Raw genomic sequence first — 56,672 nt, 5'->3', positions numbered from 1 at the left:
AGGCCGTGTTGCTGGGCGAGGAGCCGAAGTCGATGTGCGGCAGGCCGGGGATCGGCGGCAGCGCCGGCAGGTGCGGCAGCGGTGGCAGCAGGCCGTCGGTGAAGGAATTGGCCAGCCGGCCGGGATCCTCGCCGTCGATCTGCGCGGTGCCGGTGGACGCCGACGCCGAGCCGACGGCCACCCGCGCGGACTTGGCGTCCCAGACCCGGACCTCGACGTCCGGCGTGATGTTCGCGGCGGAGATCCGGGGGAAGAAGCTGACCAGGTTGTCCTTGAACGTCAGCGTCGGGCCGCCACCGATGCCGACTGCGCTGGCCAACGCGTCCAGCGCACCGCCCAAGCCGCCCGAAGACTGCCCGGATGCCTTACGGAAGAAGAACTCCCCACCGACGACGCCGGTCTCGAAGCCGATCTCGCGCGCGCGGGCCACCAGGAACTCCCAGTCGGTCTGGGCGACCTGCGCGATGTGGGTGTGGGTGGTGCTGGACTCGTCGATGGTCCCGACGTCCAGGCCGGCGTGGTTGGCGACCTGCCGGGCGATGTCGGAGTCCTTCATGTTGAGGAACGTCCGCGTGCGGCGGGCCCGCTGGAGCCGGTGCGCCTTCTCGTAGCCGCGGATCACGGTGTACACGACGGAGTCGGCGCAGATGGCCTCGATGGCGGTGACCTCGCCCTTGATCAGCGACGTGGTGCTGGTGCTGGTCGCGTCGCCAGCGAGGATCTCCACGGCGGTCCCGATGGACAGGCCGGCGTCGTCGGCGACGGTGCCGGCCTCGTCGACGAAGGTGATCTCGAACATGTCCGGCAGGTGCAGGTGCGTGTCGACGACCGCGCGGATCACCTGGCTCTGCACCAGGGGCGACAGCGGCAGGCCCATCACCGCGCCGACCTTGATCGTGGGCCAGACCAGGGCGCTCGCCTGCCCCAGCAGCCCGCCGGGCATCATCGCGCGCTCCCGGCCGTCAGCTCGTCGGCGTTGGGCAGGTACACGGTGGTGCCGGGGCGCACTCGGGTCGGGTCGTCGATGCCGTTGACCTCGGCGATCCGCCGCCACAGCGCGGGAGTCCCGTAGTTGGCGGTGGCGATCGACTGGAGCGTCTCGCCCTGGCCGACGGTGTGCGTGCGCCGGCCCGGACGGCCGCCGGAGGTCGGGTTCATCGGCAGGCTGCCGAGCAGGCTCGGCACCTCGGTCAGCGTCAGGTCGATCGACGCGCGGATGGGGATTCCGGCCGAGGTGAACCGGTTGTAGGTGATCTGGCAGTTGGTCATCCGCACGCTGTACATGAAGCCGATCATCGGCGGACCCCACTGGAAGGTCAGCGTGGGCGGCTCGGTGGTGAGGTTGGCGCCGGCCAGCGCGGCGACCACGGCGACGAGGTTCAGCGCGCTGCCCGGGTCCATCCAGCCCAGCAGCGTGTCGCAGCGCAGCTTGGTGGTCATGCCCTCCAGCAGCACCTTGTTCACGTTGATGGTCGAGTTCTGCACGTTCTGCGTGACCATCGCGTTGCTGCTGCCGTTGGTCGAGCGCGGCGTGGACCGGTTGCCGTTCTGGCTCTGCCGGGACATCTTGATCTCGTTCGGGTTGAAGTCGAACGGCACCACGCCGAAGTTCGCCGGGTCGGTGCAGCGCAGCATCGCCGGCACCCGCGCGCCGGCCAGCGCGGCGGCCCCGATGGCCGCCCCCGCGGCGACGTCCAGCCCGGCCGCGGCAATGCCCAGTGCCCCAGTCACGGCCCTACCTCGCTAACGCTCGCAACACCAAGGTCCGCGACCGCGGTCGCAGTGTTGGATGGTTCCCTCGCAAGCTCGGTCACAGAAACCCCTCATGCACGAGTTGCAGGCTTTCGATGGCCACCCCGAGGGTGCGGGCGTCCAGCTCCGGCCCGTCCCACTTGCTCGGGTACACGTTGCGCAGCGACCAGCTGGCAACCTTCTGCGCCTTGGCGTCGAACAGGGTGATCTGCGCGGTGCCACCGCCGCCGCTGCTGTTGGCGGTCACCCAGCTCGACGCCTTGCTGCTCAGCCAGGCCTGCACGCGCGGCGTGTCCTGCGCGTTCATGGCCCGCTGCAAGGTGATCGGCGGGTACTCGATGCGGCCCGGCAGGTAGGTCGGATGCTGGTAGTCGCCGCCCTCGTACCAGGGCTCGGGCTTGAAGTCCACGCTCAGCCCCGAGCACCGCGCCCAGCCGCCCAGGTCGACGCCGTCGACCGAGACGTGGAAGCGTGTGACCAGGCCGAGCATGGCCATCGGGTTCATCGGCACGGCTCAGCCCCCGTAGCTGACGTCGTCGTCGAGGAAGCCCTCGTGCACCAGCTCCAGTGTCTCGATGGCCACGTTGCTGCCGCCGGCCTCGAAGTTGGCGATGGACCACTTGGCCGGCATGGCGTTCTTCAGGTGCCAGTCCAGCACCTTCTTGGTCGACGAGTCGTGCAGCACGATCTGCACCTCCATGCCGCCCTTGTGGTGGAAGGAGGTCTGGCTCAGCCAGTCCTTGACCTTCTGCGAGTCGCCCTGCGCGGCGGCCCGGGACAGCCGCACGTGGCTGTACTTGGTGGCGGCCGGGAAGTACCAGCGCTGGTTGCCGGAGTCGCCGGCCCGGTAGTCGGCGACGTCCCAGGTCACGTCCAGGCCCTCGGCCTTGGTCCAGCTGCCCAGGTCGTGCTCGCCCGGCGTCACCTTGACGGTGAACCGGTTGGCCAGGCCGATCACCGACTGGTCGTTGAGTGGCATGACGTCTCCCCTATCGGTAGTCGGTCAACTGGCCGGCGCGTTCCCGGTCGACCAGCAGCTCCAGACGCAGCCGGCTGCGCAGCCGCGTGTAGAGCCGGGCGGACAGCTCCTCCAGGTCGAGGTCGTTGATGTCGACCCGGTGGTGCGCGGCGGTGTCGGCGGTCGCGCTGGTGGTGGCGGCGGTGGTGCTGGCGGTGTGCTGGGTGAGGGCCTGCGACTGCGGCTGGCTCGACTGGTGGGCCTGCTGTTGTTGCGGCGTCTGCGATTGCTGCTGGACGGTGTCGCGGTGCAGGTGGTGGCCGTGGTGGGTCAGGCGTCCCAGCACCGCCGCCTCCAGGAAGCCCGCGGTGGAGTCGACCGGCGGCTGGTCCTGCTGCTGTTGTTGCTGCTGCGGCGTGGTGCCCTGGGGCGTCTGCGCCGGAACCGTTGTCGCGGTGGTCTGCGACAACGGTCCGTGCTGCGGCTGGGACGGGTGTTGGGGATCGGGCGGCGCCGGCGGGGCGTGCCGCATCCGTGACGGCCGCAGCCGCGACAGCACCGCCGCTTCGAGGAAGCCGGCGGTCGGGTCGGGCTGGTCCTGCTGCTGATCCTGTTGCTGCTGCGCGGGTAGGCCGAGGGCCTGTCGCTGCTGCGGGGTGAGCGAGGGGTTCTGCCACTCCTGCTCGACGACGCGCCGGGCCGTCTCGGTGGCGAGCCGGTCGACCTCCTGCCGCACCCGGCTGTCGATCACCGGCTGCTGCTGCGTCTGGGGCTGCTGCGGCGGGGTGACGGCCGGGGTGGTGGTGACGGTTGCGGTGGGCGCGAGTTGGGCGTGCGTGTCGACGACCGGCGCTGCAGGCGTGTTGCGGGGCGCGTGGATCAGCGGCTGCGGGGCCGCGGGCTCGCCGGCGTAGAAGCGTTCCACCGCAACGGCTTCGGCCTCCAGCGCCTGGCCGTGCTCGGACGACGGCGACGGCAGCGACAGCCCGAGGGTGCGCTGCTGCACGGCGTGCACGAGTTCGTGCGCGATGAGGCCACGCGCCTTCGGCGAGGTCACGGGGCCGGCCTCGTCCGGCAGATGAACCTTGCCGGCGCGCGTGAATGCCCGCGCGCCAAGGGATCGCGCCTGCGCGGACACCACCGGGCCACGGACCACCGGTACGTCGGCGACGTCCACGCCGTGCGTCTGGCGCATGGCCGTGGCGAGCTCACCCGGCACCGATTCGTGGATCAGCGGCGTGGCTTCTTGCGTCGTCGGAACGTCCGGTGCTTGCGGCTCCGGCGTGGCAGGCCGGTGCACGAGTTCCGGCACCTGGTGGACAGGCTCGGGTGGGTGGTGGACGGCCGCTGGAGCAGGCTCCTCAGGGTCTTCGTCCTGGGTGGCATTCTGTTGCGAGGCGGGGGAAATCGGCGCGCCGAGGCCCAACCGCCGGGCCTGCCCCAAGGTCATCCGCCGCTCCGGCTTGGGCTTCACCACCGGCACGGGTGGCGGCGGAGGCGGCGTGGGCGTCTCCATGATCGGCAGCGGCAGGTCCGGGATGCCCGGCTCGTCGCCCTGCTGCTGCATCATCCACGCCGGCGGGGTGTAGCGCAGCCAGGCCGGGGCGCGGTGCGGAACCCTGGGCTCGCGCGGCTCCTCGACGTGCTGTTCGTCCACATAGGTCAGTGGCTCGGGCTCGACGGGAGCCTCCGGCCGGACGACGACCCGCCGCCGGACCGGCCGGTGCACGACCTCGGCGGCGGCGCGCTCGAACCGCACCGGCTTCAGCACGGAGGCGATGCCCTGCACGGAACCGCGCAGCGCCGGGTCGCTGGCCGGCATCGGCTCGCGCCGGCCGGGCAGCGGCGGCAGCACCGGGGCGGGGCCGATGACCAGCGGCGCCTTCGCGGCGAAGGTGGCCGGCAGCGGCGGAAGGGCGGACCACTCCCGGTGCTGCGGGCGCTCGACGACACCGGACTCGACAGCACCGCGCTCGGCGACGGCCGAGTCGGCGACCGGCTCGCCGGTCTCGGTGGCACGCCTGCGGAACGGCCAGCGCATCCGCCCCTCCCCTCCTACATCTCGTTCTGCTCCGCCAGCTGGGTGTGGATGCGGCCGATCTCGGCGATCATCCGCTGCCGCACCGGGTGCTCCAGGTCGAGGATCGAGCCGAAGGTCCAGTGCAGGTAGTAGGCGACGTACGCGACTTCCTCCCAGATCCGGTCAGCCGCGCACGTCAGAATCCCCCCGGCGCATCACCGGCGATGTCGACCCCGAAGTCCTTGCCGCAGTGCGGGCAGCTGACGGCGACCTCGGTGTGGCCGTCCTGGTTGATGCGCCGGTACAGGTCCTGGAGGAAAGCCAGGTCCGAGGCGAACAGGTTCTCGATGACGAACGTGTCCACCGCGGACAGTTCGCCGAGCTCGGTGACCGTGCGCTCCAGCAGCAACACCGTGAGGTACGCGGGGTTCTGCTTGGAGCGCTGGTCGGCCTGCGTGGTGATCTCGTCCCGGGCCGTGGCCAGCCGCATGACGCCGTTGCGGTGCACCCGGCCGTTCTCGTCCACGTAGCCGCGCGGCAGCGTGAACGGGTACTCCGTGCGCAGCGTCTCCTGCACGGCAGTCACGGCGCCACCCGCTGGATGTGCTCGCAGACCAGGGTGACGGTCTCCATCAGCACCTCGCTGGCGCCGGCCTTCAACGCGCCGATCTCCAGCTTGGCCGGCCACGCGTGCTCCAGGTGGTAGCGGGCGACCGGCTTGCCGTCGGTGGAGTACATCACCAGCGAGCAGCTCTTGCGGGCGGCCACGATGTCGCCGTTGAGCACGGCCTCGTGCCACGCCCACAGCTCCATGCTGGTGTTCTTGCCGCGCTTGAGCACCAGCGTCGGCGGCTTGGTCTTGCCGGGCAGCTTCTTGAGCACCACGGCCTTGTCCGTGGACTCCATCAGCTCGACCGCCTCGACCTCGGTGGTGATGCCGAGCAGCTCCGCGAAGGAGGCGATCTCGTAGCCGTCGATGGTGATGGAGAAGCGGGCCGCGGTGAGCGCGTCGCTCGGTTGGTTGGGGCCGAGTCCGGCAGGCATCTTCGTGTCTCCTTCGTGGACGGTTCGGGTTTACTCTTCGAGCGAAGCGCCCTCGGAGAACTGGGAGATGCGGAACACCACGAACTCGGCCGGTTTGACCGGCGCGATGCCCAGCTCCACGGTCAGGATGCCGGCGTCGCGGTTCTCCGGCGGGTTGTTCTCCTCGTCGCACTTGACGAAGAACGCCTCGGCCGGCGTCCGGCCGAACAGCGCCCCGTCCCGCCACACCCGGCGCAGGAACATGGTGATGGTCCGCTTGACCGAGTCCCACAGCTTCGGGTCGTTGGGCTCGAACACGACCCAGTTGGTGCCCTGGAGGATCGACTTCTCGACGTAGTTGAACAGCCGCCGCACGTTGAGGTAGCGCCACTCCGGGTCGCTGGACAGCGTGCGCGCGCCCCACACCCGGATGCCCTGGCCGGGGAACGCCCGGATGCAGTTGACCGACACCGGGTTGAGCGTGTCGTGCTCGCCCTTGGTGATGTTGAGCTCCAGCGTGACCGCGCCGCGCACCACCTCGTTGGCCGGGGCCTTGTGCACGCCGCGGTTGGCGTCGTTGCGGGCCCAGATGCCGGCCATGTGGCCGCTCGGCGGCACGAAGACCTGCTTGCCGGCCACCGGGTCGGCGACCTTGATCCACGGCCAGTACATGGCCGCGTACTTGGAGTCGTAGCCGGTGAAGTCCATCCGCCATTCCTTGACGCGCTGGGCGTTCAGGCCGGGCGGGGTGTCCAGGATGGCCACGCGGTCGGACATCAGCTCGCAGTGCGCGATCATCGCCAGCTGCACGGCCTTGACGTCGTCCAGCGACAGCTTGCCGTGCTGGTAGGCGGCCATCAGGTCCGGCACGCACAGCATGGTGACGTTGTCGATCGCCTCCAGGCCGCCGAAGCCGGTGCGGTCGGCGGAGTCGCCGACGTAGTCGTTGGCGCTGACCGGCGCGTCGCCGCCGGCGGGCAGCGCGACCTCGCCGACCTGCGGCACCGCCAGCACCTTGCCCTTGGTGTCCTCGACGGTGATCAGCTTGGACTGCGCCTTCACGACCGTGACGACGTTGTTGGCGCCGCGGCGGGTGGTGACGTTGTCGAAGGTCTCGACGGGCTGGCCGCCCTGCTTGACCACCAGCTTGAAGCTGTCGTCGGTGGGGTCGCCGGCCGGCTGCACCTCGACGCTGAGCCCGGCGGTGTCGGCCTGCTTGGCGGACACGGTCAGCGCGACCCGGCCGTCCGCCGCGGACGGCAGCTCGGCCACCGGCGCGGCGCCGTCGCCGTCCGCGACCCCTCCGACGCGGACGACGTACGCGGTGCCGCCACCGTTGAGGAAGTACCCGTAGACGGCGTGCGCGAGGTGGTAGCCCTCGACGAAGTCGCCGAAGGAACGCTTGAACTGGGTCCAGCTGGTGACCAGGACCGGCTCGTTGACCGGCCCCTTCTCGGCGAATCCGACGAAGGCGGCGACCGCGGTCCCGACGGCCTCGATCGGCCGCGAGCCCGATGAGACTTCCTCCATGTACACGCCGGGCGCGAGGTAGCTGCTTGGCATCGGGCCCTCCCTGACAGACACTTGCGACGACGAAATCGTGACCGGGAAACACCCAGATTCACAGCGACGGTGGGGCGCGACCTGGGGCGGCCAGGACTGCACCTAGGGGCGAACCGGTCGGGTCCGAAAGGACGCCTGTCCGCCACTGCGATCGCCGGCGGCCGAACCGGACACTTCGTGGTGTGATCCCCACCGTCGACCAGGCGCTGCGCGACCTGCTGCGGAAACGGCTGCCGGACGGCACCGCCGTTCTGCTTGCCGTGCCCGATGGCGGCCAACCCGCCGTCTCCCTCACGCTGTTCGGGCTGCGGGACGACGCGCGCGGCCGGTCCGCCGGCTGGGACGACGTGCGGGCCGCGGACGGCACGCTGCTCGGTCGGCGGCCGCCGACCCGTCGCTACGAACTGTCCTATGTGGTGCAGGCGCACGCCGCCGATCCCGAGACGGAGCACGACCTGCTCGGGCAGGCGCTGATCGCGCTGACCGACGAGGACACCGGGCTGGACCTCAAGATCGGCGCGGCGATGCCGAGCGAGCTGGGGTTCCCGCCGCGGGCCTCCTTCGTGCTGACGGTCAACGCGGCCTATGTGCCGCCGGTCGACACGGAACTGGCCAAGCCCGCCGACGAGATGCACCTGGGCGTGGCGAGGACCGTCCGGCCGCCGGCCGCGCCCGTGAACGGGAAGACCTGGGCCCGCAAGCGGATCGAGGAGGCGGAATGAGCTTCGGGGCCAAGCAGGGCGACCAGGTCGTCGGCACCGACACGCACATCATCATGGTGCCGTCTCCGGGTGGCCCGGTGCCGACGCCGATGCCGCTGCCGTTCACCGGCAAGATCGTCGGCAACTGCAGCACGAACGTGATGATCGGCGGCATGCCGGCGGCCACCGTCGGCAGCACCGCGATGAACTCGCCGGTGCACATCCCGCCGGGCGGCACCTTCCAGACGCCGCCGACCAACCAGGGCACCGTGATCGCGGGCAGCGGCACCGTCTTCATCAACAACAAGCCGGCCGCCCGCGTCGGCGACAAGGTGAACACCTGCAACGACCCTGCCCCGGCGCCGACGAGCTCCATCGTCGGCGCGGGCACCGTGATGATCGGCGGTTGACGATGACAGAGCCCTGGGAGCCGGTCAGCCACAGCGAGACCGTGGGCATGGTGTACCAGCACGACAACACCAGCTGCTGGGCCGCCGGCATCGCCATGCTGGCGGGCTCCGACCTGGACACGGTGCTCGGCGAGTACCGGGACGTGGCCATGACCTGGGACCGCATCGAGCCGATCGCCCTGCAGTGGGGCGTCCGGGAGATCTACCCGGCGTGCGCGATCCCGCCGTACTGGGCGACCGAGCTGTCCAACCACGGTCCACTGTGGATCGTGATCAAGCAGAGCGCGCAGGGCACCGTGAGCCACGCCGTGGTGCTGTACGGCATCTGGTCGGACGGCACCATGGCCGGCACCTGGATGTACTACAACGACCCGATCCACGGTCCGCAGCAGCTGGACTACGACACGTTCGAGCGCTCGTTCGAGCTGGGCGCGAACTCGCGCGCCAACATCTTCGCGACCCGCTAGGAGAATCCCGATGACCGACACCACACCACAGGTCAGCCAGAGCGACTTCGAGCAGGCGATGCAGGCCGACGCGGCCAACTTCGCCAGCTACACCGCGAGCGACGAGCTCGCCGGCACCGGGCCCGGCGAGGAGACCATCGGCGGCGACAGCGCGGTCGACACCATCGTCAACGTCGGCAAGACCGTGATCGACCTGCTGCACAACACCGCCACCATCAACGCCACCGAGTACGCCAACGCGGTGCCGTCCGGGGTGGACCCGATGTCGCTGACCGGCTGGGGCTCCGAGCCGCACAGCATCAGCCTGCACTTCAAGGCGTCCAGCGAGTGGTGGCGGGTCTGGCAGGCCGACTACGACTTCCTGGTCGGCATCTCGTTCTACTACGGCGCCAGCCACAACGGCGTGGGCCGCTACCTGGACTACGTGGCGCCGTGGATCCAGGTCAACTACCTGCCGCCGGACTTCTCGGTGGACGTGCGGGCGATCGTGCCCAACCACGCGATGAACCGCGGCGACGCCAACTCGGGGCCGATCGCGGCGCTGCCGATCCAGCTGAACGTCCAGCTGAACGGCTTCTTCTCGCACCTGGTCAGCTGGAACCAGCACTACAACGCCGAAGTGGTGGGGACGGGCGCCGGTTACTGGCACTGAACCGGCAGACCGAGAGGGGCGGCCGTCCGCGCCGCCCCTCTCGGTCAGAACAACGAATGCCGTGTCAGATCAGGCCTTCCCGCAGCGCGTACGCCACGGCGTGCGGCCGGTTGCGCAGATGGAACCGGTTGGTGATGTCGTGCATGATCGCCTTCACGGTGCGCTGCGAGTAGCACAGCTGCTCGGCGATCTCCTTGGTGGAGTAGCCCTCCGCGACCAGGCGCAGCACCTCGGTCTCGCGGGCGGAGGTGCCGCCCAGGTGCAGCCCGCGCGGCTCCAGCACGTTGCGCTGGAGCCGGGCGACCCGGTCCAGCAGCCGGCCCAGCAGGTCGGGCGGCAGCGCGCCCTCGCCGGTGTTGACCGCCTGGGCCAGCCGGACCAGCGCGTCGGCGTTGATCTCCGCGCGGCGGGCGACGGCGCAGACGCCGTTCTCCACCGCGGTGAGGATCTCGTTGTCGTCGATCTGGCCGGCGATGAGCGCCACCTTGGTGTGGCCGCCGCACTGCAGCGTGCGCAGCAGCTTGACGGCCTGGTCGTCGAGCCGGTCGGCGACCACGAAGACCACCGCCGATCTCGCCTCCGCCGCGTCCTCGTCCACCAGCCGGATCTCCGGCCTGGTGCGCAGCGTGACGGCGACCCCGCCCTGCAGGATCGGATCCGTGGCCCGCACGAGCACCGGGACCCGGGTCAGCGTCGTTGCCGCCGTGTCAGTTTCCATCTCGCCTGTCTCCTTCGGCTTCAGCGTGCGGACGGCTCACAGGAGTGGCCGCCCGAAGCTGGGAGACCTGGGCGGATCGAGGAACAACAACTTTTCTCCAGAAATTTATGGTGACTTCTCTGCGTCACGAGATGACGGACCAACTCACACTCACCGTGATGGCCTGGCCGCCGGTCGCGGTGTACACCACCTTCGCGCCGCCCGCGTTGTCGGAGCGGGTGAGCGAAATGGTGGTATCCACCGTGTCGTTCGCGGCAAGGGTGCCCGCCGACGGTGAGATCTTGATGGCGGGGTCGGCGCTGGACGCGGTCCACGTCAGCGTTCCCCCCTTCGACGAGACCCTGACCGTGCCCGGCCCCGCGTTGAGGTTGATCTCACGCGGAGTGACGCCGAGCGTGCCCGGCGGCGGCGGGGTCGACGACGACGGTGTGGTGGTCGTGGTCGTCGTCACCGCCGATGTCGGCGGGGTCGTGGTCGTCGTCGTGATGGTGGTCGTGACCACCACCGTCTTCGGCGGCACGGCGGCCGCCTTGGTCGTGGTGACGACCGTGGTGGTCGTCGGATCGGTCGTCGTCGTGACGGTCGTCGTCGACGTGTCCTCGGTTGTCGTCGGCACCGACACCGGCAGCGTCGTCGTCTCCGACGGCGGCAGCGCCTCGTTCTGGTCGCGCGGGGCCGGCGCGAACATGTAGATGCCCAGGGCGATGATCAGCACGCTGACCGCCGCGATCGTGACGTACGGCGGTCGATATCGGCGCACCTGGCTCACGGGGAAGCCGTCGCGCCGAAAGGGGCCGGCGCGTTCGGCCAGTCCGCGCCGGTAGCTGACCAGCTCCGGGTTCTCCCGCTGCTGCGCCACCTTGTCGGCGACCTCGCCGCCGGCCACCAGCAGCGGGATCATGGCCAGCAGCTGCTTGGCGTTGACCCGCCGCTTCTTGTTCTCGCCGCAGGTCTCACAGTTCTCGATGTGCCGCGCGATCCGCTTGCGCAGCAACGGGGTCATCCGACCATCCCAGCTGCGGAGCATGTCGTCGAGCACCCCGCACGCCGCCCGCCCGGTGCGGGCGATGATCAGCGCGCCCAGCGACCGCTCGAACTGCTGGCGGGCCCGGGACAGCAAGGCGTTGGCGTGATTGACGGACACGTCCAGCGCCGCGGCCAGGTCCTGGCCGGTCAGGCCGTGCGTGCCGGCCAGCTCCAGCACCTCGCGCTCGCTCGGGTTCAGACCCTCCACGGCGTCGCGCACCAGCCGGCGCATCTCCTCCAGCCGCAGCTCGCCGTCCACGTCCTCGGCCGCGGCCGGCACGTCGCCGGCCTCCTCCAGCGCGACCAGCCGGCGGTGGCTGCGCCGGCGGCGGTGGCACTCGTTGCGGGCGATCGCGTACAGCCAGGGGCGCAGCCGTTCCGGGTCGCGCAGTTGCGCGACGCGCTCCGTGGCGACGATCAGTGTGTCGTGCAGGACGTCGGCCGCCGCCTCACGGTCCTGCAACTGGGAGACACAATAGGTGTAAAGGGGGTCGGCGTACCTCTCGTAGAGTTCGGCCCACCCCTGCCGGTCGCCTTCCACGATGGCGCCGACAAGCTGCGCGTCCTGCACGATATAGAACCGTAGGGTCGGAACGCGGGATTGACGATCGACTGAGCGGAGCCTTCGGTTGCGGCCGAACCGCCGTTAGGGAAATCCCTATGCGCCTGTACACATGTCACGCGACGGTCTCCATTGAGTGACAGATCGCTTGACAGAGTACCTGCGGAACGCTAGGCGGTCACGAGACCGGTTCGCCAGGCCCAGGCGGCAATCTCCACCCGATTTCGGGCACCGATCTTGTTCTGCACGGAAGCCAGGTGCGTTTTCACCGTCGACAGCGACAGGAACAACGCCCCGGCGATCTCGGTGTTGGTCAGACCCCGCGCGACCTCCCGCACCACGTCCTGTTCGCGTTGGGTCAACAGGTCGAGGTCCGCGCCCTCCGACGGCCGAGTGAAATGTTGGAGCATCCGCAGGGTGATCTGCGGGGAGATCAGCGCGTTGCCGGCCGCGGCCGCCCGGACCGCCTCGACGAGCAGCGCCGGGCCGGCGTCCTTGAGCAGGAAGCCGCAGGCCCCGTTCTCCAGCGCGGCGTAGACGTACTCGTCCAGGTCGAAGGTGGTCACCACCACGACCTTGATCGGGTCGGCGACCCCGCGCCCGGCCAGCTGCCGGGTCACCTCCAGCCCGTCGATCCCGGGCATCCGGATGTCCACCAGGCACACGTCCGGCCGCAGCTCCCGGGCCTGGGTCAGCGCGGTCACGCCGTCGGGGACGTCGGCGACCACCTCCAGGTCCGGCTGGTTGTCGATGATCATCCGGAACCCGACCCGGACCATCTCCTGGTCATCGGCGATCAACACCCGGACGGTCAACGCGCCTCCCCCTTGAGTGGTAGCTCGGCCAGCACCTGCCAGCCGCCGGCCACCTCGCCCGCGGAGAACAGGCCGCCGAGCAGCTCCACCCGTTCTCTCATACCGACCAGACCGTAGCCACCCGACCCGCCGACGGGCGTGACGCGTCCGCCCTTGCCGTCGTCGCGCACCATCAGTCGCAACGCGTCCGACCCGGTCGTGAGTTCGACCGCCACCAGCGTGGGGTCGTTGGCGTGCTTGTGCACGTTGGTCAGCGACTCCTGGACCAGCCGCAGCACCGACCGGCCGACCTCCTGCGGCACGACGGCCGGCAGCCGCATGGTCAGCCGCACCGGGACGCCGGCCTGCTGGGCGCGGTCGACGGCGGCCCGGACGTCGGCGTCGAGGTCGGTGGTGGCGGTGTAGAGGGGCTCACTTTCGCGCAGCGTGCCGACGAGCCGGCGCATCGCCGCCAGCGCGTCGGTGCCGGAGTTGACGATGCCGGGCAGCAGCCGGTGCGCGGCCAGCGGGTCGTTGTCGGCGACGGTCAGCGCCGCCTGCGCCTGCACCACCATGCCGGTGACGTGGTGCGCGACGACGTCGTGCAGCTCGCGGGCCAGCTCCACGCGTTCGGCCCGCTGGGCGTCGGTGACGGCGGTGGCCAGGGCGCGGCGGCGGATGCCGTCACGGGCCCGCAGGTAGATGCCAAGCAGGACGGCAACGGCGACGACCGCGACGTCCAACGCGAAGCTGAGCCGCCGCTCCAGCGAGAAGATGAGGGAGGTCTCGCGGAACAGCAGGGCGAACGTCGCCGACGCGCACAGCAGCCCGAGCTCGAAGATCGCGGCCCCGGTCTCTCCGCTGAACACCACCGTGACGATGATGACCAGGAAGGCGACGGTCTCCGCGGGCGTGAGCGGGCTGAGCCACGCCGGCGGGTAGACGTGGTAGGCCCGGGCGTAGACCGTGCCGACGCCGGCGGCGACGCTGGCCACGGCCACCGCCAGCACCGGGCGCTTGGCGCAGATGACCGCGGCGACGCAGACCGGCAGGACGAACACCGCCATGCCCAGCTCGGACAGCCGGAATCCGTAGAGCACCGTCGATCCGGTTTGCAGCACGTACACCGCCATGACGCCGGCGCCGATGAAAACGGGGGCGCGCAGCGCGGTCAGCAGTCGGTCCACGAAGGACACAGTACGGCCGGTCGACGCCCCGTGACCTCGGCCGACCGGCCCGGCGCGGCATCGGTCATTCGGCCGATGGACGGCCGCGGGCCCGTGCTGCTCGGCCGAGGTGGCCGACCCGCCCGCGCCGGCATCGTCTGACCCCGACACGAGGGATCGGAGGGTGAGGAGTGGCACCGGTGCTGGCGGGACGGGGTCTGACCAAACACTACGGCGGTGTGCACGCGCTGGACGGCGTGGACATCAGCATCGAGCCGGGCCAGGTGCTGGCCGTCGTCGGGCCGTCCGGGTCCGGCAAGACGAGCCTGCTGCACGTGCTGTCCGGCATCCTGCGGCCGGACAGCGGCGACGTGTTCCTGGACGGGCAGTCCGTGGGCACGCTGTCCGAGGCGGCGCGCAGCGAGCTGCGGCGCACCGCCTTCGGCTTCGTGTTCCAGTCGGGGATGCTCGTGGCGGAGCTGACCGCCGAGGAGAACGCGGCGCTGCCGCTGCTGCTCGCCGGGATGCCGCGCCAGCAGGCCGTGGCCGATGCCCGGGACTGGCTGGCCAGGCTGGGGCTGGTCGGGTTGGAGAAGCGGCGGCCCGGGGAGATGTCCGGCGGGCAGGCGCAGCGGGTCGCCATCGCGCGGGCGCTGGCGCACCGGCCGCGGGTGATCTTCGCCGACGAGCCGACCGGCGCCCTGGACACCCGCACCGGCCAGGACATGATGTCCGCCCTCCTGACGTCCGCGGCGGAATCCGGCGCGGCGGTCGTCGTCGTGACGCACGACGCCGCCATCGCCGGCCGCGCTCGGCGGGTCGTCGAGCTGAGCGACGGTCGCATTCTCCAGGAGGTCTACTCATGAGTGTGTTCCGTATCGCGCTTGCCGTGCTGCGGAACGACTCCCGTAGCCGGATCGGCACCGCGTTGGTCACGGTGGGCGTGGCTCTGGGCGTGTCGCTGGTGTTGTGGCTGGCCTCCGCGCCGAACGCGTTGCAGCACCGGGCCGAACGCACGGCATGGCGCAGCACCGACAACGCCGTGAGCCAACAGGACACCCGCGCGCTGATGGCCATGGCCACGAACAGCGACCAGTACGACGGCAAGCTGATTCACCGCTTCGACGTGGCCCTGACCAAGGCCGGCAACACGCCGACGCTGGCGCCGGGCATCTCCAAGGTGCCGGGACCGGGCGAGGTGCTGCTGTCGCCGGTGCTCGCGGACCTGGTCAAGGCCACGCCGCCGCAGTTGCTCGGCGACCGGTTCCCGGGGCAGGTCGTCGGCGAGATCGGCGATCAGGCGCTGGAGTACCCGGACGAACTGGTGGCGATCATCGGCCACCAGCCCGGCACGATCGACGGTCGCTTCCTCGCCGGCTTCGGCGGCAACGACGCCGTCGCCCAGGACAACGGCGACATGCTGTACCTGCTGACCCGCGTCGGCATGGTGGTGCTGATCGTGCCGTGCCTGGTGCTGGTGGCGTCGGCGGCGCGGCTGACCGCGACCCGCCGCGAACGCCGGCTGGCGGCGCTGCGACTGGCCGGCGCGACGCCGGTGCAGGTGATCGCCATGACGGCCGTGGAGACGGTGATCGGGGCGGTCCTGGGCAGCGTGCTCGCGGTCGCCGTCGCGCAGCCGCTGAGCCACCTGACGGCGATGATCCCGTGGGGCGGCGGAACCTGGCTGCCCGGCGACTTCACGTCCGGGCCGCTGTTCGTGGGCTTCGTCGCGGTGCTGGCGCCGGTGCTGGTGGTCGGGGCGGCGGTGCTGGGGCTGCGCCGCGTCGTCGACCGGCCGCTGATGGCCGCCGCGGAGCAGTCCCGGCGCAAGATCAGCCCCGCCCGGCTGCTCGGGCTGGTGGCGGCGGGCGGCGTATTCCTGCTGGGCCTGTCGATCGCCACCGGCGGGCGGTCCGACCTCGACCGGTTCACGGTCGTGCTGGTCGGCCTCGGCGCCGTCGCGGTGGCGCTGGTGCTGGCCGGGCCGGTGGTCACCGCGCTGGTCGGACGGTACTTCGTCGGCCGCTGGCGCAAGCCGTCCACGCTGCTGGCCGGCCGGCGGCTGCTCGGCGATCCGGTGGCGTCGTTCCGTGCGGCGGCGGGCGTGGTGGTGGCGGTGTTCGCCGGCTCGATGGCGTTGACCATGCTGCCGGGTCTCGAACGGGAGATGCCGACGTTCAGCGGCCCGTGGAAGGACAACGCGATCGTCGCGCAGACGGTCGGCCAGAGCACCGTCGGCCCGCACACCGACGCGATCGCCGAACTGCGGGCCGAGCTGGCTCGACGCAACCTCAACGCGCCGGTGATTCCACTGGTCGGCGGTTCGCTGACGTCCACTTCGGACGAGAATCGGCCAAGCTACGAGGCCGTCATCGCGCCGTGCAAGGACATCGCCATGGTCCTATCCGGACTGTCCACGAGCGACTGCACCGACGGCCCAGCCGTCTACCTCCCCCGCGGCTCCTCGGACGCCCTGCACAGCATGGAGTTCCGTCTGAACCCCAGCACGCCCACCGACACCCCGTCGGCCAGGCCGCTGCCGGCGGACGTGCCGCTGCACAAGCTGTCCGACTGGACGGACATGATCGTGATCGACCCGGCGGTGTTCCCGGACCTGGCGGCGAAGCCGACCGGGGCCGCCACCGTCACGACTCCGTCCACCAAGGACGCCGTGTACACGGCGGTGGTGCGGGTGCTGCCCGACGTGGCGGTCTCCGACAACTACCGCGACATCGGCCACATGGACACGCTGATGGCGGACCTGCGGCGGGCGACCGCCATCGGGCTGGGGCTCATGGCCCTGCTCAGCGGGGCCAGCGCGGCCGTGGCGGCGGCCGGTTCGGTCATCGACCGCCGGCGCACGTTCGGGGCCCTGATCGCGGCCGGCACGCCGGTCCGGGTGCTGGCGCGGGCGTTGCGGCGCGAGGTCGTGCTGCCGGTGCTGGTGGCCACGATCGGCTCGTCGCTGGCCGGCATGCTCGTCGGCCTCGGCCTGCTCGACATCACGCACAGCATTTCCGGTCACGGCGAATCCCTGCTCAGCCCGTGGATTCTCGCGCCGGGAGTCGCCGGCTTCGCGGTCGCGCTGGCCGCGGCGGCCGCCTGCGGGCCGGTGCTGCGCACCTTCAGCGCCCGCGACTACTCGGCCGAGTGACGTAGCCGACACGAATTCGCCGCAACAACGCGAGCTCTGGCGACTCATACCGCTAGAGACCCTCACTGGGGGAAGGAACACGAGCGATGCTCCTCAGGATCGACCCTGCCCAAAAATGGCTGGTCGCCAACGCCCGGACGGTGTTCTACGTGGCCGTCGGCGCCGCCGTGGCGATGGTGGCGCTGTGGCCCAGCGGCGGGCTCATCGACATGCAGGTCTACCAGGCCGGCGCCAAGGCCTGGCTGAGCGGGCAGCCGCTGTACGCGCAGGGCGTGCTGGGGCCGATGTTCTTCACCTATCCCCCGTTCGCGGCGGTGTTCTTCGCGCCGCTGGCGATCATCCCGCTGCCCGTGCTGTGCGCGGTGTGGGTGGCCGGCAACCTCGGTCTGCTGTGGTTGATCGTGCAGCGCTGCCGGGCGATCGTCGGCCTGCCGCCGGAGCTGACGTTCGTGTTCGCCGCGGCCGCGCTGTGGCTGGAGCCGGTGCGCACCAGCCTGCTGCTGGGACAGATCAACCTGATCCTGCTCGCCCTGATCCTGTTCGACCTGTGCCGGAACCGGCCGTCCACATGGGCCGGTGTGGGTGTGGGCCTGGCCGCGGCGGTGAAGCTGACGCCACTGATCTTCGTCGGCTACCTGCTGTTCGCCCGCCGGTGGCGGGAGGCCGTCACCGCGCTGGCGACGTTCGCCGTGACCGTCGTGGTGGGGCTGCTGTTCGTGCCCGAGGCCGCGCACTACTGGTTCGGCGGCGTGTTCGGCGACTCCAGCCGCGTCGGGCCGCTGCTGAACTGGTCCGACCAGTCGATCCACGGCATGTTGGCGCGAGTGTTCGGCGAGGACGGCTCGAAGGTGCCGTGGCTGCTGGCCGGCGTGGTGGTGGGCCTGGCCGGCATCGCCATCGCCGGCCTGGTCGACCGGCGCGGCGACCGCGTGCTGGCGCTGGGCCTGGCCGGCATGACGGCGTGCGCGGTGTCGCCCTTCTCCTGGGAGCACCACTGGGTGTGGTTCATCCCCGTGATCGTCGCCCTGTCGGCGCGCGGGCTGTCCTGGTGGGTGCCGGCGCTGGTGTTCGTGGCCGGCTCGGCGATGCCGACCCGGCTGCCACCGCTGGACTTCCAGCACGGCATGGACACCGGCTTCATCTCGTGGGACATCGTCGACGGCCCGCTCGGCTTCTTCGTGCGCAACCCCTACACGTGGACGCTCATCGCGCTGCTCGTCGGGATCGGCATGCGCTATGGTCGGAGGTGGCTCGCAGGGAGCCGCCGGTCCGCGGAAAGGGCTCAGCCCGCCTGAGCGGTTCTTGTGGTTGCTTGCCGGTACCTCCTTTCAGCCTGGCGACGCGGACAGCAGGCGTTGTGAAGGGAGGTCGGCATGCCGACCATTTCGCTTCCTGACGACCCCAGCCTGGAACACCTGCGCCACCAGGCCCGTGCGCTGCACCGGGCCGTCCAGGCCGGGGACGCCGCCGCCGTCGAGCGGATCGAACGCTCCTACGGACCCGTGAGCGACCCGTTCCCGCTGGCCACGGCCCAGCTCGTGGTCGCACGCGAGTACGGGTTCGCCAGCTGGGCGCGGCTCAGGCAGCACGTCGAGGCCATCGACCGCTACCGCTGGCCGCGCCGCTCGGGGATGCCCGTCGCCACGTCGCCGTCCGACGAGTTCTGCCGGCTGGCCTGCCTGAACTACACCGATGACGACCCCGCGCACCGGGCCAGGGCCGTTGTGCCCGCTGACCCGCACATCTGGGCGGCCGCGGCGGCCGCCGACGCCGCTCGGGTCGAGTCGCTGGTGGCCGCCGACCCGTCGCTGGCCCGGCGCGAAGGCGGGCCGCACCTGTGGGAACCGCTGTGCTACCTGACGTACTCCCGGGTCGGCCTGGGGGATCCACTTCGGACGGCCAGGGTGCTGCTGGCCGCCGGCGCCGACCCCAACACCGGGTACCTGTGGCACGGGTTGACGTCGCCGTTCACGCTGCTCACGGGCGTGTTCGGCGAGGGCGAGATGGGGCCGGTACGGCAGCCACGGCACCCGCGGTCGCTGGAGCTCGCCGAGGTGCTGCTGCGGGCCGGGGCCGACGCCAACGACTCGCAGACGCTGTACAACCGCCAGTTCGGCGACGACGACTCCCACCTGCGGCTGCTGTTCCGCTACGGGCTCGGCCGCGGCGACGGCGGCCCGTGGCGGGCCCGGCTGTCCACGGCCTCCCCCGCAGAACTGGTGCGGAGCCAGCTGCGCTGGGCCGTCATGCACGACCAGCGGGACCGGGTGCGGTTGCTGGTGGACAACGGGGCGGAGTTCCAGGACTTCGTCGAGCTGGCGCTGGTCAACGGGAACCGCGAGATCGCCGACTACCTGCTGGCCGCCGGCGCTCCCGCTCCCTCCTTGGCTCCCGTTGAGGCCTTTGTCGCCGCCGTCCTGGCCGGCGAACCGGTGGATCCCGCCGCGGCGGCTGCTGCGCGCGCCGCGCGGCCCGCGTTGGTGGTGTGGGCCGCCTCCAACGGCCGGATCGACGCCGTGCGCCGGCTGGTGGAGCTCGGTTTCGACGTCAACGCCCTCGGTCGCGGCGACGTGCCCGTCGAGCAGCCGTGGTCGACGGCGCTGCACCACGCCGCCGGCGGCGGCGACCTGCCGATGGCCCGGCTGCTGCTCGACCTCGGCGCCGACCCCACGATCCGCGACGCCAGGTTCGACGCCACGCCGCTCGGCTGGGCCGAGCACGAGGGCCAGCAGGAACTCATCGAGCTGCTGAGTCCGTAGCCCTGTCGGCTCTGTCGGCGAGGCCCTGCACGAAGCGCTCGATCACCCGCTGCAGGGCCCGCCGGTAGATCCAGCCGGTGCCGGGCACCTTGGCGTGGAACGTGCTGTGCCAGCGGATGTCGGTGCCGCCGTCGACCGGCGTGAGGTCGACGTCCGCCCGGTAGCCGCGCAGCGGCAGCCCGGACAGCAGGGCATAGCTGAACCGCTGGTCCGGCACGATCTCCACGATCTGCTCGCGCATCCGGTACAGGCGCCCGGTGCGGAACCGGCGGATGGCCCCGACGCTCTCGCCGCCGTCGGGACCGGTCCGCTCCAGGGCGAACGTGTCCACCGTGCCCCACTCCGGCCAGGTCGCCCCGTCCCGGAGCAGGGCGTGCACCACCCTCGGGCTCGCCGCCGTCCGTGCTCGCGCGTCCACGCGCTGGATCGCCATGACCCCTCCCCTCCGTGTACCAAGTGGTACATGTACCATCTGGTTCAATGGAGGGCAAGGATCCCAAGCGCCGGCTCCTCGAGGCCGCCGTCGACCAGCTGGCCCGCACCGGCGTCGCCGGGCGCAGCCTGCGGCAGCTGGCCGCCGACCTCGGCACCAGCCACCGGATGCTGATCTACCACTTCGGCTCGATGGAGGGCCTGCTGGTGGAGATCGTCCGCGAGGTCGAGGCCCGGCAGCGGGCGGCGCTGGCCGACCTGGACGGCAGCGGCACGCCCGAGGAGGTCGCCCGGGCCTTCTGGCGGCGGTTCACCGATCCCGCGCTGTACCCCAACGAGCGGCTGTTCTTCGAGCTGTACGGGCAGGCGCTGCAAGGCCGCCCCGGCACCGAGGCGCTGCTGCCCGAGGTCGTGACGGCGTGGCTCGGGCCGCTGACCGAGCTCGGCAAGAGTCACGGACTTTCCGAGCGCGACGCACGTATCAGTGCGAGGCTGGGGGTGGCCGTCACCCGAGGGCTGCTGCTGGACCTGCTCGCGACCGGCGACCTGGGCGCCGTGAACGCCGCGATGGACCGGTTCGTCGACCTGTACGTGGCCAGCCTCCAGTAGGTCTGGCGCGGTTTACCCATGCCGCATGGGTAAGTTGACCCATTTTGTTTCAGGGCCCTGGCGTGGCCGGGAACGGTGCCGTCAAGCTGCGGATATGGGGAGCATTTCGGTCGTTCTCGCCGACAGCCATCACGTCGTGCGCAGCGGGCTGCGGGCCGTGCTGGCGAACGAGGCGGATATCAGCGTCGTCGCCGAGGCCGGTGACGCCGGCGAGGCCGCGCGCGCCGCCGTGCAGCACCGGCCCGACCTGGTGGTCATGGACTTCGACGCCGACGCCGTCCGCGCCGTGCTCCGGGCCAGCGCCGGCTCGCACGTGCTGGTCTTCACGCTGGCCGACGACGACGAGTCGATGTACCAGGCCATCCGCGCCGGCGCGCGCGGCTACCTGCTCAAGTCCGCCCAGCAGCCCGAGATCCTGCGCGCGGCGCGGGGTGTCGCCGCCGGCGAGGCGATCTTCGGCGAGGGGGTGGCGCACCGCGTCATCGAGCTGCTCACCGCGCCCGTGCACCGGACCGAGGAGGCCTTCCCGGAGCTCACCCGCCGCGAACGCCAGGTGCTGGACCTCATCGCCGACGGCCGCTCCAACTCCGTCATCGCCCGCCAGCTCCACCTCGCCCCGAAGACCGTCAGCAACCACATCTCGGCGATCTTCACCAAGCTCCGGGCCGCCGACCGCGCCGAGGCCATCGCCCGCGCCCGCGACGCCGGCATAGGCACCCGAGTCCGCCACCTCACCTCAGTAACCGGCTGACCCCCGCGAGTTCGCCCAGAAATCAAACACAGTCAGACACACCGAATGTAGGTTTCAGGTAGACCCCCGCGAGTCCCGCCGCCATGTATCCCGAAGAACTGGTCGGGCTCTGGGACAGCCGCCCCCACGACTGTCCGTTGAGGACGATTCGTGGCACGAAATCGTCCCCTGGGACTCAGGAGCTGAACGCCGAGTCGAAGGACGCCTCCGGCGGTTCGATACGGGTCATCGACCGGACGAAGGCCAGCGCGTCGGGGGCGCCGGTGAGGCGGTCCATCCCGGCGTCCTCCCACTCCACGGAGATCGGCCCCTCGTAGCCGATGCTGTTCAGCATCCGGAAACACGCCTCCCACGGCACGTCGCCGTGCCCGGTGGACACGAAGTCCCAGCCGCGCCGCGGATCGCCCCACGGCAGGTGCGAGCCGAGCCGCCCGTTGCGGCCGTTGAACCGCTTGACGGACTCCTTGCAGTCCACGTGGTAGATCCGGTCCCGGAAGTCGTACAGGAACCCGACGGGATCGAGGTCCTGCCACACGAAGTGGCTGGGGTCGAAGTTGAGCCCGAACGCGGGCCGGTGGCCGATGGCCTCCAGGGTCCGCACGGTGGTCCAGTAGTCGTAGGCGATCTCCCCGGGATGCACCTCGTGCGCGTACCGGACGCCGACCTCGTCGAAGACGTCGAGGATCGGGTTCCACCGATCCGCGAAGTCGGCGTAGCCGCGCTCGATCATCGAGTCCGGCACGGGCGGGAACATGGCCAGGGTGTGCCAGATCGACGAACCCGTGAAGCCGACGACCGTGCTCACGCCGAGTCGAGCCGCGGCGCGGGCGGTGTCGGCGATCTCGGCGGCGGCGCGCTGCCGCACGCCCTCGGGGTCGCCGTCGCCCCACACCCGCGGGTGCAGGATGTTCTGGTGCCGCTCGTCGATCGGGTGGTCGCAGACGGCCTGGCTGGTCAGGTGGCACGAGATCGTCCAGCACTGAAGGCCGTGCCGCGCCAGGGTCTCCTTGAACTTCGGCAGGTACGAGTCGTCGGCCAGCGCCGCCTGCACGTCGAAGTGATCTCCCCAGGTGGCGACCTCCAGCCCGTCGTAGCCCCAGCGAGCAGCCAGCCGGCACACCTCCTCGAACGGCAGATCGGCCCACTGCCCGGTGAACAGCGTCACGGGACGAACCATCACACACCCCTCAGTGAAATGCCTTGTTGCACGGCGTCGAGCACCCGCTGCACCTGAAGACCCTCCTCGAACGACGGCGAGAGCTCCGTGCCCTCGACGACCCCGGTCACGAAGTCCCGCACCTGGTGGACGAACGTGTGCTCGTAGCCGATGATGTGCCCGGGCGGCCACCACGCGTCCATGTACGGATGCGTCGGCTCGGTGACCAGGATCCGCCGGAACCCGGCCGTCAGCGGGTCCTCGGCGCCGTCGTAGAAACGCAGCTCGTTCATGGATTCCTGGTCGTACGACAGGGTTCCGAGCGAGCCGCTGACCTCGATGCGCATGGCGTTCTTGCGCCCGGTGGCGAACCGCGTCGCCTCGAACACGCCGATCGCGCCGCCGTCGAAACGGGCGGTGAACAGCGCGGCGTCGTCCACGGTGACGGGTCCGCGGCCGGAGCCATCGAGCTTGGGCCGCGAGTCGACGAACGTCTCCAGCATGCCGCCCACGGCCGAAATCCTTTGCCCCGTCAGGAACTGCGCCATGTCGATGCTGTGCGCACCGAGATCGCCCAACGCGCCGGAGCCGGCGCTGGCAGCGTCGAGCCGCCAGGTCAGCGGAAAGTCGGGATCCACCAACCAGTCCTGGAGGTACTGGGCGCGAACCTGCCTCACCGTGCCGATCCGGCCGGCGGCGATCAGCTGACGGGCCAACGCAAGCGCCGGCACGCGGCGGTAGTTGAACATCACCATCGACCGCCCCGACGCCGACGCGGCCGCCGACACCATCCTCGAAGCCTCCTCGACCGTGTTGGCCAGGGGCTTCTCGCACAGCACGTGCTTGCCCGCGGCCAGCGCGGCGATGGCGATCTCGGCGTGGCTGTCGCCGGGCGTGCAGATGTCGATCACTTCGACGTCCGGCCGGTCGATCACAGCCCGCCAGTCGGTCTCCGAGCTCTCCCAACCGTACTTGGCCGCCGCGGCGGCGACCTTGTCCGCCGAACGGCCGCACACGACGGCAAGCTCCGGCGTCGCCGGCAGGTCGAAGAACCGCCCGGCGGTCCGCCACGCGTTGGAGTGGGCCGCCCCCATGAAGGCGTAGCCGATCATGCCGATCTTCATGCCGTCACCGCCGCCGGTCGCTCGCAGGTGCTGCCGATCTGCACGGACGTGCCCGTCTCGGCCGCCCGCAGCAGGCATTCCATCACGTCGAGCACGTGGTACGCCAGATCCCCGCTCGCCCGGTGCGGCGTTCCGTCCACAATGGACCGTGCCATGTCCGCGACGCCGATGCCCCGGCCGGCGTCCGGATGACCGGCCAGCACGGACAGGTCGACCCACTCGTCGCGGAAGATCTGCACGGTGCCGTCGAAGTTGTTCGGATCCGGCACGGACAGGCTGCCCTCGGTGCCGTACACCTCGATCCGCGGCAGCTGTGCCCCCCAGATGTCGAAACTCACCATCAGCGTCGACAGCTCGCCGCCGACGTGCTCCAACACGCCGGTCACATGCGTCGCCACCCGCACCGGAAACGTCGTGCCGACACGGGATCCGCTGCCGATCACGCGCGTCGCCCGGGGCGCGGACGACATGCCGACCACCCGCCGGACCGGCCCGAGCAGCGTCACCAGCGCCGTCAGGTAGTAGGGCCCCATGTCCAGCAGCGGCCCGCCGCCGGGCTCGTAGTAGAACTCCGGGTTCGGGTGCCATCGCTCGTGTCCGGGCGTCGTCATGAACGCCGTCGCCGCCACCGGAGCCCCGATGTCACCGGCGTCCAGGCTCACCCGGGCGGTCTGAACCCCAGTGCCCAGCACGGTATCCGGCGCGCAGCCTACGACGACGCCGCCCGCGACCGCAGCGTCCAACACCTTCCGCGCCGCCGAGGTGTCGGCGGCCAACGGCTTCTCGCCGTACACGTGCTTGCCGGCGGCAATGGCCGCCAGCGCGACCTCGGCGTGCGCCAAGGGAATCGTCAAGTTCAGGACGATGTCCACATCGGACGCCTCGAACAGCTCCTCCGGCGTGCACGCCGGGACCTCGGCCTGTGCTGCCACCGCAGCGGCCCTGGATACGTCGATGTCGGCGATTCTGGTCAGCACCACGTCGTCCAGACGCGGCAGGTTCCGGACGTACTGGCCACTGATGTTGCCGGCCCCGACGATGCCGACCCTCAACGACTCGCCCATGTCAGCCCCTCGATGATCATCCGATCCACCTCCGGCACGTCGAAGTCGTCCAGCTTGTGGCCGATCGTGGTGACGAAAACCCTTCCCTCGCCCCAGTTCCGGGTCCAGGTGACCGGCAGCGTGGTGCCGTCCTCGACGAACTCCGTCGTCGCCAGCACCTCGACCGCCGGGTCGACGTGCACGTAGTACTGCTCGGTGTGCACCGTGAACGACGAGCCGCCGGTGCGCACCGGGTACTCCACGAACTCCGGCGGGTGGTAGACGAACTGACCGCCGGTCATCAGCTGGTAGCGCGTCTCGTCCCGGAACGAGTCGACGATTCCCCCGTGCCAGCCGGCAAACCCGGTGCCGGCCCGCACCGCCGCGGTCAGACCTTCCACCTGCGCCGAGGAGATGGTCCCCATCGTCCAGCACTGCACGATGAGGTCCGTGCGGGCCAACAGGTCGGTGTCCAGATAGCTGTCCAGGCTGTCCGAGGTCGTCACGTCGTAGCCGCGGGCGGTGAGCTCCCCGGCGTAGCGGTCGCTGGCCTCGACGGGCACATGCCCCGTCCAGCCGCCCCGAACCACGAGCGCAGTCTTCATCAGCCGCCAATCCGCCAGGTGTGCACGGGCGTGAAGCCGAGCAGTTTCCGGCTCAGCTCCAGGGAGAACGGTACGGCGAACCCGTCCAGCGGGCCATCCAGCCGTGTCACTGGGTGGAACCGCCGCATCAGCTCGGCGGTCGGCAGCAGCGACGTCGTGTCCGGGGCCGCCACGTTGACCAGCGCGTACCCCGCAGTCCGCGCGATCAGAGCGGCTGCCACCGCCCGGGCGGCGTCCCTGGTGTCGATCCAGCTCCACAGTGCCGCGCGATCGGCTCCGGGATCGCCGTGCACGTGTTTCAGGTGTTCCAGCAGCCGGTCGCCCGTCCCGATGAACGGGAACCGCAGGCTGACCACGTCGCAGCCCCAGCGCCGGCTCACCGTCTCCCCGATGAGCTCGCCGACCAGTTTCGACAACCCGTACACGTCGTCGCCGACGTACGGGTGCCGCTCGGTCACCGGCGCGAACAGCGGCGACGCCGGCCGTGAAGACCAGGCCAGCCCCAGCGCGGAAAGGCTTGACACGTAGACGATCCGCTTGACGCCGGCCCGCCCCGCCGCGTCCAGCAGGTGAAACGTGGCGTCCACATTGTTGCCGAACACCACCTGCTCGGCCGCGCTGTACGGCGACGGCAGCGCCGCGGCGTGCACCACCGCCTCCACCCCGTCCAGCACCGCCTCCACCTGCGCCCGATCCCGCAGGTCGCCGACGTTCCGGTCGTGGGCGACCACGTCATGCCCGGAGAGCTCGTCGAGAACCGCCGCGCCGAGCATGCCGCCCGCGCCGGTCACGAGGACCCGCATCAGCCCTTCACCGCACCCTGCAAGCCGTTGACGAAATACCGTTGCAGCAGCACGAAAAGGATGATCACCGGGATCACGATGATCAGCGAGGCGGCCATCAGCACGTTCTCCTGCGGTGCGGTCGACGAGTTCAGGTTCTGCAGCGCCAGCGGCAGCGTGTAGCGCGACGCGTCGTTCAGCGAGACCCTGGTCAGCACGTACTCGTTCCAGGTGGGCACGGCGGTGAGCAGCGCGACCGTGATCAGCGCCGGCCGCGAGACCGGCAGGTAGATCGACCAGAAGGTGCGCAGCTCGCCGGCGCCGTCGCAGCGCGCCGACTCCTTCAACTCCCCCGGCACCGCCCGGAAGCTGTTGGTGAGCAACATGATGGACAGCGGCGCAGTGCCGTTGACGAAGGGCAGGATGATGCCCGGGAAGGTGCCGATGAGCCCGAGCTTCTGCTGGAGGATCACCACCGGCAGCAGCACCGTCACTCCCGGCACGAACAGCAGCGACAGGAACATGCCGTATAGCGGCCGCCGGCCGGGAAAGGGCAGCACCGCGAAGGCGTAGCCGGCCAGCGAGTACACCACCAGCACGCCGAGCGTGGTGAAGCCGGTGACGATGAGGCTGTTCCCGAAGTACGTGAAGAAATGCAGTTCGCTCCAGGTCCGCGCGAGCGTGGACAGCGTCGGGTCGGACGGGAGGAAGTGCCCGTCGAGCAGGATCTCCCTGCTGTCCTTCAACGCCCCGGACACCATGAGCAGGAACGGGTACAGGCTGATCAGCGCATATCCGGCCAGCAGCGCGTGGACGACGATCCGGGCCCTCACGCGCGGCTCCGCAGCGCCCGCAGGTTGACGGCGGCCAGCAGCAGCGCGATCACGAACAGGATCCAGCCGAGCGCGCTGGACAGGCCCAGGGTCGGCTTCAACCCGGAGAAGAACGCCAGGTTGTACGACTCGAGCCCGAGCACCAGCGTGTGCCCGCCGGGGCCGCCGTTGGTCATCAGCAGCGTCTGGGAGAAGCCCTGCAACGCGTCCCGCAGGTTGAGCACGACCACCGCGCCGGTGATCGGCAGCAGCAGCGGCCAGACCACGGACGTCATCGTGCGTAGACCACCCGCGCCGTCCACTCTAGCCGCGTCGATCACCGACTGGTCGATGGACTGGAGCCCGGTCAGGTACAGCAGCATCGCCACCGGCACCGCGCCGAACACCGCCACCACGATCAGCGTGGGCAGCGCCGTCGCCGGATTGCCCAGCCAGCCCTGGGGCTGGGCGATCGTGCCCAGCCCCAGGTGGCGGAGGATGAAGTTGAGCGAGCCGTCCGGCTGGAGCGCGTACGACCAGGCGTAGTACAGCGCGATGCCGGCCGTGACCTGGGGCAGGAAGAACACCGTGCGGAACGCCGCCCGCAGCAGCGTGATCCGGTTCAGCGCCACCGCCAGCGGGAAGCTGATCAGCACGGTGAGCACCGGCTGCGCGATCATCACGACGACGGTGCGCACCGCCGCGCCCTGCACGATCGGCGCGATGGTGGGGTCCCGATAGATCAGGTCCAGGTAGTTGCCGACACCCACCCAGGTCCAGTACGGGGTGAACCCGTTCCACCGGGCGAAACTCAGCGCCAGGCCGTAGCCGACGGTGTACACGCCCATCACCGCGAACAGCGCCACCGCCGGCAGCACGAACACATAACCGGTCAAAGCCTGCCGGGACCGGACACGCGCCGCCATCGGCTACTTCCCGCTGTTGACGCTGTTGTTGTACACGGCCAGCTGAGCGTTCGTGCCGGCCGGATCGAGCTCCTTGAGCGGGGACATCTTCACCAGGATGTCGCCGGCGGCCTCGATGTCCCAGGTCGGCCCCATGAACGTGCTGTCGCCCGGGTTGTAGGCGGAGTCGCCGCTGCCGAACGCCGCCTCCATCGTGCTCAGGTACGGCCCGACCAGCTTCGACGCGTCCGCGCCGAGGTCGGTGCCGGGCAGGTCCAGTGCCGCCTGCGCGAACGCGCCCGCCTGCTGTTGCCGCGTGAGGAAGTCCACCCACTTCAGGGCGGCGTCACGGTTCGGCGTCTGCGCGGAGAGGGACAGCCCGGTCAGCGCGATCGGCGCCAGCTTGAAGTCGCTGGTCACGCTGCCTTCGGGCGCCGGAATCGGGAACGACAGGATCTTGTCCGGGTTCAGCCCGTTCTGCTGGATGGCCGAGATGGTGAACGTGCCGCCGACGTCGAACGCCGATTTGCCCTGCGCGAAGGCGCGGTCGGCCTCGTCGATCGCGAGCGTCTGCGTGCCGGCCGTCCAGTACGGCGTGAGCTGGTCGTACTGCTCCAACACCTTCTGGCCGTTGGGGCTGCCCCACGACTTGGCCTTGTCGGTGCCGAACAGCGCCTCGTAGTCCCTGCGGCCCAGCTGCGCGAACGCCATCGGCTCCAGCGCCCAGTCGAGGCCGGTGGAGGAGCTCTTCAGGCCCATCGTGACGCCGCCGGCCCGCGGGTTCCTGTCGTGCGTGGCCTTGAGCCAGGAGATCAGCTCCTGCCAGCTCGACGGCGGCTTGGACGCGTCGACGCCGGCCGCGGTGAGCATGTCCTTGTTGGCGTAGACGATGCCGAAGGTGCCCGCCGTGAACGGGACGCTGTACAACTGTCCCTTTTGGACTCCCGGGTCCGTCGCCTTGGGTTTCAACGAGTCCTGGTACACCTGCTCGGTGATCAGGCCGGTATCGGCGGTGCCCTTGAGGAAACGGCTCTTGTACTGGTCGTTCACGTCCGGCGCGAGATCGCTGATGATGCCGGCGCCGCCGAGCACCCGGTCCTCGCCGCCGGCGTGCACCTCCAGCACGTCGGCCACGTTGTGGCTGGCCGCGGCGCTCTGCACCTTGCTGGTGTACGTGTCGTCCGGCGTGTAGGCGGTGATGTTCACCGTGATGCCGGTCTGTGCCTTGAACACGGCCGCGGCCGCCTCCAGGGCCTTGACGTGTGTCTGTTTGAACGTCCACATCGACAGCGTGGTCCCGTCGCCGGACCCGCTGCCGCCGCCGCACGCGGTGGTGACCACCGCCAGCGCCGCCACGACCGCCAGAACTCTTCCGCCGCACCGCATTGTGCCCATGCCGTCCTCCGCCAAGGTGGCTGTCACTCGGTCGAGTGAGCCAGACCATAGTTCGAGGGCTTTAACCGGTCAATGGGTCAAACTCGACCGGCCCAACCCGGGTCACGACCGCCTCTACGGCGGATTAGACATGCTAAAGTGGCCGCGTTCGAGCCAGTTGATCTCGAAGGGCGAACCCGGATGGCAGCGGCGACCGGCGGCGACAAGCCCCCGCTCTACCAGCAGGTCAAGCGCGAGCTGCTGGCCGCGATCGCCGCCGGCGAGTACGCGCCGGGCCGGCCGTTCGTCACCCAGCGCGAGATCTGCGAGCGGTTCGACGTCAGCCACGCCACCGCGGTTCGCGCGCTGAACGACCTGGCCAACGAGGGCTACGTGGTGCGCCGGCGCGGGCAGGGCACGTTCGTCGCGGAGCGGCCGCCGGCCCCGGCTTCCGCGGACCGGACGATCGCTTGCGTGCTCCAGAACCAGGGTCCGCACGTCGGCCAGATCCTCGCCGGCATCGAGGAAGTGTGCGCCGACCTGGGCTACCGGCTGTTCCTCAACCACTGCGAGAACGACCCCGCGCGCGAGGAGAAAGCGCTGTGGGGCGCGCTGGAACACCAGGTCAGCGGCATCATCGTCTACCCGGCCGAGGGCTCGGCTGTGCTCACCCCCTACGCGGAGGCGCGGCGGCGCGGGGTGCCACTCGTGATGGTCGACCGGTACCGCCCCGATCTCGTCACCGACGCCGTGGTCGCGGACAACATGTCCGCCGGGCGCGAGCTCACCAACACCCTGATCGAGGTCGGGCACCGCACGATCGCCACGCTGTGGGACGAGATCGACGTGACCAGCATCCGCGACCGGCTCGCCGGGCACGTGCAGGCCTTGCGGGAACACGACATTCCGGTCCGACCGGACCTGACCGTGCTGCGCCGCTACCGCGACCAGCCGACCGAAACCCGGCGGGCAATGCTCAGCGAGCTGCTGAACGGCAGCCAGCCGCCGACGGTGTTGTTGTGCTCCAACGGTTACGCGCTGGCCACCGCCGCGCAGGACCTGGTGGCGCTGGGCCTGGAGGTGCCCGGTGACATCGACCTGGCCGGCATGGACGACGCCGGCCCGTTCGACGTGCTGCCGTTGACGGCGGCGGCGATCTCCTTGCCGTCACGGGAAATGGGCCGGCAGGCGATGACGCTGCTGCACGACCGCGTGACCGGCACGGCTTCGGAGACCCAGCTCCGGGTGCTGCCGATAAGCGTCCAAACGCGACAGTCATCCGTCGGCTACCTGCGGGTTTCCCCTCTGGAGGCGTGATGTTGCCCGAGGTGCTGCCGCCGTGGACGCCCCGCGACTCGGTGAAGGTCACGGCGGTGCGGGCGATCGTCACGGCCCCCGAGGGAATCCCGCTCGTCGTCGTCCGGGTCGACACGTCGGAGCCGGGCCTGTACGGCCTCGGCTGCGCCACCTTCACGCAGCGGTTCGCCGCGGTGGCGGCGGCCGTGGACGAGCACATGGGGCCGCTGGTCGTCGGCCGCAACCCGGCCGACATCGAGGACATCACCCGGCTGATCCACTATTCGGCGTACTGGCGCAACGGTCCCGTGCTGAACAACGCGCTGTCCGGCATCGACCAGGCGCTGTGGGACATCATGGGCAAGCGCGCCGGCATGCCGGTGTACGAGCTGCTCGGCGGGCGCAGCCGGTCCGCGATCGAGGTGTACTCCCACGCCGCGGGCGCGACCGTTGACGAGACGCTCGACGCCGCGGCGGTGTTGCTGGATCGGGGATATCGCCACGTACGGCTCCAAGTTGGCGGTCCTGGGCTCGGCACGTACGGGGCGCCGGGCACGCGCGGCGGCTATCCCCGGTCGCCGCATCCGGACGGTTGGGATGTGCGCCAGTACCTTGACGCCACGCCCCGATTGTTCGCGGCTGCGCGCTCAAGGCTCGGTTCGTCGGTGAGCCTGATGCACGATGTGCACAGCAGATTGACACCCAAGCAGGCAATCGTGCTGGCCCGCGCCTTGGAGCCGTACGCACTGTCCTTTTTGGAGGATGTGATCCCGCCGGAGCACTACGACCAGTTGCCGGCCGTCCGAGCCGCGTCGCCGGTGCCGATCGCGGTCGGCGAGCAGCTCGGCTCCGTCACCGACGCGGCTCGACTGATCAAGGACGGCGGCGTGGACCTGCTGCGGCTGCACACTTCCGCCATCGGCGGCCTCACACCGACCCGAAAGCTGGTGGCGCTGGCCGAATTACTGGGCGTGCGCACCGCATTCCACGCCCCCGGCGACGTTTCGCCGGTCGGCGTGGCGGCGAACCTCGCCGTCGACGTGTCCACGCCGGCGTTCGGCTACCAGGAGTCGCACACGTACAACGAGGCCACGCACGAGGTCTTCCCCGGCACGCCGGTGGTTCGCGACGGTCACCTGACGCCGTCCGACGAGCCAGGCTGGGGCGTGGACCTGGACGAGACGGCGGCAGCGAAGTACCCGCCGACGAAGTTCCTACATGAACGCTGGTCGGCGCGGGTGCGCCGGCCGGACGGAGGTCTGGAAGCCCCGTAGTTTGGAGATGTCACCGTGCGCCCTGCCCCGTCCCGCGCCGAATGGGAACGCCTGGCCGACTCGATGCTGCTCGCGGTCCGGCCGTGGGCCACGGATTCCCACGCGCTGATCCACCTGCCCGGCCCCGCCAGCGGGAGCGGCCGGTGGAGCGACGGGTTGGAGGGCTACGCGCGAACCTTTCTGCTGGCGGCGTTTCGGCTGGCCGGGGCGGCCGGCGACGATCCGCACAGGATCGCCGAGTGGTACGCGCAGGGCCTGGCCGCCGGTGTCGATCCCGACAATCCCGACCGCTGGCCGCGACTTGGCGAGTGCGCCCAGGCGAAGGTCGAGGCCGCGTCGGTCGCGCTCGGCCTGCACCTGACGCGCCCTTGGCTGTGGGACCAGCTCAGCGACCGAACTCGGCAACGGCTGCTGGACTGGCTTGCCCCGATGGTCGGCGACAACACCCTGCCGGACAACAACTGGGTGTGGTTCCGCGCGGTCACCGGGGCGTTCGCGCGCAGCGTCGGCGGGGCCTGGAGCCAGGACGATTTCGACCACGCCATCGAGCGCACGGACCGTTGGCACGCGGGCGAAGGCTGGTACTCCGACGGCCTGTCCGGGGACGCGTGGCGCAACTTCGACCATTACAGCGGCTGGGCGATGCACTTCTACCCGCTGCTGTTCTGCTCGATCACCGGCGACGACGAGCTGGCCGTCCGGTACCGCAATCGCTTGCGGCTCTGGCTTTCCGACTATGCGTTGTTGGTCGGCGGCAACGGGTCGCCGCTGGTCCAGGGCCGGTCGCTGACCTATCGGTTCGCGGCACTCGCTCCACTGTGGATCGGGGCGCTGCACGACGCCACACCGCTGCCGCCGGGGCAGACACGTCGCATCGGCGGCCTGATGCTGGACCATTTCGTCAACGCCGGCTCGCTGGATGACGACGGCCTGCTGACCTTGGGCTGGCATCGACGGTTTCCGCAGATCAGGCAGTGGTATTCGGGCCCGGCGTCGCCGTACTGGGCGAGCAAGGGCTTCGCCGGCCTGCTGCTGCCGCCCGACCACGAAGTCTGGACCGCGCCCGAGGTGCCGTTGCCGGTCGAGCAGGTTGACTACGAGGTCTACCTGCCCGCGCCCGGATGGACGGTCTCCGGCACGGTTTCCGACGGCGTGGTGCGGGTGCTCAATCACGGCAGCGACCACATCGATCCCGCCGAGCTGGCGACAGATGATCCCGTCTACGCGCGGATCGCGTACAGCACCCATGCCGCGCCGGAGATGAGCCCGCCGCTGGATTCCACGGCCACGCTGCTGGATTCCGACGGCCGGGCCGCACATCGCCGCCCGCTGCAGGCGATTGCGCCGGGCGTGTCGCGCAGCCGCGCGCATTGGCCCGCAGATGAGAGCTGGAATCCCTTCCATGGCCCCGAAACCACGTATACGCTGGGTCCCTGGATCACCGTCGCCTCGGTGATCCACGGGGCCACCGAGGTCCGCCTCGTTCGGGTCGACGAGTCCGGGCCGTGGCGGCTGCGGATCGGCGGCTGGGCCACGGTTCCCGGCAACGGCCTGCACTCCGCACTGGTCGACCTGGCCGGTTTCGACGTCGCCGAGACCCGTCAGTCCAAGGACACCAACCCGCTCGGGGCGGTGTCCGAGATCCCCTTGCTGTTCACCGACGGCTTCGTCGAGGCCGGCCGGATCTACGCCGCCGCCGTGCATCTGGGCGGCTACCCGCTCGAAGCGTTGCCAGAGCTCGACATCAGCACCGACGTCATCGATGTGCGCTGGCCGGACGGCCGCGTCGACCGGGTGGCGATGCCCCCGGTCTAAACTCTGGGAGGTCGACGATGACCCGCCGGTTATGCGTCCTGTTAGGACTCTTAGTGGCCTTGGTCGCCGCACTGGCCGTGCCGGCCGGCGCCGCGCCCGTGTGGTATCCCAACGGCGTCGGCGCCGATCTCGGGCCGACCCCGTTGACGCTGGGGGTCACCGCCACCGCCGGTGACAACGCCGCCGGCCTGCGGACCGGCTCCGTGGGTGGGCGCAGTTATTGGCAGACGGACGTTTCCGCCGGCACGACGTACCTGAACTTCGCGCCCGATCCCGACTACTCGGTGAGCGGTTCCGTCGTCGCCATGGTGACATACTACGACAGTGGCGTGGGCACCCTGAGCCTCAACGGAAATCCCGTGGCCGTGCTGGCCGGCACCAACACGTGGAAGCATGCGGCCGCTGGTTTGCCCGCACTGGCCGCGGTTCGGCTGACCGGCGGCACTGCGGACATCACCGTCGCGCAGATCCGGATCACCGCCGCCGGGCCGTCCGCCACTCTCGGCGCGGCCTCGTCCAACACCGGCCTCGTGCCCAACCCCGGTGACAATCCCTCCGGCCTGATCACCGGAACCACCGGCGGCCGCGGCTACTGGCAGACCAACGCCTCGTCGCCCGCGCCGGCCACCAACTACTTCTACATGAACGTCGCCGACTCGTACGCGTACGACACCAAGGACGTCGTGCTGGTCAGCGTCGACTATCTGGACACCGGCAGCGGCACCCTCGATCTCCAGTACGACTCGCCCGGCAACGACCTGCCCGACAAGTTCAAGCCGTCCGAGATCGTCCGCTACGGCGACACCGGCACGTGGCAGACGCACGACTTCGTGCTGGACGACGCCGTTCTCACCAACCGCACCAACGGTTCCGACTTCCGCATCGCCCACGACGGTTCCGACGTGGAGGTCAAGGTTGCCGCCGTGCGGGTGACCGTCATCCCGTCCACTTTGGACGTCAAGGCGGGGCTGCGCAACCTGGTCGCCCAGGCCGGCTTGACGGTGTACGGGGCACGCGAGGGCACCCGAGACGGTCAGTACCCGGCCGGCTCCAAGGCCTTCTTCAGCGCGCAGATCGCCAAGGCGCAGGCCGTCATCGACGATCAGGACGCCACTCCGGCCCAGGTCAAGGCCGCGTTGCAGGCGCTGTACGACAGCTACCAGGCGTTCAAGTCGTCGGCCGTCAACCTGAACGTCGCCGCCGGTCGGCCGTTGGTCACCGGGCCTGGCTCGACGCAGGTCGATCTCGGCAAGCCGCAGCCGGTGAACGACGTCTATGTCCAGTGGGGCCAAACCTTCTCGCACGACTACCAGGTGCAGACCTCGCTCGACGGCTCGACGTGGACGACCGTCGGCGAGTCCGGCGCCACTGACAGCGGCTCGGCCTCACGCACCGATTTCCCCGTCGTAACGGCTCGCCATGTTCGGCTTTCGTATGCTGGTAGTGCCGACGTCGCCGACCTCCAGGTCCGCAACAAGCGGGTCGTCACACCCAAGCCGCAGCTGATCAAGACCAAGTACCCGACCGTCGATCCCGTGATCGCCGACTTCGTCGCCACCCCCTACGGCGCGGATCCCAGTGGTGGCAAGGATTCCACCAAGGCCATTCAGGCCGCGCTGTATGACTGCTACGACGCCGGCGGCGGCACCGTGTGGCTGCCAGAGGGTACCTATCGCGTCACCGACACCGTCGAGGTGCCGGCGTTCTGCACGCTTCGCGGCGACCGCCGCGATCCCGATCACGGCGGCGGCAGCTATGGCACCGTGATCATCGCCGATCTCCCGTCCGGCGACACCGGCCCCGTCCTGTTCCGGATCGGCGGCAGCGCCGGCGTCATGGGGCTGACCACGTATTACCCGCACCAGAACGCCTCGACGCCCGTGCCCTACAGCTATACGTTCGAGATCACCGGCAGCGCGTGGGCCAGCGACGAGAACTACATGATGGGCACCGTTTCCGACGTCACCATGCTCAATTCGTACCGTGGCATCGGCATCAGCACCATGCGCGACGAGCGTGGGCGCCCGCCGGCCGTCGGGCAGACCCACGAGTCCGCGACCGTTCGGAACATCAAGGGCACCGCGCTGTTCGAGGGCGTCGAGGCCTACAACGGCGCCGACGTCGGCACCTGGGAGAACGTCAGCTTCTCCAACTCCTACTGGGCTTGCGCCCCTCGGCAGTTCAATCCGCCTTCACGATCCACTGTGGACTCCTGGACTCGTTCGCACGGCACCGGCTTCGTGCTCGGCGACCTGGAATGGGATCAGTTCAACGACCTCTCCGCCTCCGACTACCACGTCGGCGTCCATGTCGTTCAGGGCCAGCGCGTCGACTTCGCCGGCGCTTTCCAGGGTGTGCAGGTCCAGCGCACCGACACCGCCCTGCTCGTCGACCAGTTCGATTCGCGCTGGGGCCTGATGATCGGCCGCGGCACTCTCGACGGGGCGGTGACCAACAACTCCGCCGGCTTCGTCAAGCTCACCGACGTTCGTGTCACCGGCGCTGTGAAGGGCACCGTCTACCAGCTTCCGGGTAAAGCCCCTTCCTACGACGCTCCTTCCCCGACTCCGCGTCCGTCACGGAATGCCCTCTACGTGGTTGATGCCCCGCACGGCAACGGATATGTCCCCCCGGCCGACGCCACCGATTCGTTGCAGCACACTCTCGACCGCGCCGGTCACGACGGCGGCGGCACTGTGTATTTGCCCGCCGGGTGGTATCGGGTCAACGGCCGTCTTGTCGTTCCCGCCGGCGTCGAGCTTCGCGGCGCGTCGTCCGTGCCGAACCGGGACGAGGACGGCAGGAGCGGTGGCACCGTGCTCATGTCGTACTCCGGCCGGAGCACCCTTTCGCCCGACACCGATCCAGCCCTGATCACCCTGAACGGCTCCGGCGTCCGTGGCCTCCGGGTCTTCTATCCCGGCCAGAACCCCGCCGCTTCCGACGGTCTCGTCGCCTATCCGTATGCCATTCGCGGGGCCGGCGCCGGGACGTACGTGATCAATGTCGGCATGCCCAATGCCTACAACGGCGTCGACCTCGCCACTTCCCGCAACGACCGGTTCTTCGTCGGCAAACTCTCCGGCACCTTCATCCGGCACGGCATCACCGTCGGCTCCTCCGTCGGCGGCGTCATCAACGGCGTGCTCACCAACGGCAACACCTTCGCCCGGCTCGGTTTCTACCTGCCCGACTGGTTCTCCGGCAGCAACCTGTTCCCCCAGGTCATCGACGGCTACACCCGGCGTTCGTCCGACCTCATCACCGTTTCCGGCGCCCGGGACCTCACCGTCGTTGACGCCTTCGGCTACGGCCTGCACAACGGTCTCGTCGTCAATTCCGGCGATGTGCACGTCTTCAACCTCGGTACCGACAATCTCGGCACCGACGGCTACACCGTGCGCGCCCCCGGCGGTTCCACCACCGTGCTCAACCTGCTCCGGTACAACGGGACCACCAGCACCGGCCCCGTTCGCCTCGTCAACGTCATGGCCATCAACATGCTCGAATCCGCCGTCACCGTCTCGTCCACCCCTGGGGGTTCCGCCCGCCTCGCCGGCACCGAAACCTCCCCCGGCAAATACGAGACCGGCAGCTCCGTCACCGCCACCGCCCGTCCCTCACCCGGCTACCACTTCGTCGACTGGACCATCGCCGGCAAGGAGGTCTCCACCTCCCCCAGCTACACCTTCCCCGTCGTGGGCGACTCCGCCCTGGTCGCCACTTTCGCCCACTGAATCCGCAACCCCCCTACCCGCTGAATCGGCACCACTCGGGCCATCCGCCACCTCCACCCGCCGAACCGGCAACACCGCGCCAACCGCCTCACCCACTGAACTGGCGGCACCCGACTCAACCGTCACATTCACCTGCTGAACCGGCAAGACCGCGCCACCCGCCTCACCCACTGAACCGGCGACAGCGCACCAAGCGCCATCTCCACGCCGCTGAAAACGCAGCCCCCGTTTCCATCCAACCACCCCGGTCCGACACTTCCCGGATCCCGGCGGCCTCACATCCCGCCGCCGCCCGGAAATGTCAGCCCCCTCTGGTTGGATTGATTCGGGGGCTGCTCTGTTCCGCTCACCCATCGCCGGAGGCCGCGACCAACCCGACAGCGCCTGAGCCAGCCCGGGGCGCAGCCGGCGGCTCATTACTCCGTACTCGGTCCGGGCGCCGTCGCTGGCCGGACCACAGGTTCGAGCAGCGACAGGCTCCGCCGCTGCGCGTCCAGAGCGACACGGATGCCGACCGGCATCGGCAGGTTCGGCCCGGCGTGTCCGAACTCGACGTTGCCCAGGACCGGGATGTCACGGTCGCCGAGGACGTCGAGCACGATCTCGGCCAAGGTCGGCGACGCGCCGGCCGAGTCGAGTCCGTCGATCGCGTGCGGAACGCCCACGACCATGCCGGAGATGCGGTCGAGGATTCCGCCGTGCCGCAGCACGTGCAGATAGCTCCACACGTACGACGCCAGGCCGCCCATCTCCTCCCAGAACAGCACCGCGCCGTCGAACCAGTCCAGTGGCAGCGCGTACGGCGTCGCCTGGGCCAGCACGATGCGATTGATCACCCCGCCGATCAGACGACCTTCGGCACGACCGGGACGCCAGCATTCCCACGACGGGCTGGTGGGCAGCGCGCCGATCGGTTCCGTGGCGGTCAGCAGCGTCGAATAGAGCTTCGCCAGTTCCGCTCTGCGCGCCGCCGGCGCGGTCTGCCAGTGTCCGCCGAGACCGGGCGTGGCCAGGTCGGCGTGAAACCCGACCAGGCCCGTGCGCGCGTAGAGCACCAGATGCAGCAGCGAGATGTCGCTGTAGCCGAGGATCGGCTTGGGGTCGACCCTGATCGCCTCGACGTCGATCAGGTCGAGGTAGCCCAGCGCCGTCTGGCCACCGTCGTGCGCGATGATCGCGCGCACCTCGGGATCACGCAGCAGGGCGTTGAGCTCCTCGGCAATCTCCGCCGGCCGCGCGGCACTCCACCAATGATGCCGCCCCGCTTCGAGCAGCGGCGCGAGACGCACGCGGAATCCCATCCGCTCGAGCTCGGCTACCGCGAGCCCCAGATCGGGCGCGTATTCGGCGTGGAGCGGTCCGGACAGCGACGCGATGACGACGAGATCGCCGGGCCTCAGCGCATGAGGGCGGAGCGGTTCAGGCAGTGCCGTTCGGGTCACCGGGACAGTGTTCCGGCACGCTCTGCAGCACGCCACATATTTACCGATCGATCGCCCAGCCAGGCCTGGCTCGTCCTGGCTCGGGAAACGACGTGAGCACGCCCGAGCCAGCATCAGCGACCGACGCTGCCTGCCACATACGGCCCGCCGACACCTACCGTCGCCCGAAAAACGCAGCCCCCGAATCAATCCAACCAGGTGGGTCTGACACTTTCGGAAACCCGACGGCCACTCGACCCTCGCCCGCCGGAATTGTCGGTGCCCTGTGGTTGGATGGATTCGGGGGCTGCTCTACGCGGCGGCCCGGGGCCGAAATCCGTTGGCGGCGCGGACAGCGTCATGCGACAGTGCGCCATGTCGTCCTACCGCGCACAACTACTCCACCTGCGGCGGGCCGCCGTGCAGGCGCTGGGGGCGTATCCGCTGAGCGACCCGATCGTGCAGTTCATCGGGCACGGCGAGAACACCACGTTCAAGGTCACCGCGCGCACCGAAGCCGGTAGCGTTGAGCGTTTCCTGCTCCGCGTGCACCGACCGTCGAGGCACGGACGGTTCGTCGACTCCGGCGCGGCGATCGATTCCGAACTACGCTGGCTGATGGCACTTCGAGCGGAAACAGACCTGGCCGTGCCACGGCCGTTGCCCACCAGGAACGGCGAACTGACCATGACGGCGGAGACGCGCATCTGCTCGGTTCTGCACTGGATGGACGGTCGTCGGCACAGTCGCTCGCCCCGCCCGGGCCATCTGCGTCTATTGGGCAATGCGATGGCTCGCCTGCACGATCACGCCGACACGTGGACTCGCCCCACGGACTTCGTTCGGATCCGTTGGGACTGGGAAACGTTCTTCGGCGACACCATGCAGTACGGCGGCATCAATGCGGCTCAGGTGTGGGACCTGTTGCCCGACGGCCTCCGCCGGACGTTCGACCGAGTCGCCAAGTCCGCGCGCCGTGCCATGTCCACGCTCGGCGATGGACCCGACGCGTTCGGCCTCGTCCACGCCGACCTACACCTCGACAACGCCCTTTTTACCGGCGGCGAGGTCAAATTGATCGACTTCGACGACAGCGGCACCGGATATCGCATATACGATCTGGCCGTCGCGCTCTGGGAACTACGCCATCGCCCCGACTACGAGCAGTTCCGGACCGCCCTGATCGACGGCTACTCCGCGCAGCGAGCCCTGCCCGCCGCTCAACTCGACCACCTTGACACGTTCATCGCCGTCCGCGAGGTCGCCTTCGGCCTCTGGTTCGTCGGCACCGCCCAGGTCAACCCGGTATTCCACAGCCGCCTCCCCCGAGAGCTCGCCGGCATCGAGCGCTCCCTGGCAACCCTGCTCCCCTGCGCTGAACGATCTTGTCGGGGCTCGCCCCTAGGATGGAAATGGGGGCTGCTCAGCGCTGTTGATCTGCCCGAAACCTACATTCGGTGTGCCCGAGAGCGCGACTCGCGGGGGTAGGGGTGGCGGCGGTCAGTAGACGTCGCGGAGATAGCGGCGGTCGGCGGTGAGCTGCTTGACGTAGGCAGTGGCCTGGTCAGGGGTCATATTGCCGTGCGTGGCGACGATCTCCCGCAGGGTGCGGTCGACATCCTTGGCCATGCGCGTGGCGTCGCCGCAGACGTAGAAGTGTGCGCCGTCCTGCAACCACCGCCAGACGTGGGCGCCGTGTTCGCGCATGCGGTCCTGCACGTAGATCTTGGCGCGCTGATCACGGGAGAAGGCCAGGTCGAGGCGGGTGAGCCGGCCGGAGGCGCGGAACCGGTCGAGTTCCTCCCGGTAGTAGAAGTCGGTGGCCCGGCGCTGCTCGCCGAAGAACAGCCAGTTCGGACCGCCGGCGTCGAGGGCGGCGCGCTCTTCCAGGAAACCGAGGAAAGGGGCGACGCCGGTGCCGGGACCGACCATGATCATCGGGCGCGACGGGTCGGTGGGCGGCCGGAAATGGGGCGAGCGCTGGATGAAGGCCTTCACGGGCGACCCCGAGGCGCGGTCGGCGAGGTACGACGAACAAACGCCGCCGTGCGATCCGTACCGGACAACGGAAACCGTGAGCCGGATCTGCGACGGGCTGACCAGCGGGCTGGAAGAGATGGAATATTGCCGCGGCTGTAACCGCTTCAGCACCTCGGCCCACGCCTGGGCGTCCGCCCGCACGGGATAGGCCCGCAGCACGTCGACGGCCTGTCTGCCCCAGGTCCACTTGGCCAACTCGCCCGTGTTGTCCGGACGCAAGAGGTGCCGCAACTCCCGATCACCGTTGTGCTCGGCGACGAAATGGAGCAGCGGCGGCGTGATCCGAGCGATCTCGAGCTCGTCGCGCAGCGCATCGGCCAGCGCGAACTTGCTGTCGTCAAGCGAAACCGTGTCGGAGCCGTCCAGGCCGGTGGCCTCCAACCACTCGTCGACCAAGGCGGGACTGTTCACCGGCAGCACACTCAGCGCGTCCCCGGTCTCGTAGACGAGATCGCCAGCGTCGAAGGTGAACTCGCGCACCTCCTTTCCGGCGCCAGGCAGACTCAGCAGCCGGTTGCCCACCAGGTCGATCTCACGGTGCCGGGCCGGCGTGGTGTTCAGCGCGGCGATCACCTGGTCGAGCCACCGCCGCGCGCTCGCCTGGTAGTCCGGCTCGCAGTCGACCCGCGGCACGAGGTGCGTCGCCCCCAGGTCCCGCAGCCGATGGTCGATACGCTTGCCGTGACCGCAGAAGTCGGCGTAACTGGAGTCTCCGAACGCCAGCACCGCGTACTGCACCCCGGCCAACGTGTCCTGTGTGGACAGACGATCCCAGAACGCGGCGCCGTTGTCCGGGGCGTCGCCGTCGCCGAACGTGCTGGTGATCAGCAGCACGGGGGTGCCGGCGCGTAGGGCGTCGGGAGTCGCGTCGGCCATGCTGATCAGCAGGGGCTGCCATCCCGCCTCTGACAGCCGCTTGGCGGTCTCCACCGCGAACTGTTCGGCATTGCCGGTCTGGGACGCCCAGAGCACGACAACCTCCCTGCCAGGCTCAGGTTCTGCCGCGACCGAGCCGCGCGAGAACATGCCGGCGAGCAGGCCGTCGACCCAGACCGCACGGGCAGGCGCGATCGGGGCGTGCGGGGGCAGCACCGGCACGCCGCCGTTGCCGGCCACGCCGGATGCGAAGCCGGCGAGGTACTGGCGTTCGGCCGCGGTGAAGTCGGGAGGCGAAATGCCATCGACGCCGAGGAGAGTGGCCAGGACAGCGGCAGGAGCGACCGGCTCGACGGACGAGGCCGGTCCGCCGGACGTGGTCCCACCAACAGTGGCGGAGCCAACGCCGGAAGTGGCCGAACTCGCCGACGCGCCAAACCCGGTGACTGCGGACGCAGCGCCGACGGCAAACCCCGCGGCGGCCGACGTCGCCAAGCCGACAGCAGGAGTGGACAGGGCAGCCGCGTCAAGGCCGGAACCGGGAAGAACTGGCCCGGAGGCCTCCGTGGCGACCTTGACCAGCGACACAGCGGAAACCTTGAACTCCGGCTGGAAGGAGATCGGGTCGACGGCGTCGTTGGTCACGGCGTTCACGCTGAGGTATTCGCCGAACAGGTCGTTCCAATGGAACGGGGCGAAGCAGCAGCCGGGGCGGACCCGGTCGGTGACCACTGCGGGCAGTACGGCCCGCCCGCGCCGGGACGCGATCTCAACCCTGTCGCCATCCACAATGGACAGAGTCGCCGCATCCGAGGGGTGGATCTCCAGGAACGGCCCGGGATTGAGGCGGTTCAGCTTGTCGACCTTGCCGGTCCTGGTGAGGGTGTGCCACTGGTGCTGCACCCGGCCGGTGTTGAGCGTGAACGGAAACTCGTCGTCAGGAAGCTCGGCCGGCGGCATGTGCGGCCGCGCGAAGAACGAGGCCTTTCCGCTACCGGTCGGGAAAACCGGGGCGTCGTCGACGACGTAGCGAATGGGGTTGCGGGACGGGCCGTCAGCGGCGGCCGGCCATTGGACGGGCTCCGAACGCAGCCGGGAGTAGGTGATGCCGGTCAGGTCGTAGCCGGTCGCGGGATTGCCGGCGAGCTTGATCTCCTCGAAGATCTGCTCGGCGCTGTCGTAGTGGAACGGAAAACCCATCTCCACGGCGACCCGCGCGATCAACTGCCAGTCGGGCAACGCCTGCCCGACAGGCGAGACGGCCCGTTGCGCCAAGGTGACGTTGCGCTCCGAATTGACCATCACGCCCTCGGTCTCCGACCAGATCGCGCCGGGCAGCACGATGTCCGCGTAGCCGTTGGTCTCGGTGTCGGCGAAGGCGTCCTGGGTGATCACCAGCTCGGCGGCCTCGAGGCCTTCGATCACCGAGCGCCGGTTGGCCACGGAGGCCACCGGATTGGTGCAGATGATCCAGCACGCCTTGATGTCACCGGCGCCCATCCGCTCGAACATCTCGACGGTGCCGCGGCCGACGTCCGTGCGAATGCTGCCCGCCGGCACGTCCCAGAGGTTCTCCATGAACGCCCGATCCTCTGTGGACAGAACGGACCGCTGGCCGGGCAGACCAGGTCCCATGTAGCCCATCTCGCGGCCGCCCATGGCGTTGGGCTGACCGGTCAGCGAGAACGGCCCGCTGCCGGGCTTGCAGATCGCGCCGGTCGCGAGGTGGAGATTGCACAGCGCGTTGGTGTTCCAGGTGCCGTGCGTGCTCTGGTTGAGGCCCATCGTCCAGCAGCTCATCCAGTTGCCGGCCGCGCCGATCCACTTGGCCGCGGTGCGGATGTCGTCCTCGGGGATGCCGGTGATGGCTGCGACCACGTCCGGCGGGTAGTCGGCGAGGAACTCGGGCATCGCCTCCCAGCCCTCGGTGTGTGCGGCGACGAACTCCTCGTCGACCAGGCCGTCGGCGTGAACGAGGTGCAGCAGGCCGTTGAGCAGCGCGAGATCCGTACCTGGCGCAATCTGTAGGAACAGGTCCGCCTTCGCGGCGGTCGCGGTGCGACGCGGGTCGACGACGATCAGCTTGGCGCCGCGCTTGACCCGGTCCATCAGGCGCAGGAACAGGATCGGGTGGCAGTCGGCCATGTTGGAGCCGATCACCAGGAACACGTCGGCGTGTTCGAAGTCCTCGTACGAGCCGGGCGGGCCGTCCGCGCCGAGCGACAGCTTGTAGCCGCTGCCGGCGCTGGCCATGCACAGGCGGGAGTTGGACTCGAGCTGGTTGGTGCCGACGAAGCCCTTGGCCAGCTTGGTGATCAGGTACTGGGCCTCCATGGTGAGCTGCCCGGAGACGTAGAACGACAGCGCGTCGGGGCCGTGTTCGTCGAGGACCGCCCGGAGGCGCGACGCGGCGAGGGTGATCGCCCGGTCCACGTCGGTCGGCTCGGCCGGCGACTCGCGGTCGGCGCGGACCAGCGCCGTCGCGAGCCGGCCCGGGGCGGCGAGCATCTCGTGACTGGTCGCGCCCTTGGTGCACAGGCGACCGCGGTTGGCCGGATGGTCCTTGTCGCCGGCGACCGAGGCCACGCGACCGTCGCGGACGCTGAGCACGATGCCACAGCCCACGCCGCAGTAGGAGCACACGGTCCTGACCGTCGAATCGCGCACGGGCCGAACCATAGGAACGGGCTGTTGCGCGGCGGTGACACTGCCGGCCGTGGCAGTTACATCTACATCACAGCGCGCCGAAAGGCGTGGTGAGGACGTCGCGCAGGTCAGCGGCGGACGCCGAGCGGCCCGTCCCGGAACAGCACCGTGCCATAGGTGTGTGACAAGCGCCACCACGCCGCGGCGTTGATCACGGTGACGGTGCCCGGGCCGAGCCAGGCCATCAAGAGTCCGATGTCATGGGGCACGCCTTGCGGGTCGCCGCCGGTGAGGGCGTTGATGAGGAACACGGTCCACACCACGGCGGTGCTCACCCAGAGACCGAGCAGCGGATGGCCGTCATCGGCCCGGAAGACGTTCACGGCGGCCAGGTACAACGCCTTGATCAGCCACGTCATGACCAGCAGGACGGCGAACAGACCGACAAGCCCCGCCGCGATGCCGATCAGCACACTGTTCTGACTGGTGACCCAGTCCGCGACCGGATTCGCCACGGCGGTGAGGCCGACGAGCCCGAGAAGCCACAGGACGAACAAACCGATCGCGACGACGGGCCACCGCAGCTGCCAGAGCGTGGCCAGTCGAGCGCCCGACCTTGCCGTCAACGTCAGGACGAGTGAGAAGAAGACGATGAAGAAGGCCGAGAGAACCACCGCCAGGATGGTGTTCGTCAGCCAGTTGGCCAGATAGTTGAAGAAGTTGTACGCGCCGGTGCCCGCCGGCAGCCCGGTGATCTGACCCGGCAGGCTCTGCGTGAAGGCGGGGTACGCGACCGCGATGCCCGCCAAGGTCAAGACCCCGATGGCCGTGCGCCATTTGTTCGCGGTGGCGATGAGCTTGTCCTCGTCCCCGCCGAGGTAGTAGTGCCGGGGTTCCAGCAGATAGTTGGGCAGACTCCACAAGGCATTGTCACGTAAGGAGATGCGGGCCATGGCAATTCCTCGCTTCGAGCGAAGTCCCGGCACGGGCGGCTCATGCCGCGCTGTTCATCGCGAGGCTTTGGCCTGCGTTACACGGGTACCTCTAATGCCGGAACGCACGGCGGTACGCGCCGGGAGTCGTGCCGACGAGGGCCCGGAAACGGCGGCGGAGGTTGACGGCGGAGGCGAGGCCGACGCGGGTGGCGATGGCTTCGACCGGCAGGTCGGTCTCCTCCAGCAGCGTGCGCGCGGCGGCGACGCGGCGGGACAGGAGCCAGGAGCCGGGGCTGGTGCCGAGCTGGGTGGCGAACCGCCGGGCCAGGGTCCGCGGCGAGACGTTGAGGTGGCCGGCGAGGTCGGCGACGGACAACGCCGTGCCCAGCCGGGAGGCGGCCCACTCGAGCAGGTCGTCGAGACCGTCGGCCGCCGGCGGGGCGTACTGGATCTGACCGCCGTCACGGTGGGGAGGCATCACCATGTGCCGCGCCACCGACCCGGCGTAGGCGGCCCCGAAGTCGCGACGGACCAGGTGGAGGCAGAGGTCGATGCCGGCCCCGGCGCCGGCGCTGGTGGCGACGTCGCCGTGGTCGATGTACAGGCGGTCGGGCTCGACGCTGACCTGCGGAAACTCCCGGCCGAGCTGCGCGGCGCGGGCCCAGTGGGTGGTGGCGGCGCGCCCGTCGAGGAGCCCGGTGCGGGCCAGCGCGAACACGCCGGAGCAGATGGTGACGAGCCGAGCACCGCGGGCATGCGCGCGCAGTAGGGCGCGGCGCACGCGGGCGGACAGCGGGGCCTCGACGGGCAGCCAGCCCGGGATGATCACGGTGTCGGCGGCGGCCAGCTCGGACAGGCCCAGCTCGACGGACATCGCGTAGCCCGCCGAGGTGGGCACGGGGCCGGGGGTCTCGGTGCAGGCGGCGAACGAGTAGCGGACGGGGATCCCGGCCCGTGGGGTGCCGAAAACCTCGGCGGCGCAACCGAGTTCGAACGTCGACTGCACGGGACGCACGAGGGCCACCACGCGATGCATGGCAGGAAAGTACCCCAGGGTGTCATTCGCGACACTGGTCCGGACGAACGCGGCCCGGCACCGTGACGGCATGGACGACTACACCTCGGTCCACGTGGACGAATCACCGGTGCGCGAACTGTTTCCGGGGATCCGACTGCGTCCACTGTGGACGAACGGGACGGCCCACGCCAACGTCCTGGAGATGGACCCCGGCACGAAATGGCCGCACCGGGACGTCCACGAGCCGGGGCCGGAGGAGGTCTACGTCCTCGACGGCACGTTCAACGACGGCAACCGCGACTACCCGGCCGGGACCTTCCTCCACGCCCCGACCGGCAGCTGGCACGTGCCCCAGACCACCACCGGCTGCACGCTGTTCCTCTTCTACCCGGAAGGCTGAGACTTCAGCGTCCGGGCCAGCTCCTCCTGCGCCCAGGCCGCCCACTCCCGCTGCATCGCGGTGAACCGGAGCCCCCACTCGAGGGCGATACGGCCGTAGACGGCCAGGTCGGCGGTCTCGGGGGCGATGGCCTCCTCGGTGGCGCGCAGGCTGTCGTGGTACTCGGCCGCCCCGGCCTCGCGTTTGCGCAGGAACTCGTCGGCCTGGGCGGGCTCGACGACGCCGAGGAAGAAGACCCGCAGGAGCATGTCGCTGCGGCGCACGGCGGTGGGCTCGACCTCGATGAGCCAGTGCTTGAGCTCGGCCAGGCCGGCGTCGGTGAGCGCGTACTCCTTGCGCCGGCGGGCGCCCTCCTCGGTCACGGTGACGAGCCCGGCCTCGGCGAGTTTGCCCAGCTCGCCGTACAGCTGGCTCTGGGTCGCGGGCCACACGTTGGCCAGCGACCCGTTGAACGTCTGGAGCAGGTCGTACCCGCTGGCCGGACCGAGGGTGAGCAGCCCGAGGGCCGCGTGGCGGAGGCTCATGCGGCCATCATACTCCAGTCTTGACATGTTGCAGGAGTACGTTCTAGTTTCCACATGTCACAACTGACATATAGGAGCGATGATGAACTACCTCCGCGGTTTTGTCCCCTGGATCGCCTTCGCGGTGCTGTCCACCCTCGGCTGGCAGTGGGGCGCGCTGGCGGGCCTGGTGCTGGCGCTGGGCCTGTTCGTCCAGGGCCGCCGCAAGGGCACGCCGCTGGACACGCAGGTCCTGGAGATCAGCACGATCGTCTACTTCGCCGTCCTGACGGCGTTCTCGTGCGCCGCCCCGACCTCGCCGGTGCAGCACTTCGTCGGCGCGATCTCGATGGCCTGGCTGGCGATCACGGCCTGGGGCGGCCTCGTCGTGAAGCGACCGTTCACGTTGGGCATCGCCAAGCGGCAGACGCCCAAGGAGTACTGGAACATGCCGATCTTCCTGCGCGTCAACGTCGTGCTGACGGCGGCGTGGGCGATCGCGTTCACGCTGACGGCGGCGGTGCTAGCGGTGCTAGATGTCATGCAGGCCGGCACGGTTGCCTCGATCGTGGTGCAGGTGGCCGGCTTCGTGATTCCGGCGATCTTCACCGCCCGGTACCCGGAGCGGGTCCGCGCCCGGCAGACTGCCTGACATGTCCTTGCCACACGAGGCGGTAGCAACCGCGTGGACCACCCAGCGCACGGCGACCCCGATGCTGCACGTCGACACGGCGGCGTGCGGGCGGACCAGCGTAGCCACCCGCGCCGCGATCACCGAGCACCTCGAACTGGAGGCCCAGCTCGGCGGATACGTCGCCGAGGCGGAGGCGGAACCGGCCACCACCGGCGCCCGCCGGATGCTGGGAGAGCTGCTCGGTTTCGGCGCCGACGACGTGGCGCTGCTGGACAGCGGCTCGGCCGCCGCGGCGCAACTGCTGCTGGCGTGGCCGTTCGAGGCGGGCGACCGGGTCTGGATCGCGCCGAGCGAGTGGGGCCCGAACCTCGCGGCGTTCAAGGATCGCGGCCTCGAAGCCGTGACGCTCGAGACCGACGATCAGGGCCTGATCGACCTGGACGCGTTGCAACAGCGGTTGCGCGTCGAGCGGCCGGCGATCGTGCACCTGACGGCGTACACCTCGCACCGCGCGGTCCGGCAGCCGTCGGCGGAGATCATCGAGATCTGCCGGGCGGTCGAGGTGCCGGTGGTGCTGGACACCGCGCAGGCGTTGGGGCACGTCGAGATTCCGCAAGGCGCGGCCGCCGTGTACGGCACGGGCCGCAAGTGGCTCTGCGGGCCGCGCGGCGTCGGATACCTGGCGGTACGCGAAGGGTGGCAGCAGCGGCTGATCCCCCGCGCGCCGGCGCTGGACCAGGGCGGGCACGTCCGCGACCTGGAGAGCCGCGAGGCGTACGTGGCCGGCCGGGTCGGGCTGGCGACCGCGCTCCGGCAGCACGTGGAGATGGGGCCGGCGAAGGTCCGGGAACGGCTCGCCGCGATCGGCCGGGAGCTGCGCGCCGGCCTCGCGGACCTGCCGGGCTGGTCGCTGCGGGACCCGATCGACGCACCGGGGGCGATCGTGGCGCTGGTGCCGGACACGGATGTGAACCTGTACCAGTTCAGGGCGGACCTGGTCGCACGCAAGGTGGTCACCACGGTGTCCGGCCCCGAACGGTCGCCTCTGGACATAGTCAGGCCGATGTTGAGGCTCAGTGCCCACGTCGACTTCGAAATGGACTGGATTCCACAGCTCAGGGCCGTGCTGGCGGCATAGTCCGGCGGCGTGCGTCTGCCTTGGGGACCTCGATCCGCACTCGATCGACGGTTTCGCGCCGCTGCACACGATTGCGGCGGTGCCGACGTTTCCCGGGCCGACCCGAACCGACGGCTACGTGGTGTCCCGCAAGGCGTTGATGAACGTGCACGCCGTCGGCGACGGTGCCCACCCGTGGGCACCGTCGAGTGTGGATCGGCGCGGCGGATCCACCATTCCGGTGAGTACGCCAGGTCAACGGCCGCACCCGGTTCGCACTGCTACAACAGGGGTAGCGCGACGTGACCGTAGTGTAGATAATTTCGCCCTAAGAGGCAGCACGCGCCCGGTTCGGCCATCACCCGGTGGGAGCAATCCTTGCCGCCCCACCACGCGCATTCCGGCCGATCCCGGCCGCCGTTCGCCGGTTCGGGCTACGACAGTCAGGTGACCCGAGGTTCGCGGACTCCGGCAAGGGCATGGCACAGTAGAGCATTCACCGCGGTCACTGAGGACGGTTCAGATGGGTTCTGGTGCAACCGGGGCGGGCCGCGGCGCCCGCCCGACGGTCACCCGGCGCAGGGAGGTCAGCGACGCCAGCGCACGCTCGCTGCTGACCACGGTGCTCGGCGAGTTCGTGCTGCCGCAGGGCGAACCCGTCTGGACCCAGACGATCGTGGACGTGCTGGGGCGGTTCGACATCGAGGAGAAGTCGGCGCGGCAGGCGCTGGCCCGGGTCGCCGCCGAGGGCTGGCTGTCCTCCGAGCGGGTCGGCCGCCGGGTGCGCTGGGCGCTGACCCCGCCCGGGCGGCGGCTGCTCGTCGAGGGCGCGGAGCGGATCTACGGCTTCGGCAGCGGCAACCAGCAGTGGGACGGCCGCTGGCTGGTGGTCATGGTGTCGGTGCCGGAGACCAAGCGGGAGCTGCGGCACCGGCTGCGGACCCGCTTGAGCTGGGCCGGTTTCGGCTCGCCCGAGCCCGGCGTGTGGGTGTCCCCGCACGTCGGCGCCGAGGTGGAGGCCAAGTCCATTCTGGAGGACCTGGCGCTGACCAGCGAGGTCATGTCCTTCATCGCCACCTACGGCGCGCTCGGCGACGTGCAGCGCATGGTGGCGGCGGCCTGGGACCTCCAGGAGGTCGCCGATCGGTACGAGGGCTTCATCGACCAGTTCAGCGGGTTGGACACCCGGACGCCGGAGGCCGCGCTGCGGGCGCAGACCCGGCTGGTGCACGAGTGGCGGCGGTTCCCGTTCCTGGACCCGCAGCTGCCGGGCGAGCTGCTGCCGTCGAAGTGGAGCGGGTCCCGCGCGACGCAGCTGTTCAACGACAACCACAGCGCGTGGAAGGAACCGGCGCAGCAGGGGTGGCGCGAACTGCTGGCGCAGCAGCCCTAGACGTCCAGGCCCGGGAAGACCTTGGCGGCGTTGCCGCTGAGGACACCGGACAGCAGGTCCTCGCCGAGGTCCAGGTCCCGCAGCGCCGCCACGTTCCGCGCCGCGCCGGGGACGCCGGGCCAGTCGGTGCCGAAGATCCAGCGGGTGGCCAGGCGGCGCAGGTCGAAGCGGGCGTAGTACTCGGGGAGCTTGCGCGGCGGCAGGCCGGCCAGGTCCAGCCACACGTTCGGCTTGGCCAGGGCCAGGAACGCGGCGGTGTCGTACCACCAGCCCCGGCCGCCGTGCGCGAACACGAACTGCACGGACGGGAAGTCCTCCACGACGTCCACGAGCAGCGCCGGATCGCCGAAACTGGAGCGAGATCCCGGGAAGCTGGACACGCCGGAGTGGAAGATCACCGGCACGCCGCGTTCCTCGCACACCCGGTACACCGCATACACATCACGGTCGCCGGGCGAGAAGCAGCCGTGCACGGGATGCAGCTTCACCGCCACCGCGCCAAGATCCAGCTGACGCTCCACTTCGGACGCCAGCGGGTGGTGCAGGTGCGGATTCACATTGGCCACCAACCGGAAACGCACCGGGTTGTGAGCCACAATGGGCAGCAGGTCCTCGATGGGCTGGATGCCGGTGGACCGCGGGCTGTACTCGCAGAACAGCAACGCCCGGTCCACGCCCTGCCCCGCCAGCAACTCGTCCACCAATGCCGGCACTGGATCGCCGTCCGGCGAATACACCGACCGCCATGGATGATCCCCGCTGAACTGGTCGGCCCACTCCAGCCACGCGGGCTTCAAGGTGGACAGTCGTGGCACGTGCACATGCGCGTCAACGATCATCGGTCAGTACGTCCTTGACGATGTCACGCAGCACGTTTCGACGGATCTTGCCGGTGGCGGTCTTCGGCATCTCCGCCACCTCGACCACCGCCCGCGGCCGCTTGTACGAGGCGAGCCCGTCCCGGCACCACGAGATCAGGGCGTCCTCGTCCACCTTGTGCCCCACCGCCGGCACCACGCACGCCACCGGCTTCTGCAACCCGGACTCGTCGGTCGCCGACACCACGGCGACCTCCTCCACGTCCGGGTGCTCCAGCAGCCGGCTCTCCACCTCGAACGGCGACACCCACACGCCGCCGGCCTTGAGCATGTCGTTGCTGCGCCCCAGATACGTGTACGTGCCGTCGGCGTTGCGCTGGTAGGTGTCGCCGGTGCGCAGCCATCTGCCCTGGAACACGTCGCGGGTGATGTCGTTGCGGCACCAGTAGCCCGTCGCTGTCGACGGTCCATGAACGTACAGATCCCCGGTGTCGGCAGGGGATCCCGCCTCGTCGCGGATCTCCACCTCGTAGCCCGGAACGGGTACGCCGGAGGTTCCCGCGACGGCCTCCCCCGGCCGGTTGGACAGGAAGATGTGCAACGCCTCGGTGGAGCCGATGCCGTCCAGGACCTCCACGCCGAACCGCTCGCGGAACCGGTTGAACAGCACCGCCGGCAGCGCCTCGCCGGCCGAAACCCCTTGCCGTACGGTGGAAAACGCATCGTCGGCGACGGAACTCGCCAAGGTGGCGGCATAGAACGTCGGCACGCCGAACAGCACCGTCGCCTGGTCGCCGGCGGCGCGGGAGGCGATCAGCTCCGGCGTGGAACGCGACCGCTCCAGCAGCGCGACGGCGCCGGCGGCCAGTGGCATGAAGCACGAGTTGCCCAGCCCGTACGCGAAGAACAGCTTCGACACCGACAGGCAATGATCCTCAGGACCTAGCCCCAGCACCCCGTTTCCGTAGTACGTCCCGACGGCGCGGATGCTCTCGTGCCGGTGCATCGCCGCCTTCGGCTGCCCTGTGGTGCCGGAGGTGTACAGCCACAGCGCCGGCGAGTCCGACCACGTCTGATACGGCGTCTCCAACGCACCGGCGTCCACCAGATCGTGCCACTGGCGCACGGCAACGCCCTGACGTGGCAAGAACTCCACCGCTCCGTCGAAGACCACGCACGAGATCTCCGGCGCCAGCTCCACCGCCGCCTGACAGGCCGCCGCGAACTCCACCGACGCCAGCAGCACCCGCGACCGCGAGTCGACCAGCAGCGTCGCCAGCTCGACGGGCGTCAGCATGGTGGAAACCGGCACCGGCACCGCGCCCAGGTACATCGCGCCCAGCACGCCGGACAGCATCTCGACGTCGTCGGCCATGCAGAACACGACCCGCTCCTCGGGCCGGACGCCGATCTCGCGCAACCCGGCCGCGACCCGGTGCGCCTGCTCGGCCAGCTCGGCGTAGGACAGCGTGCGCCGGCTGGTGACCACCGCGGTGTGCCCGCACTCGACGTGCCGGTCGACCAGGTACTCCGCGGCGTTGAACCGGTCCGGCATCGGTGCTCCTCAGGCCAGATGGACGTACTCGTACTCGAACGGCTTGCCGTTGATGCCGTTGGTCGGCGGCGCGACCCAGGATGCGATCTTGCCTCGTTCGTAGACCGGACGCATCAGCGACTGCACGAAGGCGAGGTCCTGGCTGGTCGGCAGCCACCGGTCCCGGGACTTCTCCCACGTTGCCGCGTCCAGGATCTCCCCGCCCGGCGAGATGTGGAAGGCCGAGTTCACGCCGACGTGCCGGTTGAATCCGGGGTGCGGCAGCGCCAGCCGGCGCTCGATGCCGGCCTCGGCCAGGATCCGGTTCCACCGCGTGACCCCGTGCTCGCAGTCGGCGATGTACTCGTTGCGCAGGTCCAGGTTCAGCATCAGGATCGTGGACAGCTCCTCGCCGCCCCACGTGCCGTCCGCCCGCGGCGCCTCCAGCAGCGAGCCGGTCTCGGTCAGCCTGTGGTCGTCCTTGCGCCGGCCCTCCTGCCAGCGGCCCTTCAGCCCGGCGGTGTAGTAGTTGGCCGCGTTGGTGGACGTCTCGCTGCCGAACAGGTCCAGCGACACGCTGTAGTGGAAGTTGATGTACTTCTGGATGATCTCCAGCGGGATGCCGCCGTGCGGCGCGATCTCGAACGTGTCGTGCTCGCGGATCAGCTCGGCGCTGCGGGCCACCACCCGGTCGACACCGGTGGTGCCGACGAACATGTGGTGCGCCTCCTCCTTGAGCATGAACTCGCAGGTCCGCGACAGCGGGTCGAAGGCGCTCTCCTTCAACGTGCCGAGCTGGTACTTGCCGTCCCGGTCGGTGAAGTAAGTGAACATGTAGAACGCCAGCCAGTCGGCGGTCTCCTCGTTGAACGCGCCGAGGATGCGCGGCGAGTCGGGGCTGCCGGAGTTGCGCAGCAGCAGGTCCTCGGCCTGCTCGCGGCCCTCGCGGCCGAAGTAGGCGTGCAGCAGGTACACCATCGCCCACAGGTGCCGGCCCTCTTCGACGTTGACCTGGAACAGGTTGCGCAGGTCGTAGAGGCTGGGCGCGGTCAGCCCGAGGTGGCGCTGCTGCTCGACGGAGGCCGGCTCGGTGTCGCCCTGGATGACGATGAGCCGCTGGAGGTCGGCGCGGTACTCGCCGGGGACCTGCTGCCACACCGCCTCGCCGCGGTGCTCGCCGAAGCCGATGGTCCGCTCCTGCTCGCGTTCGGCCAGGAAGATGCCCCACCGGTACTCGTCCAGCTTGACGTGGTCGAAGTGCGCCCAGCCGGCCCGGCCGACGCTGACCGCGGTGCGCAGGTAGACGTCGTGGGTCTCCAGCGTCGGCCCCATCTCCGACCACCAGTTCATGAACCGCGGCTGCCAGCCCTCCAGGGCGCGTTGCAGCCGCCGGTCCGAGGACAGGTCGACGTTGTTGGGGATCTTCTCGTCATAGTTGATGCCGCTGGACATCCTGCTCACACTCGCTTCCGGTCGAAGACCGCCTTCTGGCCGGTGCCGTACCGTCGCAGGGCCCCGTCGGGGCCCGCGGCGTTGGGCCGGTTGAAGATCCAGTTCTGCCAGGCGGTGAGCCGGGCGAAGATCTTGGTCTCGAGGGTTTCCGGGCCGACGAACCGGTGGTTGGCCTCCATGCCGGTCAGCGCGTCCGGGCTGAGGGAGGCGCGACCCTCCAGCACGATGCGGATCTCGTCGGGCCAGTCGATGTCGTCGAACGCCTCGGTGACCAGGCCCAGGTCGGCCGCCCCGACCGCGTCCACGGGTTTGTCCAGTTCGGACAGTCGGGTGACGTCCTCGCCGTAGAAGCGGGACTGCAGCCGGGTCAGGCCGTTGCCCATCGGGAACGGCCCGAAGTTGGCCGGTGTCAGCTGGATCGACGCCCGCTCGTCGCTGTCCTCGTCGTCGATCGGCGGTCCGTCCAATATGTACTGACGGTCGCAGGCGAAGGCCAGTTCCAGCAGCATGCCGACGAAGCAGGAGCCGGGTTCGATCAGCGCGATCAGACTGCGGCTGGTGACGTCGAGGCGCTTGAGGACGCGCTTGTAGTAGTGCCGGATCTCGTTGCCCAGCCAGGAGTCGTCGTTGAGGAGCTTGTTCTCCTGGTGGACAACCGCATCCGGGTCGCCGGCGGTGGTGAGCACCCAGGTGCCGAGCTCGGTCTCGTTGGTGCGCAGCCGAAGGATCAGGTCGTCGAGCTCGCGGGTGACGGTCAGCGGCCAGTCGTCGTCGTCCTCGGCCGTGACGGTGATCCCGACCAGGCTCAGGTCCCGGTCGTAACGCGCCTCCACGTAACGGTAGCGGAGGCCGCCCTCGGTGATTTCACGTTGCAGCGGCGTGAGCTCGACGCCTTCGGCGTCCTTCGGCCGGCTCGAGTTCGCCGCCGCCTCGACCGCCCGCTCGCGGACCACCTCGTCGAAACGGCGCGGCGGCACGACTTCGTCGACCAGTCCCCATTGGACGGCCGCCTTGCCGCGCATGCCGTCGCTGCGGGTGGCGAAGACGTCCGCGCGGTCCTTGCGCACCCGGCGCTTGTCCACCAGCCGGGTCAGGCCGCCGGTGCCGGGCAGCACGCCCAGCAGCGGCACCTCCGGCAGCGACACCGCCGAGGAGTTGTCGTCCACCAGCACGATGTGGTCGCAGGCCAGCGCCAGCTCGTAGCCGCCGCCGGCGCAGGACCCGTTGACCGCGGCCAGGTAGGTCTGGCCGGAGTGCTCGGTGGCGTCCTCCATGCCGTTGCGGGTCTCGTTGGTGAACTTGCAGAAGTTGACCTTCCACTCGTGGCTGGACGCCGCGAGCATGCGGATGTTGGCGCCCGCGCAGAACACCCGGTCCTTGCCCGAGGTGACGATCACCGTGCGGACCCGCGGGTGCTCGAACCGCAGGCGCTGGGTGGCGTCGTAGAGCTCGATGTCCACGCCGAGGTCGTAGGAGTTCAGCTTGAGCTCGTAGCCGGGCGCGATGCCGGCCGTCTCGTCCACGTCCAGCACCAGCCAGGCCAGCTCCCCCTCGACCCGCAGGCGCCAGTGCCGGTAGCCGTCCGGGTGCGCGTCGAAGGAAACCTGCACGGCCCGCCTCCTCGTCGGTGAGGACTCTATTTTCTACAACTTGACACCGTCACGTCAATGTTTCTGTAGAGATTCCCCCAGAACGCCGCCGATCTTGTCCACGATCTCGTCCAGGTGCTCCCGCTCGCACACCAGCGGCGGCGCGATCTGCACCACCGCCGCGCCGCGGTCGTCCGCCCGGGCGATCAGCCCCGCCCGGAGCAGCCCCGCCCTGATCGGGTTCAGGTCGTCGACGTCCAGCTCGGCGGCGTAGAAGAAGCCGTCGCCGCGGACCTCCTTCACCACGTCGAGGGCTTCGAGCTCGTGCATGCGGCTGCTGAGGTGCGGGGCGAGCTCCCGCACCCCGTCGAGGATCTTGTCCCGTTCGAAGATGTCCAGGTTGCGCAGGGCGATCGCGGCCGCCAGCGGGTGGCCGCCGAAGGTGAGGCCGTGCGAGAGCGCCTGCCCGGGCCGGTAGAACGGCTCGGCGACCCGGTCGCCGACCAGCACCGCCCCCATCGGGGCGTACGCCGAGGTCAGCCCCTTGGCGATGGTGATCATGTCCGGCACCACCTCCGGCACCGCGAAGTACTCGCCGATCCGGCCGAATCCGGTGATCACCTCGTCCGCGACCAGCAGGAATCCGTACCGGTCGGCGAGCTCGCGCAGGCCGGTCCAGTAGCCCGCCGGCGGCACGAAGCAGCCTCCCGCGTTCTGCACCGGCTCCGCGATCAGCATGCCGATCGTCTCCGGGCCGGCGGCGATGATCGCCGCCTCGGTCTGCGCGAGGGCGTCGGGCTCGCCGGTGTTGGGCGCCCGGACCACGTCGATCGCCGGCGGCCCGAACGGCTCCTTC

General features: G+C 70.0%; 51 protein-coding genes (2 of these 51 only partly in view). 19 read left to right on the top strand and 32 right to left on the bottom strand.

The genetic code is table 11. From position 1 onward, the window contains the following. From BCF44_RS06505 to BCF44_RS06470, 9 genes are all read right to left on the bottom strand, one after another. A protein-coding gene (locus BCF44_RS06505) for a phage baseplate assembly protein V (RefSeq protein WP_147328403.1) crosses the window boundary here: on the bottom strand, nt 1-946 show its 5' end (the start). It extends 995 nt beyond the left edge of the window; 946 of the gene's 1,941 nt are visible here — the first part of the coding sequence; the start codon lies at nt 944-946; its stop codon lies beyond the left edge, outside the window. After that, on the bottom strand, nt 943-1,731 hold the full coding sequence (locus BCF44_RS06500) for a CIS tube protein (protein WP_116173198.1): 789 nt from the start codon (nt 1,729-1,731) through the stop codon (nt 943-945). The genes BCF44_RS06505 and BCF44_RS06500 overlap by 4 nt, the downstream gene beginning before the upstream one ends. A 79-nt stretch (nt 1,732-1,810) precedes the next feature. Beyond that, nucleotides 1,811-2,257, bottom strand: coding sequence for a phage tail protein (locus tag BCF44_RS06495; protein ID WP_116173196.1), 447 nt, complete (start codon nt 2,255-2,257; stop codon nt 1,811-1,813). Nucleotides 2,258-2,266: 9 nt separating this feature from the next. Then, nucleotides 2,267-2,731: a phage tail protein gene (locus BCF44_RS06490; RefSeq protein WP_116173195.1), complete on the bottom strand. Its 465-nt coding sequence runs from the start codon at nt 2,729-2,731 to the stop codon at nt 2,267-2,269. Nucleotides 2,732-2,741: 10 nt separating this feature from the next. Further along, complete coding sequence (locus BCF44_RS06485; protein ID WP_116173193.1) at nt 2,742-4,751, bottom strand: eCIS core domain-containing protein; 2,010 nt, start codon at nt 4,749-4,751, stop codon at nt 2,742-2,744. Between the two features lie 14 nt (nt 4,752-4,765). Continuing rightward, the gene (locus tag BCF44_RS58925) at nt 4,766-4,909 is read right to left on the bottom strand and encodes a DUF6760 family protein (RefSeq protein WP_342775581.1); all 144 of its coding nucleotides are present in this window, start codon (nt 4,907-4,909) and stop codon (nt 4,766-4,768) included. Nucleotides 4,910-4,926: 17 nt separating this feature from the next. After that, a complete protein-coding gene (locus tag BCF44_RS06480; protein WP_116173192.1) occupies nt 4,927-5,316 on the bottom strand; it encodes a phage tail assembly protein in 390 nt (129 codons plus the stop codon). Beyond that, entirely contained in the window at nt 5,313-5,774 is a 462-nt protein-coding gene (locus BCF44_RS06475; RefSeq protein WP_116173190.1) for a phage tail protein, read from the bottom strand. Before BCF44_RS06475 ends, BCF44_RS06480 begins: the two co-directional genes overlap by 4 nt. A 30-nt stretch (nt 5,775-5,804) precedes the next feature. Next, complete coding sequence (locus BCF44_RS06470) at nt 5,805-7,316, bottom strand: phage tail sheath family protein (RefSeq protein ID WP_116173189.1); 1,512 nt, start codon at nt 7,314-7,316, stop codon at nt 5,805-5,807. Nucleotides 7,317-7,498: 182 nt separating this feature from the next. Here BCF44_RS06470 and BCF44_RS06465 point away from each other — a divergent pair, with 182 nt between their 5' ends. From BCF44_RS06465 to BCF44_RS06450, 4 genes are read left to right on the top strand one after another with little or no spacing between them, the layout of a single operon-like run. Beyond that, a complete protein-coding gene (locus BCF44_RS06465; protein ID WP_170217366.1) occupies nt 7,499-8,038 on the top strand; it encodes a Pvc16 family protein in 540 nt (179 codons plus the stop codon). Then, entirely contained in the window at nt 8,035-8,427 is a 393-nt protein-coding gene (locus BCF44_RS06460; protein ID WP_116173186.1) for a PAAR domain-containing protein, read from the top strand. Before BCF44_RS06465 ends, BCF44_RS06460 begins: the two co-directional genes overlap by 4 nt. 2 nt (nt 8,428-8,429) lie before the next feature. Next, the gene (locus BCF44_RS06455) at nt 8,430-8,894 is read left to right on the top strand and encodes a papain-like cysteine protease family protein (protein ID WP_116173185.1); all 465 of its coding nucleotides are present in this window, start codon (nt 8,430-8,432) and stop codon (nt 8,892-8,894) included. Nucleotides 8,895-8,904: 10 nt separating this feature from the next. After that, nucleotides 8,905-9,546: a hypothetical protein gene (locus BCF44_RS06450; protein ID WP_116173184.1), complete on the top strand. Its 642-nt coding sequence runs from the start codon at nt 8,905-8,907 to the stop codon at nt 9,544-9,546. Between the two features lie 64 nt (nt 9,547-9,610). On the opposite strand, the gene BCF44_RS06445 is transcribed toward BCF44_RS06450, so the two are convergent. The 4 genes from BCF44_RS06445 to BCF44_RS06430 form a co-directional block, all read right to left on the bottom strand. Continuing rightward, entirely contained in the window at nt 9,611-10,264 is a 654-nt protein-coding gene (locus BCF44_RS06445; protein WP_116173183.1) for a helix-turn-helix transcriptional regulator, read from the bottom strand. Nucleotides 10,265-10,388: 124 nt separating this feature from the next. Beyond that, nucleotides 10,389-11,861 carry a sigma-70 family RNA polymerase sigma factor gene (locus tag BCF44_RS06440; protein WP_116173182.1) on the bottom strand — a complete coding sequence of 491 codons (1,473 nt, stop codon included), beginning with the start codon at nt 11,859-11,861 and terminating at the stop codon, nt 10,389-10,391. 161 nt (nt 11,862-12,022) lie between these two features. Beyond that, the gene (locus BCF44_RS06435; protein WP_281283084.1) at nt 12,023-12,667 is read right to left on the bottom strand and encodes a response regulator; all 645 of its coding nucleotides are present in this window, start codon (nt 12,665-12,667) and stop codon (nt 12,023-12,025) included. Next, on the bottom strand, nt 12,664-13,833 hold the full coding sequence (locus tag BCF44_RS06430) for a sensor histidine kinase (RefSeq protein WP_147328402.1): 1,170 nt from the start codon (nt 13,831-13,833) through the stop codon (nt 12,664-12,666). Before BCF44_RS06430 ends, BCF44_RS06435 begins: the two co-directional genes overlap by 4 nt. Nucleotides 13,834-14,012: 179 nt before the next feature. On the opposite strand from BCF44_RS06430, the gene BCF44_RS06425 reads away from it, so the two are divergent. From BCF44_RS06425 to BCF44_RS06410, 4 genes are all read left to right on the top strand, one after another. Then, nucleotides 14,013-14,678, top strand: a complete 666-nt coding sequence (locus BCF44_RS06425) for an ABC transporter ATP-binding protein (RefSeq protein ID WP_116173180.1) — start codon at nt 14,013-14,015, stop codon at nt 14,676-14,678. Further along, a complete protein-coding gene (locus BCF44_RS06420; protein WP_116173179.1) occupies nt 14,675-16,966 on the top strand; it encodes an FtsX-like permease family protein in 2,292 nt (763 codons plus the stop codon). Before BCF44_RS06425 ends, BCF44_RS06420 begins: the two co-directional genes overlap by 4 nt. Nucleotides 16,967-17,052: 86 nt before the next feature. Further along, nucleotides 17,053-18,261: a glycosyltransferase 87 family protein gene (locus BCF44_RS06415; RefSeq protein ID WP_116173178.1), complete on the top strand. Its 1,209-nt coding sequence runs from the start codon at nt 17,053-17,055 to the stop codon at nt 18,259-18,261. A gap of 78 nt (nt 18,262-18,339) precedes the next feature. Next, nucleotides 18,340-19,725, top strand: a complete 1,386-nt coding sequence (locus BCF44_RS06410) for an ankyrin repeat domain-containing protein (protein WP_116173177.1) — start codon at nt 18,340-18,342, stop codon at nt 19,723-19,725. On the opposite strand, the gene BCF44_RS06405 is transcribed toward BCF44_RS06410, so the two are convergent. After that, on the bottom strand, nt 19,703-20,158 hold the full coding sequence (locus BCF44_RS06405) for an SRPBCC family protein (protein ID WP_116173176.1): 456 nt from the start codon (nt 20,156-20,158) through the stop codon (nt 19,703-19,705). The two genes, BCF44_RS06410 and BCF44_RS06405, sit on opposite strands and share 23 nt — an antisense overlap. A 47-nt stretch (nt 20,159-20,205) precedes the next feature. On the opposite strand from BCF44_RS06405, the gene BCF44_RS06400 reads away from it, so the two are divergent. Together BCF44_RS06400 and BCF44_RS06395 are read left to right on the top strand one after the other, a co-directional pair. Then, a complete protein-coding gene (locus BCF44_RS06400) occupies nt 20,206-20,766 on the top strand; it encodes a TetR/AcrR family transcriptional regulator (RefSeq protein WP_116173175.1) in 561 nt (186 codons plus the stop codon). Nucleotides 20,767-20,860: 94 nt separating this feature from the next. Beyond that, a complete protein-coding gene (locus BCF44_RS06395) occupies nt 20,861-21,517 on the top strand; it encodes a LuxR C-terminal-related transcriptional regulator (protein WP_116173174.1) in 657 nt (218 codons plus the stop codon). 175 nt (nt 21,518-21,692) lie between these two features. Here the strand turns inward: BCF44_RS06395 and BCF44_RS06390 are convergent, their stop codons facing one another. The 8 genes from BCF44_RS06390 to BCF44_RS06355 are packed head-to-tail and all read right to left on the bottom strand — an operon-like array spanning nt 21,693 to nt 29,339. Continuing rightward, complete coding sequence (locus tag BCF44_RS06390; protein WP_116173571.1) at nt 21,693-22,694, bottom strand: sugar phosphate isomerase/epimerase family protein; 1,002 nt, start codon at nt 22,692-22,694, stop codon at nt 21,693-21,695. After that, complete coding sequence (locus tag BCF44_RS06385; protein ID WP_116173173.1) at nt 22,694-23,797, bottom strand: Gfo/Idh/MocA family protein; 1,104 nt, start codon at nt 23,795-23,797, stop codon at nt 22,694-22,696. The genes BCF44_RS06390 and BCF44_RS06385 overlap by 1 nt, the downstream gene beginning before the upstream one ends. Next, nucleotides 23,794-24,861 (bottom strand): Gfo/Idh/MocA family protein, encoded by a 1,068-nt coding sequence (locus BCF44_RS06380; RefSeq protein WP_116173172.1) that lies wholly within the window; start codon nt 24,859-24,861, stop codon nt 23,794-23,796. Before BCF44_RS06380 ends, BCF44_RS06385 begins: the two co-directional genes overlap by 4 nt. Then, nucleotides 24,846-25,445 carry a ThuA domain-containing protein gene (locus BCF44_RS06375; protein WP_116173171.1) on the bottom strand — a complete coding sequence of 200 codons (600 nt, stop codon included), beginning with the start codon at nt 25,443-25,445 and terminating at the stop codon, nt 24,846-24,848. The genes BCF44_RS06380 and BCF44_RS06375 overlap by 16 nt, the downstream gene beginning before the upstream one ends. Beyond that, nucleotides 25,445-26,248 (bottom strand): NAD-dependent epimerase/dehydratase family protein, encoded by an 804-nt coding sequence (locus BCF44_RS06370; protein WP_116173170.1) that lies wholly within the window; start codon nt 26,246-26,248, stop codon nt 25,445-25,447. The genes BCF44_RS06375 and BCF44_RS06370 overlap by 1 nt, the downstream gene beginning before the upstream one ends. Beyond that, on the bottom strand, nt 26,248-27,060 hold the full coding sequence (locus BCF44_RS06365) for a carbohydrate ABC transporter permease (protein WP_211352911.1): 813 nt from the start codon (nt 27,058-27,060) through the stop codon (nt 26,248-26,250). Before BCF44_RS06365 ends, BCF44_RS06370 begins: the two co-directional genes overlap by 1 nt. Continuing rightward, a complete protein-coding gene (locus BCF44_RS06360) occupies nt 27,057-27,965 on the bottom strand; it encodes a carbohydrate ABC transporter permease (RefSeq protein WP_116173169.1) in 909 nt (302 codons plus the stop codon). Before BCF44_RS06360 ends, BCF44_RS06365 begins: the two co-directional genes overlap by 4 nt. A 3-nt stretch (nt 27,966-27,968) precedes the next feature. After that, the gene (locus tag BCF44_RS06355; protein ID WP_116173168.1) at nt 27,969-29,339 is read right to left on the bottom strand and encodes an ABC transporter substrate-binding protein; all 1,371 of its coding nucleotides are present in this window, start codon (nt 29,337-29,339) and stop codon (nt 27,969-27,971) included. A gap of 180 nt (nt 29,340-29,519) precedes the next feature. On the opposite strand from BCF44_RS06355, the gene BCF44_RS06350 reads away from it, so the two are divergent. From BCF44_RS06350 to BCF44_RS06335, 4 genes are read left to right on the top strand one after another with little or no spacing between them, the layout of a single operon-like run. Further along, entirely contained in the window at nt 29,520-30,635 is a 1,116-nt protein-coding gene (locus BCF44_RS06350) for a GntR family transcriptional regulator (protein ID WP_116173167.1), read from the top strand. Further along, nucleotides 30,635-31,888 carry an enolase C-terminal domain-like protein gene (locus BCF44_RS06345; protein ID WP_116173166.1) on the top strand — a complete coding sequence of 418 codons (1,254 nt, stop codon included), beginning with the start codon at nt 30,635-30,637 and terminating at the stop codon, nt 31,886-31,888. The genes BCF44_RS06350 and BCF44_RS06345 overlap by 1 nt, the downstream gene beginning before the upstream one ends. A 15-nt stretch (nt 31,889-31,903) precedes the next feature. Then, complete coding sequence (locus BCF44_RS06340) at nt 31,904-33,703, top strand: DUF2264 domain-containing protein (RefSeq protein ID WP_211352909.1); 1,800 nt, start codon at nt 31,904-31,906, stop codon at nt 33,701-33,703. Nucleotides 33,704-33,756: 53 nt separating this feature from the next. Continuing rightward, on the top strand, nt 33,757-37,440 hold the full coding sequence (locus BCF44_RS06335; protein ID WP_211352908.1) for a glycosyl hydrolase family 28-related protein: 3,684 nt from the start codon (nt 33,757-33,759) through the stop codon (nt 37,438-37,440). A 416-nt stretch (nt 37,441-37,856) separates the two neighbouring features. On the opposite strand, the gene BCF44_RS06330 is transcribed toward BCF44_RS06335, so the two are convergent. Continuing rightward, nucleotides 37,857-38,882, bottom strand: a complete 1,026-nt coding sequence (locus tag BCF44_RS06330) for a S66 peptidase family protein (RefSeq protein WP_116173163.1) — start codon at nt 38,880-38,882, stop codon at nt 37,857-37,859. A gap of 354 nt (nt 38,883-39,236) precedes the next feature. Between BCF44_RS06330 and BCF44_RS06325 the strand changes: the two genes are divergently transcribed. Then, nucleotides 39,237-40,349 carry a phosphotransferase enzyme family protein gene (locus BCF44_RS06325; RefSeq protein WP_116173569.1) on the top strand — a complete coding sequence of 371 codons (1,113 nt, stop codon included), beginning with the start codon at nt 39,237-39,239 and terminating at the stop codon, nt 40,347-40,349. 12 nt (nt 40,350-40,361) lie between these two features. Here the strand turns inward: BCF44_RS06325 and BCF44_RS06320 are convergent, their stop codons facing one another. The 3 genes from BCF44_RS06320 to BCF44_RS06310 all read right to left on the bottom strand — a co-directional run bounded on the left by BCF44_RS06320 (nt 40,362) and on the right by BCF44_RS06310 (nt 46,394). Then, a complete protein-coding gene (locus BCF44_RS06320) occupies nt 40,362-44,444 on the bottom strand; it encodes a bifunctional nitrate reductase/sulfite reductase flavoprotein subunit alpha (RefSeq protein ID WP_246014867.1) in 4,083 nt (1,360 codons plus the stop codon). Nucleotides 44,445-44,551: 107 nt separating this feature from the next. Then, on the bottom strand, nt 44,552-45,376 hold the full coding sequence (locus BCF44_RS06315; RefSeq protein ID WP_116173161.1) for a hypothetical protein: 825 nt from the start codon (nt 45,374-45,376) through the stop codon (nt 44,552-44,554). A gap of 91 nt (nt 45,377-45,467) precedes the next feature. Beyond that, nucleotides 45,468-46,394, bottom strand: coding sequence for a GlxA family transcriptional regulator (locus BCF44_RS06310; RefSeq protein WP_116173160.1), 927 nt, complete (start codon nt 46,392-46,394; stop codon nt 45,468-45,470). A 70-nt stretch (nt 46,395-46,464) separates the two neighbouring features. Between BCF44_RS06310 and BCF44_RS06305 the strand changes: the two genes are divergently transcribed. Further along, nucleotides 46,465-46,776, top strand: a complete 312-nt coding sequence (locus tag BCF44_RS06305; protein ID WP_116173568.1) for a cupin domain-containing protein — start codon at nt 46,465-46,467, stop codon at nt 46,774-46,776. Here the strand turns inward: BCF44_RS06305 and BCF44_RS06300 are convergent. Next, nucleotides 46,761-47,300 (bottom strand): PadR family transcriptional regulator, encoded by a 540-nt coding sequence (locus BCF44_RS06300; protein ID WP_116173159.1) that lies wholly within the window; start codon nt 47,298-47,300, stop codon nt 46,761-46,763. The genes BCF44_RS06305 and BCF44_RS06300 overlap by 16 nt on opposite strands. Nucleotides 47,301-47,382: 82 nt before the next feature. On the opposite strand from BCF44_RS06300, the gene BCF44_RS06295 reads away from it, so the two are divergent. The 3 genes from BCF44_RS06295 (at nt 47,383) to BCF44_RS06285 (ending at nt 50,423) form a co-directional block, all read left to right on the top strand. After that, complete coding sequence (locus BCF44_RS06295) at nt 47,383-47,931, top strand: hypothetical protein (protein WP_116173158.1); 549 nt, start codon at nt 47,383-47,385, stop codon at nt 47,929-47,931. 1 nt (nt 47,932) lies between these two features. After that, nucleotides 47,933-49,051, top strand: coding sequence for an aminotransferase class V-fold PLP-dependent enzyme (locus tag BCF44_RS06290; protein WP_116173157.1), 1,119 nt, complete (start codon nt 47,933-47,935; stop codon nt 49,049-49,051). A 502-nt stretch (nt 49,052-49,553) separates the two neighbouring features. Continuing rightward, a complete protein-coding gene (locus BCF44_RS06285) occupies nt 49,554-50,423 on the top strand; it encodes a PaaX family transcriptional regulator (protein ID WP_116173156.1) in 870 nt (289 codons plus the stop codon). Here the strand turns inward: BCF44_RS06285 and BCF44_RS06280 are convergent. The 5 genes in view from BCF44_RS06280 to BCF44_RS06260 are tightly spaced (at most 54 nt apart) and all read right to left on the bottom strand, a layout consistent with a single transcriptional unit that may run on beyond the window. Further along, nucleotides 50,420-51,262: an amidohydrolase family protein gene (locus tag BCF44_RS06280; RefSeq protein ID WP_116173155.1), complete on the bottom strand. Its 843-nt coding sequence runs from the start codon at nt 51,260-51,262 to the stop codon at nt 50,420-50,422. The two genes, BCF44_RS06285 and BCF44_RS06280, sit on opposite strands and share 4 nt — an antisense overlap. After that, a complete protein-coding gene (locus BCF44_RS06275; RefSeq protein ID WP_116173154.1) occupies nt 51,252-52,796 on the bottom strand; it encodes a benzoate-CoA ligase family protein in 1,545 nt (514 codons plus the stop codon). The genes BCF44_RS06280 and BCF44_RS06275 overlap by 11 nt, the downstream gene beginning before the upstream one ends. 9 nt (nt 52,797-52,805) lie before the next feature. Beyond that, on the bottom strand, nt 52,806-54,227 hold the full coding sequence (gene boxB / locus BCF44_RS06270; RefSeq protein ID WP_116173153.1) for a benzoyl-CoA 2,3-epoxidase subunit BoxB: 1,422 nt from the start codon (nt 54,225-54,227) through the stop codon (nt 52,806-52,808). Nucleotides 54,228-54,232: 5 nt separating this feature from the next. Beyond that, nucleotides 54,233-55,837: a 2,3-epoxybenzoyl-CoA dihydrolase gene (boxC, locus tag BCF44_RS06265; protein WP_116173152.1), complete on the bottom strand. Its 1,605-nt coding sequence runs from the start codon at nt 55,835-55,837 to the stop codon at nt 54,233-54,235. Between the two features lie 54 nt (nt 55,838-55,891). Further along, nucleotides 55,892-56,672, bottom strand: partial view of an aminotransferase class III-fold pyridoxal phosphate-dependent enzyme gene (locus tag BCF44_RS06260; protein WP_116173151.1) — the 3' portion only. The gene runs 497 nt beyond the window's last position; only the last 781 of its 1,278 coding nucleotides appear in the window; its start codon lies off the right edge, out of view; it ends in the stop codon at nt 55,892-55,894.

It is taken from the genome of Kutzneria buriramensis (assembly GCF_003387475.1).
Classification (GTDB): Bacteria; Actinomycetota; Actinomycetes; order Mycobacteriales; family Pseudonocardiaceae; genus Kutzneria; species Kutzneria buriramensis.
This window is presented reverse-complemented; position numbering and strand designations above follow the sequence as displayed.

Excerpts from the sequence above, each read along its gene's own strand:
- BCF44_RS06495 (WP_116173196.1), bottom strand. The coding sequence starts at position 2,257 with ATGAACCCGATGGCCATGCTCGGCCTGGTCACACGCTTCCACGTCTCG.
- BCF44_RS06490 (WP_116173195.1), bottom strand. The coding sequence starts at position 2,731 with ATGCCACTCAACGACCAGTCGGTGATCGGCCTGGCCAACCGGTTCACC.
- BCF44_RS06485 (WP_116173193.1), bottom strand. The coding sequence starts at position 4,751 with ATGCGCTGGCCGTTCCGCAGGCGTGCCACCGAGACCGGCGAGCCGGTC.
- BCF44_RS06475 (WP_116173190.1), bottom strand. The coding sequence starts at position 5,774 with ATGCCTGCCGGACTCGGCCCCAACCAACCGAGCGACGCGCTCACCGCG.
- BCF44_RS06470 (WP_116173189.1), bottom strand. The coding sequence starts at position 7,316 with ATGCCAAGCAGCTACCTCGCGCCCGGCGTGTACATGGAGGAAGTCTCA.
- BCF44_RS06460 (WP_116173186.1), top strand. The coding sequence starts at position 8,035 with ATGAGCTTCGGGGCCAAGCAGGGCGACCAGGTCGTCGGCACCGACACG.
- BCF44_RS06455 (WP_116173185.1), top strand. The coding sequence starts at position 8,430 with ATGACAGAGCCCTGGGAGCCGGTCAGCCACAGCGAGACCGTGGGCATG.
- BCF44_RS06450 (WP_116173184.1), top strand. The coding sequence starts at position 8,905 with ATGACCGACACCACACCACAGGTCAGCCAGAGCGACTTCGAGCAGGCG.
- BCF44_RS06445 (WP_116173183.1), bottom strand. The coding sequence starts at position 10,264 with ATGGAAACTGACACGGCGGCAACGACGCTGACCCGGGTCCCGGTGCTC.
- BCF44_RS06420 (WP_116173179.1), top strand. The coding sequence starts at position 14,675 with ATGAGTGTGTTCCGTATCGCGCTTGCCGTGCTGCGGAACGACTCCCGT.
- BCF44_RS06415 (WP_116173178.1), top strand. The coding sequence starts at position 17,053 with ATGCTCCTCAGGATCGACCCTGCCCAAAAATGGCTGGTCGCCAACGCC.
- BCF44_RS06410 (WP_116173177.1), top strand. The coding sequence starts at position 18,340 with ATGCCGACCATTTCGCTTCCTGACGACCCCAGCCTGGAACACCTGCGC.
- BCF44_RS06405 (WP_116173176.1), bottom strand. The coding sequence starts at position 20,158 with ATGGCGATCCAGCGCGTGGACGCGCGAGCACGGACGGCGGCGAGCCCG.
- BCF44_RS06400 (WP_116173175.1), top strand. The coding sequence starts at position 20,206 with ATGGAGGGCAAGGATCCCAAGCGCCGGCTCCTCGAGGCCGCCGTCGAC.
- BCF44_RS06395 (WP_116173174.1), top strand. The coding sequence starts at position 20,861 with ATGGGGAGCATTTCGGTCGTTCTCGCCGACAGCCATCACGTCGTGCGC.
- BCF44_RS06390 (WP_116173571.1), bottom strand. The coding sequence starts at position 22,694 with ATGGTTCGTCCCGTGACGCTGTTCACCGGGCAGTGGGCCGATCTGCCG.
- BCF44_RS06385 (WP_116173173.1), bottom strand. The coding sequence starts at position 23,797 with ATGAAGATCGGCATGATCGGCTACGCCTTCATGGGGGCGGCCCACTCC.
- BCF44_RS06380 (WP_116173172.1), bottom strand. The coding sequence starts at position 24,861 with ATGGGCGAGTCGTTGAGGGTCGGCATCGTCGGGGCCGGCAACATCAGT.
- BCF44_RS06375 (WP_116173171.1), bottom strand. The coding sequence starts at position 25,445 with ATGAAGACTGCGCTCGTGGTTCGGGGCGGCTGGACGGGGCATGTGCCC.
- BCF44_RS06370 (WP_116173170.1), bottom strand. The coding sequence starts at position 26,248 with ATGCGGGTCCTCGTGACCGGCGCGGGCGGCATGCTCGGCGCGGCGGTT.
- BCF44_RS06360 (WP_116173169.1), bottom strand. The coding sequence starts at position 27,965 with ATGGCGGCGCGTGTCCGGTCCCGGCAGGCTTTGACCGGTTATGTGTTC.
- BCF44_RS06355 (WP_116173168.1), bottom strand. The coding sequence starts at position 29,339 with ATGGGCACAATGCGGTGCGGCGGAAGAGTTCTGGCGGTCGTGGCGGCG.
- BCF44_RS06350 (WP_116173167.1), top strand. The coding sequence starts at position 29,520 with ATGGCAGCGGCGACCGGCGGCGACAAGCCCCCGCTCTACCAGCAGGTC.
- BCF44_RS06345 (WP_116173166.1), top strand. The coding sequence starts at position 30,635 with ATGTTGCCCGAGGTGCTGCCGCCGTGGACGCCCCGCGACTCGGTGAAG.
- BCF44_RS06325 (WP_116173569.1), top strand. The coding sequence starts at position 39,237 with ATGTCGTCCTACCGCGCACAACTACTCCACCTGCGGCGGGCCGCCGTG.
- BCF44_RS06315 (WP_116173161.1), bottom strand. The coding sequence starts at position 45,376 with ATGGCCCGCATCTCCTTACGTGACAATGCCTTGTGGAGTCTGCCCAAC.
- BCF44_RS06310 (WP_116173160.1), bottom strand. The coding sequence starts at position 46,394 with ATGCATCGCGTGGTGGCCCTCGTGCGTCCCGTGCAGTCGACGTTCGAA.
- BCF44_RS06305 (WP_116173568.1), top strand. The coding sequence starts at position 46,465 with ATGGACGACTACACCTCGGTCCACGTGGACGAATCACCGGTGCGCGAA.
- BCF44_RS06300 (WP_116173159.1), bottom strand. The coding sequence starts at position 47,300 with ATGAGCCTCCGCCACGCGGCCCTCGGGCTGCTCACCCTCGGTCCGGCC.
- BCF44_RS06295 (WP_116173158.1), top strand. The coding sequence starts at position 47,383 with ATGAACTACCTCCGCGGTTTTGTCCCCTGGATCGCCTTCGCGGTGCTG.
- BCF44_RS06290 (WP_116173157.1), top strand. The coding sequence starts at position 47,933 with ATGTCCTTGCCACACGAGGCGGTAGCAACCGCGTGGACCACCCAGCGC.
- BCF44_RS06285 (WP_116173156.1), top strand. The coding sequence starts at position 49,554 with ATGGGTTCTGGTGCAACCGGGGCGGGCCGCGGCGCCCGCCCGACGGTC.
- BCF44_RS06280 (WP_116173155.1), bottom strand. The coding sequence starts at position 51,262 with ATGATCGTTGACGCGCATGTGCACGTGCCACGACTGTCCACCTTGAAG.
- BCF44_RS06275 (WP_116173154.1), bottom strand. The coding sequence starts at position 52,796 with ATGCCGGACCGGTTCAACGCCGCGGAGTACCTGGTCGACCGGCACGTC.
- boxB (WP_116173153.1), bottom strand. The coding sequence starts at position 54,227 with ATGTCCAGCGGCATCAACTATGACGAGAAGATCCCCAACAACGTCGAC.